This window comes from Promicromonospora sp. AC04, assembly GCF_003058225.1.
In the GTDB taxonomy this organism is placed as follows: Bacteria; Actinomycetota; Actinomycetes; order Actinomycetales; family Cellulomonadaceae; genus Promicromonospora.
In genome coordinates this window covers 973235-1030905 of sequence record NZ_QBUG01000001.1, presented here as the reverse complement: position 1 = coordinate 1030905, position 57671 = coordinate 973235, and the positions used below count along the sequence as shown (strand labels likewise).

47 protein-coding genes (2 of these 47 running past the window's edge) are annotated in these 57671 nt (G+C 71.8%); 19 read left to right on the top strand and 28 right to left on the bottom strand.

Annotation, left to right across the window (positions count from 1 at the left end; genetic code table 11):
* Together C8K30_RS04455 and C8K30_RS04450 are read right to left on the bottom strand one after the other, a co-directional pair.
* Window positions 1-153, bottom strand: partial view of a hypothetical protein gene (locus C8K30_RS04455; RefSeq protein ID WP_108491619.1) — the beginning only. 267 nt of this gene lie to the left of the window's left edge; only the first 153 of its 420 coding nucleotides appear in the window; the start codon lies at window positions 151-153; the stop codon falls past the left edge of the window.
* 287 nt (window positions 154-440) lie between these two features.
* On the bottom strand, window positions 441-2876 hold the full coding sequence (locus tag C8K30_RS04450) for a polysaccharide lyase 8 family protein (protein ID WP_108491618.1): 2436 nt from the start codon (window positions 2874-2876) through the stop codon (window positions 441-443).
* Between the two features lie 243 nt (window positions 2877-3119).
* On the opposite strand from C8K30_RS04450, the gene C8K30_RS04445 reads away from it, so the two are divergent.
* The 6 genes from C8K30_RS04445 to C8K30_RS04420 are packed head-to-tail and all read left to right on the top strand — an operon-like array spanning window position 3120 to window position 13314.
* Entirely contained in the window at window positions 3120-5024 is a 1905-nt protein-coding gene (locus tag C8K30_RS04445; RefSeq protein ID WP_108491617.1) for a glycosyltransferase, read from the top strand.
* Window positions 5025-5031: 7 nt separating this feature from the next.
* Complete coding sequence (gene wecC, locus C8K30_RS04440; RefSeq protein ID WP_108491616.1) at window positions 5032-6285, top strand: UDP-N-acetyl-D-mannosamine dehydrogenase; 1254 nt, start codon at window positions 5032-5034, stop codon at window positions 6283-6285.
* Window positions 6286-6337: 52 nt separating this feature from the next.
* A complete protein-coding gene (locus tag C8K30_RS04435; protein ID WP_108491615.1) occupies window positions 6338-9280 on the top strand; it encodes a glycosyltransferase family 2 protein in 2943 nt (980 codons plus the stop codon).
* Complete coding sequence (locus tag C8K30_RS04430; RefSeq protein WP_108491614.1) at window positions 9280-10827, top strand: polysaccharide pyruvyl transferase family protein; 1548 nt, start codon at window positions 9280-9282, stop codon at window positions 10825-10827. Before C8K30_RS04435 ends, C8K30_RS04430 begins: the two co-directional genes overlap by 1 nt.
* 1 nt (window position 10828) lies before the next feature.
* Window positions 10829-11890, top strand: coding sequence for a glycosyltransferase (locus C8K30_RS04425; RefSeq protein WP_108491613.1), 1062 nt, complete (start codon window positions 10829-10831; stop codon window positions 11888-11890).
* Window positions 11887-13314, top strand: a complete 1428-nt coding sequence (locus C8K30_RS04420) for a hypothetical protein (RefSeq protein ID WP_108491612.1) — start codon at window positions 11887-11889, stop codon at window positions 13312-13314. The genes C8K30_RS04425 and C8K30_RS04420 overlap by 4 nt, the downstream gene beginning before the upstream one ends.
* 39 nt (window positions 13315-13353) lie before the next feature.
* On the opposite strand, the gene C8K30_RS04415 is transcribed toward C8K30_RS04420, so the two are convergent.
* The 8 genes from C8K30_RS04415 to C8K30_RS04380 are packed head-to-tail and all read right to left on the bottom strand — an operon-like array spanning window position 13354 to window position 23132.
* Entirely contained in the window at window positions 13354-14508 is a 1155-nt protein-coding gene (locus tag C8K30_RS04415) for a hypothetical protein (protein WP_108491611.1), read from the bottom strand.
* Window positions 14477-15154 (bottom strand): sulfotransferase, encoded by a 678-nt coding sequence (locus C8K30_RS04410; protein WP_158280929.1) that lies wholly within the window; start codon window positions 15152-15154, stop codon window positions 14477-14479. Before C8K30_RS04410 ends, C8K30_RS04415 begins: the two co-directional genes overlap by 32 nt.
* A gap of 4 nt (window positions 15155-15158) precedes the next feature.
* Window positions 15159-16868: a DUF6270 domain-containing protein gene (locus tag C8K30_RS04405; RefSeq protein ID WP_108491610.1), complete on the bottom strand. Its 1710-nt coding sequence runs from the start codon at window positions 16866-16868 to the stop codon at window positions 15159-15161.
* On the bottom strand, window positions 16865-18058 hold the full coding sequence (gene wecB, locus C8K30_RS04400) for a non-hydrolyzing UDP-N-acetylglucosamine 2-epimerase (RefSeq protein WP_233256964.1): 1194 nt from the start codon (window positions 18056-18058) through the stop codon (window positions 16865-16867). The genes C8K30_RS04405 and wecB overlap by 4 nt, the downstream gene beginning before the upstream one ends.
* A complete protein-coding gene (locus C8K30_RS04395) occupies window positions 18055-19182 on the bottom strand; it encodes an ABC transporter ATP-binding protein (protein WP_108491609.1) in 1128 nt (375 codons plus the stop codon). The genes wecB and C8K30_RS04395 overlap by 4 nt, the downstream gene beginning before the upstream one ends.
* Entirely contained in the window at window positions 19172-20071 is a 900-nt protein-coding gene (locus C8K30_RS04390) for an ABC transporter permease (RefSeq protein ID WP_108491608.1), read from the bottom strand. The genes C8K30_RS04395 and C8K30_RS04390 overlap by 11 nt, the downstream gene beginning before the upstream one ends.
* Entirely contained in the window at window positions 20068-21822 is a 1755-nt protein-coding gene (locus C8K30_RS04385) for a glycosyltransferase (protein WP_108491607.1), read from the bottom strand. The genes C8K30_RS04390 and C8K30_RS04385 overlap by 4 nt, the downstream gene beginning before the upstream one ends.
* The gene (locus C8K30_RS04380) at window positions 21822-23132 is read right to left on the bottom strand and encodes a glycosyltransferase family 4 protein (protein ID WP_233256963.1); all 1311 of its coding nucleotides are present in this window, start codon (window positions 23130-23132) and stop codon (window positions 21822-21824) included. The genes C8K30_RS04385 and C8K30_RS04380 overlap by 1 nt, the downstream gene beginning before the upstream one ends.
* A gap of 135 nt (window positions 23133-23267) precedes the next feature.
* Between C8K30_RS04380 and C8K30_RS04375 the strand changes: the two genes are divergently transcribed.
* On the top strand, window positions 23268-24338 hold the full coding sequence (locus tag C8K30_RS04375) for an LCP family protein (protein ID WP_233256962.1): 1071 nt from the start codon (window positions 23268-23270) through the stop codon (window positions 24336-24338).
* 57 nt (window positions 24339-24395) lie between these two features.
* Here C8K30_RS04375 and C8K30_RS04370 read toward each other — a convergent pair whose 3' ends face one another.
* Window positions 24396-26105 carry a phospho-sugar mutase gene (locus C8K30_RS04370; RefSeq protein ID WP_108491915.1) on the bottom strand — a complete coding sequence of 570 codons (1710 nt, stop codon included), beginning with the start codon at window positions 26103-26105 and terminating at the stop codon, window positions 24396-24398.
* Window positions 26106-26178: 73 nt separating this feature from the next.
* On the bottom strand, window positions 26179-27018 hold the full coding sequence (locus tag C8K30_RS04365) for a purine-nucleoside phosphorylase (protein ID WP_108491605.1): 840 nt from the start codon (window positions 27016-27018) through the stop codon (window positions 26179-26181).
* Between the two features lie 89 nt (window positions 27019-27107).
* On the opposite strand from C8K30_RS04365, the gene C8K30_RS04360 reads away from it, so the two are divergent.
* A complete protein-coding gene (locus C8K30_RS04360; RefSeq protein ID WP_233256961.1) occupies window positions 27108-28664 on the top strand; it encodes an NAD(P)H-quinone dehydrogenase in 1557 nt (518 codons plus the stop codon).
* Between the two features lie 15 nt (window positions 28665-28679).
* Here the strand turns inward: C8K30_RS04360 and C8K30_RS04355 are convergent, their stop codons facing one another.
* The 4 genes from C8K30_RS04355 to C8K30_RS04340 form a co-directional block, all read right to left on the bottom strand.
* Window positions 28680-29144, bottom strand: a complete 465-nt coding sequence (locus tag C8K30_RS04355; RefSeq protein WP_233256960.1) for a hypothetical protein — start codon at window positions 29142-29144, stop codon at window positions 28680-28682.
* Window positions 29145-29153: 9 nt separating this feature from the next.
* Window positions 29154-29654 (bottom strand): NUDIX domain-containing protein, encoded by a 501-nt coding sequence (locus tag C8K30_RS04350; RefSeq protein ID WP_108491603.1) that lies wholly within the window; start codon window positions 29652-29654, stop codon window positions 29154-29156.
* A gap of 89 nt (window positions 29655-29743) precedes the next feature.
* Window positions 29744-30208 (bottom strand): hypothetical protein, encoded by a 465-nt coding sequence (locus C8K30_RS04345; RefSeq protein WP_108491602.1) that lies wholly within the window; start codon window positions 30206-30208, stop codon window positions 29744-29746.
* A 54-nt stretch (window positions 30209-30262) separates the two neighbouring features.
* The gene (locus tag C8K30_RS04340) at window positions 30263-32065 is read right to left on the bottom strand and encodes a biotin carboxylase N-terminal domain-containing protein (protein ID WP_369939259.1); all 1803 of its coding nucleotides are present in this window, start codon (window positions 32063-32065) and stop codon (window positions 30263-30265) included.
* Window positions 32066-32471: 406 nt separating this feature from the next.
* Here C8K30_RS04340 and C8K30_RS04335 point away from each other — a divergent pair, with 406 nt between their 5' ends.
* The gene (locus tag C8K30_RS04335) at window positions 32472-33473 is read left to right on the top strand and encodes a type IV toxin-antitoxin system AbiEi family antitoxin domain-containing protein (protein WP_146197322.1); all 1002 of its coding nucleotides are present in this window, start codon (window positions 32472-32474) and stop codon (window positions 33471-33473) included.
* An 82-nt stretch (window positions 33474-33555) separates the two neighbouring features.
* Here C8K30_RS04335 and C8K30_RS04330 read toward each other — a convergent pair whose 3' ends face one another.
* Together C8K30_RS04330 and C8K30_RS04325 are read right to left on the bottom strand one after the other, a co-directional pair.
* Window positions 33556-34266, bottom strand: a complete 711-nt coding sequence (locus C8K30_RS04330) for a nucleoside triphosphate pyrophosphatase (protein ID WP_108491912.1) — start codon at window positions 34264-34266, stop codon at window positions 33556-33558.
* 199 nt (window positions 34267-34465) lie between these two features.
* Window positions 34466-36163, bottom strand: a complete 1698-nt coding sequence (locus tag C8K30_RS04325) for a DUF885 domain-containing protein (protein ID WP_108491600.1) — start codon at window positions 36161-36163, stop codon at window positions 34466-34468.
* A gap of 149 nt (window positions 36164-36312) precedes the next feature.
* Here C8K30_RS04325 and C8K30_RS04320 point away from each other — a divergent pair, with 149 nt between their 5' ends.
* Complete coding sequence (locus tag C8K30_RS04320) at window positions 36313-39072, top strand: glycosyltransferase (protein ID WP_108491599.1); 2760 nt, start codon at window positions 36313-36315, stop codon at window positions 39070-39072.
* A gap of 2137 nt (window positions 39073-41209) precedes the next feature.
* On the opposite strand, the gene C8K30_RS04305 is transcribed toward C8K30_RS04320, so the two are convergent.
* Genes C8K30_RS04305 through C8K30_RS04290 form a run of 4 tightly spaced genes read right to left on the bottom strand, consistent with a single transcriptional unit; the run spans window position 41210 to window position 45176 of the window.
* Window positions 41210-42772 (bottom strand): glycosyltransferase, encoded by a 1563-nt coding sequence (locus tag C8K30_RS04305; RefSeq protein ID WP_108491596.1) that lies wholly within the window; start codon window positions 42770-42772, stop codon window positions 41210-41212.
* Window positions 42769-43008, bottom strand: a complete 240-nt coding sequence (locus C8K30_RS04300; RefSeq protein WP_108491595.1) for an acyl-CoA carboxylase epsilon subunit — start codon at window positions 43006-43008, stop codon at window positions 42769-42771. The genes C8K30_RS04305 and C8K30_RS04300 overlap by 4 nt, the downstream gene beginning before the upstream one ends.
* Window positions 43005-43529, bottom strand: coding sequence for a hypothetical protein (locus tag C8K30_RS04295; RefSeq protein WP_108491594.1), 525 nt, complete (start codon window positions 43527-43529; stop codon window positions 43005-43007). The genes C8K30_RS04300 and C8K30_RS04295 overlap by 4 nt, the downstream gene beginning before the upstream one ends.
* A 48-nt stretch (window positions 43530-43577) precedes the next feature.
* Window positions 43578-45176: an acyl-CoA carboxylase subunit beta gene (locus C8K30_RS04290; RefSeq protein ID WP_108491593.1), complete on the bottom strand. Its 1599-nt coding sequence runs from the start codon at window positions 45174-45176 to the stop codon at window positions 43578-43580.
* Between the two features lie 118 nt (window positions 45177-45294).
* On the opposite strand from C8K30_RS04290, the gene C8K30_RS04285 reads away from it, so the two are divergent.
* The 3 genes from C8K30_RS04285 to C8K30_RS04275 all read left to right on the top strand — a co-directional run bounded on the left by C8K30_RS04285 (window position 45295) and on the right by C8K30_RS04275 (window position 47728).
* Entirely contained in the window at window positions 45295-46131 is an 837-nt protein-coding gene (locus C8K30_RS04285) for a biotin--[acetyl-CoA-carboxylase] ligase (protein WP_108491592.1), read from the top strand.
* A gap of 167 nt (window positions 46132-46298) precedes the next feature.
* Window positions 46299-46595 carry a hypothetical protein gene (locus C8K30_RS04280; RefSeq protein WP_108491591.1) on the top strand — a complete coding sequence of 99 codons (297 nt, stop codon included), beginning with the start codon at window positions 46299-46301 and terminating at the stop codon, window positions 46593-46595.
* A gap of 65 nt (window positions 46596-46660) precedes the next feature.
* Complete coding sequence (locus C8K30_RS04275) at window positions 46661-47728, top strand: adenylate/guanylate cyclase domain-containing protein (protein ID WP_108491590.1); 1068 nt, start codon at window positions 46661-46663, stop codon at window positions 47726-47728.
* Between the two features lie 72 nt (window positions 47729-47800).
* On the opposite strand, the gene C8K30_RS04270 is transcribed toward C8K30_RS04275, so the two are convergent.
* The 3 genes from C8K30_RS04270 to C8K30_RS04260 form a co-directional block, all read right to left on the bottom strand.
* Window positions 47801-48580 (bottom strand): crotonase/enoyl-CoA hydratase family protein, encoded by a 780-nt coding sequence (locus C8K30_RS04270; RefSeq protein ID WP_108491589.1) that lies wholly within the window; start codon window positions 48578-48580, stop codon window positions 47801-47803.
* 38 nt (window positions 48581-48618) lie between these two features.
* Window positions 48619-50310 carry a lysyl oxidase family protein gene (locus tag C8K30_RS04265; RefSeq protein ID WP_233256959.1) on the bottom strand — a complete coding sequence of 564 codons (1692 nt, stop codon included), beginning with the start codon at window positions 50308-50310 and terminating at the stop codon, window positions 48619-48621.
* 167 nt (window positions 50311-50477) lie between these two features.
* Window positions 50478-51314, bottom strand: a complete 837-nt coding sequence (locus C8K30_RS04260) for a helix-turn-helix domain-containing protein (RefSeq protein WP_108491587.1) — start codon at window positions 51312-51314, stop codon at window positions 50478-50480.
* Between the two features lie 101 nt (window positions 51315-51415).
* On the opposite strand from C8K30_RS04260, the gene C8K30_RS04255 reads away from it, so the two are divergent.
* The 4 genes from C8K30_RS04255 to C8K30_RS04240 all read left to right on the top strand — a co-directional run bounded on the left by C8K30_RS04255 (window position 51416) and on the right by C8K30_RS04240 (window position 54572).
* The gene (locus tag C8K30_RS04255; RefSeq protein ID WP_108491586.1) at window positions 51416-52156 is read left to right on the top strand and encodes an SDR family NAD(P)-dependent oxidoreductase; all 741 of its coding nucleotides are present in this window, start codon (window positions 51416-51418) and stop codon (window positions 52154-52156) included.
* Window positions 52157-52219: 63 nt separating this feature from the next.
* Entirely contained in the window at window positions 52220-52891 is a 672-nt protein-coding gene (locus C8K30_RS04250; RefSeq protein ID WP_108491585.1) for an HAD family hydrolase, read from the top strand.
* A 77-nt stretch (window positions 52892-52968) separates the two neighbouring features.
* On the top strand, window positions 52969-53571 hold the full coding sequence (locus tag C8K30_RS04245) for an RNA polymerase sigma factor (protein ID WP_108491584.1): 603 nt from the start codon (window positions 52969-52971) through the stop codon (window positions 53569-53571).
* Complete coding sequence (locus C8K30_RS04240; RefSeq protein ID WP_108491583.1) at window positions 53571-54572, top strand: hypothetical protein; 1002 nt, start codon at window positions 53571-53573, stop codon at window positions 54570-54572. Before C8K30_RS04245 ends, C8K30_RS04240 begins: the two co-directional genes overlap by 1 nt.
* 68 nt (window positions 54573-54640) lie before the next feature.
* On the opposite strand, the gene C8K30_RS04235 is transcribed toward C8K30_RS04240, so the two are convergent.
* The 3 genes from C8K30_RS04235 to C8K30_RS04225 form a co-directional block, all read right to left on the bottom strand.
* Window positions 54641-54841 (bottom strand): hypothetical protein, encoded by a 201-nt coding sequence (locus tag C8K30_RS04235; RefSeq protein ID WP_108491582.1) that lies wholly within the window; start codon window positions 54839-54841, stop codon window positions 54641-54643.
* Complete coding sequence (locus C8K30_RS04230) at window positions 54820-55116, bottom strand: DUF1016 N-terminal domain-containing protein (RefSeq protein ID WP_233256958.1); 297 nt, start codon at window positions 55114-55116, stop codon at window positions 54820-54822. Before C8K30_RS04230 ends, C8K30_RS04235 begins: the two co-directional genes overlap by 22 nt.
* Window positions 55117-55329: 213 nt before the next feature.
* A complete protein-coding gene (locus C8K30_RS04225; protein WP_108491581.1) occupies window positions 55330-56085 on the bottom strand; it encodes an SOS response-associated peptidase in 756 nt (251 codons plus the stop codon).
* Window positions 56086-56214: 129 nt separating this feature from the next.
* On the opposite strand from C8K30_RS04225, the gene C8K30_RS04220 reads away from it, so the two are divergent.
* Together C8K30_RS04220 and C8K30_RS04215 are read left to right on the top strand one after the other, a co-directional pair.
* Window positions 56215-57471: a multidrug effflux MFS transporter gene (locus C8K30_RS04220; protein WP_369939251.1), complete on the top strand. Its 1257-nt coding sequence runs from the start codon at window positions 56215-56217 to the stop codon at window positions 57469-57471.
* A 75-nt stretch (window positions 57472-57546) separates the two neighbouring features.
* Window positions 57547-57671, top strand: the 5' portion of a protein-coding gene (locus C8K30_RS04215; protein ID WP_108491579.1) for an esterase-like activity of phytase family protein. The gene runs 2116 nt beyond the window's last position; 125 of the gene's 2241 nt are visible here — the first part of the coding sequence; its start codon is at window positions 57547-57549; its stop codon lies beyond the right edge, outside the window.

Sequence of the window (57671 nt, the reverse complement as noted above, 5' to 3'; positions counted from 1 at the left end):
CGGAGGCGTCAGAACCGTCACGGGATATCCCGCCGGGACGAGGTGGCTCGCGAGCGCTTCCCAGCGTCCCTGCGGGGCGCCGGTCTCGGGTGCGAAGTGGTGTGTGACGAGGAGAATCCCGCGGTTCTGCGGGTGTCTGAAGCGGGCGACCACTGCGATTCTCCTTTCAGCCCGGCGACCTGCCGGGGGATACCAAAATTCACCTCGACCGGGGTTCTCCGGTTGCGGGGCAGGCTTAATCGTAGTAGCCGAAATTGGCATCAGGATCATCGCCGATGCCCGCACCTGATCGAATGAATGATCTTCTTGCACGCAACCTCGTGGACGGAGATATACGTCACGCCCGACGCGCCGCGCGGGGCAGGAGGGCATAGACCGGCTGCCGGCCGTCGTGCAGCAGCCGCGCCGGCCGTCGTCGCCGCCACCCGGGCCCTGGACGGTCAGGTGGTCTCGAGGACCACCTTGAAGGTCTGCCCGCGTGCGTCCGACAGGTCGACGAGCAGCGTCGAGGTGGCCCCGTCGGCCTGTACCTGGATCCGCGGGTCGGCCGTGACCACCTGGCCGATGCGGTGGTCGAGCCCGATCCGGGCCGTGCCCCGCACGGACTGGCTCGGGTCGCTGACCGCCACCGAGAGCGTGCTTCCGTCCTGGACGAGGAGCACGGAGACCCTGGTACGGGCCGTGATGCCGGCGACCGACTGTTCGTCCGTGGACCCGAAGCTGGCCGCGACCACGTCGCCCCTGCGGACGGCCTGAAGTCCGGGTGTGTTGGAGAGGACCGTCACCGGGGGGCTCGCCGCGTAGCCACGGACCTGCTCGGGTGAGGCGCCGGGCAGCAGGACGTACGCGTACCGGCCACCCCGCGGCCCGCGCCCATGGTCGATGCAGAGCGTCAGGTAGTCGTGCTGGATCTCGTCGGGGAAGTCGAACGCCGTGCTGTGGTTGATGTCGGACCAGCGCCCGGTCCGTGACTCCCGCGACGCGCGCACGCGCGCATCCGTCAGGAAGACGTAGCCGATGTCGGATCCTTCGACGGGACCCGTGAGGTGTGCCCAGCCAGGGTTGCCGAACGACCTGCCCATCGGCTCGGTCCCGAGGTCGGCCCCGTCGACGACGAACGGCTGGGGTACGTCGGCGGAGAGCTTGCGGTTCTCGACGACGGTCTCGACGGCGCGGCCGACGGGACCGGTGATCCCCGCGCCGAGCGCCACTATCTCGTCCCCGAGCAGGAACCAGGACTTCCGGCCCGTCACGGCGTCGGGCGAGTCGGCGGGAGCGCGGAACGCCATCGTGGCGAGCCCGAGCTGGTCGAGCGAGACGCCGCCGGCCAGCCCGACGGCGCTGAGCACGTCCGAGCCGCTCCCGTCCGGAGGATTTCCGGTGGGGACCGTGGTACCCGGGATGCGGGTGGCGTCCACCGTCGGCCAGTAGCCGTCGTCGAACTGGGCGAGGTCGTCGTCGTACAGGTACGTCGCGCCGCTGCCGGTCCACCAGCCGTGCTGGTTCTCGCCGTTGATCGCCTCGTACGTCGCGATCCGAGATGACGAAATGGCGATCGCGAACGTGAAGCCCGGGCGCCGGTGCACCACGCGATCCATCGCGGCATAGACCCTGGTTCCTTCTTCGGGGGGCGTGGCCGGTACCCCGGAGCCCAGCAGACGATGGGCGGCCGCGACCGCGGGCACGTTCTTCGTGCCGAGGAACGGTGTGAGCGTGTCCTGCTCGATCACGTGGCGGGTGATGCCCGCCAGGATCTCCTGTCGTTCCGGCGGGGCCAGCTCGCCGACGGCGAGGAACGCGCCCATCGCGACCTGGCCGGCGTTGTGGTCGGAGGCCGGCCGGCGCGAGATCTCACGGCCGCGCACGGGACTGAGCAGAGCGCCCTTGTGCAGCCACGGCGCCACGCCGTCGATCGCGAAGTCCAGGAGAAAGTCGAGCTGCGCGCCGTCGACCTGCCAGCGCGAACCGTGCAGCAGCTCGACGAGCCGGACCGAGCTTCTGAGGAACGAGATCCCGTATCCGCCCGTGTACGGGTGACGCCTGTGCTGGATGAACGAGCCGTCGGGGTAGACGCCGTCGCCCGACGTCACGGTGTGGAGCGCGCGCAGCAGCCCCTCCCGGGCCGCGTCGAGCTTGGCACCGTCGTCGAGGAGTATCGCCCGCTCGGCTACCACCTGCGAGGTCCAGACCAGGTTGGCCCCCGCCTTCGACGGCTCCGGCGTGAACGAGTCGACGGGCGCCAGGTACTGCTCGAGACGGTCCTTCTCCAGGTCGTCACCCAGCAGCAGGCAGATGGAAGTCAGCGCGAGCGGGACGCTGATCTCCCGGTCGAACCAGGGCTCGTCCAGCGTGGTCTCGAAGCCGGCATAGCGCTCGTCGAGGAGGTCGAGACCGTCCACGAGGCTGGTCCGCAGGTCGGGATCGCGGTACAGCGCGGCGCCGACCGTCCCGTAGGCAAGGGCCATGGAGCCGAGGCGGTCTGCCGTGTGGCGCAGTGCCACGGCGCGGGTGCGGCCGGTGCCCTCCAGTGGAAGGTCCGGCCAGACACCCGTTCGGTCTCCGCGCGGGGACATGCCGGCCCGGGCGTTCTGGGCTGCGGCGTCAACAGCCTCGACCGCCCGGGCGATCTCGGGCACCGACAGGTCGACGTCACCGCCGGTGAGCTGGGCGTACCAGCGGTCGCGCAACCGTGTGTACGGGGTCGTCGGCGTGGTCTCGGCAGGTGGTGTCGGGCCGCCCGCGGGGTCGGGTTCGCTCTGGCGCAGATACGTGACGCCGATCCCAGCACCGGCGACCACGAGGCCGCTCACGAGCAGCAGCTGTCGGCGACCAATGGTCTGGCGGCGGTGCGGCTGTTCGTCGTGGGTGGAGGTCATCAACGTGCGAGGGTACCTGGGGTCGTGCACGTCTCGGCGAGTGCACGGTAACCGGCAATTCCGATTGAATTAGTATGGTTATTTCCCTGGTCAATTGGATGTTTTTCGGCCTTTGGGTGAATTCGGCGGCTTCCAGCCAGTAGCATGACGCGACCGATGACGCACCTCGGGCCTCCGAACCGGAATGATCCGCGGATGGCCCGGGGTGCGATCTACCTTCTGACCAGGGGATCAACTGCCGTGATGGACCGCGTCGATGGCCGGGTGCGCGCCCTGCGCCGTGCCATCTGGCACATCCGCCACGGCGGACTCGACCAGCTCCGGACGCACCTGCGGCGGGAACGCGGCTTGCTCGCACCCCGGCCCGGGACGGCCCGGATCACGCGGAAGGGCATGACCTTCGACCCCTGGCCGGCCCGTCCGGTGTCGGGCAACGGCCTCGGCGGGCCGCGCGCCCTGCGCGTCGGCGTGATCCTCGACGACTTCTCCCGCATGGCGTTCACACCCGAGTGGGACCAGGTGGCGTTGACGCCCGCCTCGTGGCGCGGCGACCTGGACGCGGGCCTGGACCTGCTGTTCGTCGAGTCCGCGTGGCACGGCAACCACGATGCGTGGCAGTACCACCTCACGGGCCCGACGGCGCCGCGGCCCGCCTTCGTGGAGCTCGTCGAGGCGTGCCGCGCCGCGGGGGTGCCGACGGCCTTCTGGAACAAGGAGGACCCGGTCCACTTCGAGGACTTCCTCGACTCGGCCCGGCTGTTCGACCGCGTGTACACGACCGACGTGGGCCGGGTGCCGGCGTACGTCGAGGCGCTCGGCCACGACCGCGTGGGCGTGCTCGAGTTCGCGGCGCAGCCGGCGATCCACAACCCGGTACGGCTCCACGGCGAGGGTCCGCAGCGCGACGTGGCGTTCGCCGGGATGTACTTCGCGCACAAGTATCCCGAGCGGCGCGAGCAGATGGACCTGCTGCTCGGCGGCGCGCTCGATGCGTCGTCGAGGATGGAGCACGGCCTCGAGATCTTTTCCCGGTTCCGCGGCAAGGACGAGAAGTACCAGTTCCCGGCGCCGCTGGACCAGCGGGTGGTCGGGTCGCTCGACTACGACCGGATGCTCACCGCGTACCGGGAGTACAAGGTCTTCCTGAACGTGAACTCGGTGGTGGACTCCCCGAGCATGTGTGCGCGCCGGATCTTCGAGATCACCGCGAGCGGGACGCCGGTCGTGTCCACGTCGAGCGCCGCGGTGGGGGAGTACTTCCCGGGCGACGAGGTCTTCGTGGTCGCCGACCGGGACTCGGCCGGGTCGACAGTGCGGGCCCTGGTCCGGTCTCCGGAGCTGCGCGATCGCGCGGTGCACAAGGGGCAGCGCCGGATCTGGCGGGAGCACACGTACTCGGCGCGCGCGCAGAAGGTGCTGCACTCGGTGGGTCTGGCCGATTCCCAGGTGGTCCCGCGACCGACGGTGACGGCGCTGGTCTCGACGAACCGGCCGCATCAGCTCGACCACGTGCTCGAGCAGCTCGGCGCGCAGGAAGACGTGGACCTGCAGGTCGCGCTGCTGACGCACGGGTTCGAGCTCTCCGCGGCCGACGTCGAGGCACGCGCCAAGGAGGCGGGCGTCCAGGAGCTGGCCCTGCTGTCTGCGGGCGCGGAGGTTCCGCTGGGCGACTGCCTCAACCTACTGCTCGACGCCGCCGACGGTGACGTGGTCGCCAAGATCGACGACGACGACCTCTACGGCCCGCAGTACCTGTCCGACCAGCTCCACGCGATGGCCTACTCGGGTGCGGACGTGGTGGGCAAGCAGGCGCACTACATGTACCTCGCCGGCCAGGACCTGACGATGCTGAGGTTCGCCGACCGCGAGCACCGGTACACCGACCGGGTGATGGGCCCGACGATCGTCGCGCGCCGGGCGCTGGCCACGCAGGTGCGGTTCGCTCCGCTGTCGCGCGGCGAGGACACGACGTTCCTGCAGGACGTCGTGACGGCCGGCGGCGCCGTGTACTCCGCGGACCGGTTCAACTTCGTCCAGGTGCGCGGTGCCTCCCCCGGGTTGCACTCCTGGGACGTGTCAGATGCCGAGCTGCTCGCGAGCGGCACGGTCAAGATCTACGGACGTGCGGCTGCGCACGTCATGTTCTGAGGTTCGCATGGGAATCAGCAAGGTCGGCGTGATCGGGCTGGGCTACATCGGGCTCCCCACCGCCGCGATCCTCGCAGGCAGTGGTCTCGACGTGGTCGGCATCGACGTCAATCCCGACACCGTGGACGCCGTGAACCGCGGCGAGGTGCCCTTCGTTGAGCCGGACCTCGCCGGGTACGTCAAGGGCGCGGTCTCGGGCGGGAAGCTCCGGGCGGTGGACTCGCCCGAACCGGCCGACGCGTTCATCGTCGCCGTGCCGACGCCGTTCCGGGACGAGCACGAGCCCGACCTGAGCTACATCCAGGCCGCCGCCAAGGCGCTCGCGCCGATGCTGGCCGGCGGGGAGCTCGTCATTCTCGAGTCGACGTCGCCGCCCGGCGCGACCCGGCAGATGGCCGGCTGGATCCTCGACGAGCGTCCCGACCTGAGCCTGGACCCTGCCGACGGCAAGCCGGTGATCCACGTGGCGTACTGCCCCGAACGTGTGCTGCCCGGACGGGTGATGGTCGAGCTGGTGACCAACGACCGGATCATGGGCGGCCTGACGTCGGAGGCCGCCGAGCGGGCGCGGGACCTTTACCAGGTGTTCTGCCAGGGCGAGATCCTGCTGACGGACTCCGTCACCGCGGAGATGGCGAAGCTCGTGGAGAACTCGTTCCGCGACGTCAACATCGCGTTCGCCAACGAGCTGTCCGTGATCGCCGACCGGATGGGCATCAACGTGTGGGAGCTCATCCGCCTGGCGAACCGGCACCCGCGCGTGAACATCCTGCAGCCCGGGCCGGGCGTGGGCGGGCACTGCATCGCGGTGGACCCGTGGTTCATCGTCGACGCCGCGCCCGAGGAGGCGCGCCTCATCCGGACGGCACGCGAGGTGAACGACGCCAAGCCCCGCTGGGTGCTGCACAAGGTGCTGGACGCCGTGGCCGGAACCGAGTCGCCGGTGATCGCCGCCTACGGCCTGGCGTTCAAGCCGAACATCGATGATCTGCGGGAGTCGCCCGCGGTCGAGATCGTGCGGGACATGGCGATGGCGTTCCCGCACGCGGAAGTCCTCGTGGTGGAGCCGCACGTGGACGCACTGCCGGGCCAGCTCGCCAAGTTCGGCAACGTGCGGCTGGTCGAGGCCTCCGAAGCGCTCGACAGCGGCGACGTCCAGGTGCTGCTGGTGGACCACACGGCCTTCCGCGGCCTGGCGGGGGAGCTCGCCGCCCGGCGGCTGATCGACACGCGCGGGATGACGGCCGCGCAGCGCGCCTGACGAGGACGCGACCAGTGGCACGCCGTAATACGAGGGAAAACAGGAGATCTTGATGGGAGCTCCCGGAACACGGGACGAGCAGACACCGCTCTTGTCGGTGGTGGTGCCGGTCTACGGGGTGGAGAGGTACCTGGACGACTGCTTGAACAGCATCGTCGGTCAGGGCATCGCGCAGGAGATCATCGTCGTCATCGACGCGTCGCCGGACCGTTCGGCCGCCATCGCGCGGGAGTTCGAGGCCGCGTACGACGAGGTCCGCGTGGTGGAGAATCCCGTCAACGTAGGGCTGGGCGCCGCTCGCAACGTCGGCCTCGGCCACGCGCGGGGAGAGTACGTGACCTTCCCGGACAGCGACGACATCGTCGCGCCGGGGGCCTACGCGGCGCTGGTCGCCTCGCTCGAGCGGTCCGGCTCGGACTTCGCCACCGCCTACGCGGACGAGTTCGGCACGGCGTCGGGCCGGCAGCGGTACTGGACCACGCGGCCGGCGGTGTACGACACGGGCGCGGAAGGTGCGACCCTGGCCGACCTCCCGGAGCTGGTGTACGACCACACCGCCTGGACCAAGGTGTTCCGACGGGAGTTCCTGGTTCGCGAGGACATCCGGTGGCCGGAGGCCACCAAGTGCGAGGACGTCGTGCCGTCGATGCGCGCCTATGCGCGGGCGGCGGCCTTCGACGTCGTGCCCCGGTGCATGTACCTGTACCGCCGTCGGCCCGGATCCATCACCACCGGGCTGGCGTCGTCCCGGACCATCCTGGACTGGGCCGTCCAGGTCCGGGCCGCGCTCCGCGAGCTCAATAGCGTGGACGTCTCGGAAGCGGTCCAGTTCTTCGTGGAGAAGGTGATGCGGTACGAGGTCGCCTCGCGCATCAAGCCTCTCGGCGAGGCCGACAGCGAGACGCGGACCGTCGCGACGGAGTTCGTGGCGGAGCTGCTCGAGGCGAGCGACGCCGCGACCCTGCGCAGGGTGCCGTCGGCAACCCTGACTGCGGCGCTGGAGCTCCTGGCCGGCCCCGAGCAGGAGGCACGGCATGACGGGCTGCCGGTGGCGCTGCTCGAGGCGCTTCGCCTGACGGCCACCGATGCCGCCGTCGTCCGGCCCGCAGCCGAGCGGGTGACCGCGAGCTCCGCTCCCGCAGCGGAGAACGGGCCGATGGTCTCGGTGGTCATGCCCACGTTCGACGTGGACCCGTGGGTCGACGCGTGCATCCGCTCCGTGCTGGAGCAGACGATGGACGACCTCGAGCTGATCGTCGTCGACGACCACTCGACGGACGGCACGTGGGACAAGGTCCTCGCCTGGGCGCGCCGGGACACCCGGGTGGTACCGGTGCGCAACCCCGGCAGCGGAGGTGCGCAGGCCAGGAACGCGGGGCTCGAGCTTGCCGCCGGCAGGTACGTCATCTTCTGCGACGGCGACGACCTCGTCCCGCGGCACGCGTACCGCTCGCTCCTGGATCTCGCGGAGCGCAGCGGGGCCGATGTGACCGTGGGCGGCTTCCAGCGGGTGTGGACCTCGTCGACCTGGAGCGACCCCAGGATGTACGGGCTGGACCGCCGGCTCGAACGGACGACGCTCGACCTCAGCCCCCGCCTGATCCGGAACCGGACGTGCTGGAACAGGCTCATCCGCAGGGAGTTCTGGGCCGAGCACAGGCTGCACTTCCCGACCACGCCTCGCGGCAACGACATGCTCCCGATGACCGCCGCGATGCTGTTCGCGCGGAGCATCGCCGTGACGCCGGAGGTGGTCTATCACTACCGTGCGCGCCCTGGTGGCAGCTCGATGACCGCGCGGCTCGGCGATGTCCGGTCGCTGATCGGCTACTTCGTGCAGGAACGCCTCTGCGCGGTACTGGTGGCGGACGACGACAGGAGCGTGCTCGCGCGCGAGTACTGGCACGCGGCGCTCGGCTCCGACGCCTGGGCGACGCTCGGGAAGCTGATGCAGGACGGGTTGGACCATCTCGCCAAGGATGACCGTGCGGCCGTGTCGGACGCCGTCGCCGGGCTCGTCTCGCTCGCGCCGTTCGAGGCGCTGGAGCGGATCGGCGCGCGGCGCGCGCTGGTATTCCACCTGGCCGCGCACGGTCACCTCGACCTCGCGCGCATCGTCTGGGAACGCGAGGTCGGCAAGCGGCCTGCCGGTGCGTCGGCCTCCATCTCGGCGTCTGCCGAGGCCATCTCGACGGCCATGGTCGACGGGATCGACCGGCGCCTGGTCGGCAAGCTCTGGCGGGACGACGTCATGCGCCCGTTCATCGACGTGTCCCATGCCTGGGACGGCGAGCTCGCCGAGCGCCTGATGGTGTTCGCGAGCCGGGTCGATCAGGAGGTTCCGCTGCAGTCGACGGCCGCCCCGGCGACGAGGGAGGTACGCGTCGCGGAGGCGCTGCTGCACGGGGAGTCGAACGACGTCTGGCGCGAGGCCCACCGCAACCCGTACAGGTACCGGCCGAAGTTCGTCGCCACCGTCGCGGGGAGCCGGGGCCGCGTGCTGCACCTGAGGGGAAAGGGACCGGTTCGCCCAGGTGTGCGGGTGCTCCGGCTCGAGGCGCTCGGCTCCGAGGGCAAGCAGAGGGACGTGCACAGGCAGCGGCTCTTCGGCCGGGTCTCGGTGAACGAGACGGGATGGTCCGTCGACGCCGATCTCGCGGCCCTCGAGCCGGGGTACGACTGGCGGCTCCGGGTGGTCGTCGAGGACGCGTTCGGCGAGCTCGAGCTGCCGGTCCGCATCGAGTGGCCGGGTGGGACCTCGTCGCTGAGCGTGGTCCGGCCCATGCGGGTCGCGGGCGGGCCGGAGCTCGGGTTGCGCACGTTCGCCTCCGGGGCGGCACGTGTCGCCGCGGCGGCTCGCTGGCGCAGCGTCCGGGTCGGCCGGCGCGCCAAGAAGCTGCGGGTCTATCGCGCCGTCGAGTGGCGCATCCTGCGCGCCCGCAAGAACCGCAGGAAGGCTGCCCTGCTCAACGCGTCCCGGAAGGCCGGTGCCTGATGAACTATCTGACAGCAGACCCGAACGTCCATGCGGCAGGTGCTCTGGGGGGAGCCCGGGCCGTCACGCGGGTCGCGGGGGTACCGGTGGTGCACTGGAACCCGGTCCGGTCGGGCGCGCCGGTGGCGAACTTCGGTGACGTCCTGGGCCCGGCGATCGTGTCCCGCCTGGTCGGATCCGCCACACGTCAGGTCGCGCCCGACGGACCGGCACTCCTGTCGGTCGGATCGATCCTCCACCTCGCGCCGGAGCGATCCGTCGTGTGGGGGTCCGGGGTGAACGGCAAGATGTTGGCGGCGACCAGGGACATCCCGGACGAGGTGGCGTTCCGCGCCGTTCGGGGGCCGCTGACCCGGCGCTTCCTGTCCGGGCAGGGATTCGACGTGCCGGAGATCTATGGTGATCCGGTTCTCCTGCTGGCCGACGTCATGCCCGAGCTGCTCCGGGTGAGCCGTGCACCGTCGCGGGACGTGCTCTTCGTGCCCAACTTCAACGACAAGGGTGACGTCACCTCGGCGGACGGCGAGTACGAGCTGGACACGCTCGACCCGCAGGACCACGTGGACTCGGTGCTCCTGCAGATCGCTTCGAGCCGGTTCGTGATCAGCACGTCGCTGCACGCCGTCATCGTCGCGGAGGCGCTCGGGATCCCGGCACGCTTCGTGCGGTCCGCTCACGAGCACCCGTTCAAGTACCGCGACTACCTCGCCGGCACGGGCCGGGCGTTCGAGCCGATCGCCGAGACGGTCGAGGAAGCGCTGGTGCTGGGGGGCCAGCCCGGCCCCGAGTTCGACGCGGACGCGCTGCTCGACGCGTTCCCCTGGGAGCTGTGGTCGTGGGACGAAGCGCCCTTGGCGGCTCCGCCGCGCGCGGCCGTGAGCACTGATGACCGGGACCAGGTCTGGCTCGCCGCCATGGAGGACTCCAATGGCGAGGCGCTCCACCGCGTGCGGACCGAGTACGTGCGGCTCCTGCGGGCTTTCGCCGACGCCGCCTCCGCTGACGCCGCCATCAACGCCGCCGCCCCCATCGGCGCGGCCGAGCTGGCGGACAAGCGTCGGTGGCACTATGCCGAGGTCCCGGCGGAGTCGCTGCCGGCCGACCTCAGGAGCATCGACGCGGCGGTGCGCACGTCCGACGTCGCGCGGATCGAGGAGGCCGCACGGCGGGCCAGGGACGGGCTGCGCGCCGTTGCGTACGCCGCGGTGCCCCGTCCGCGTGGGACCGTGCTGAGCCTCGCGCTCCTGCTGGCCGACACGCAGACGCCCATCGGTGAGGTGCGGCTCACGAACGAGGCGCTCGGCGAGCAGGTCAGCGTGCAGCACCACGTGCTGCCCTCCGGGACCGCACAGCTCGACCTCGACGTCGTCCTGCCGTCCGCCTGGGGTGCGGTGGATGCCGCGCGGTGTCGGGTCTCGGTCCGGTACGACGACGGGACCGCCCAGACGACCGAGCTGGCGTGGTCCGACGGCCTGCCTCGGCTCGTGTCCGAACCGGCACCGGCAAGGCGGTCGATCTCTGTCGGCGCCCAGGAACAGGAGCGATGACGTGGCGCGGATCAGCGTGTTCCCCTACTGGACCACGAACCCCTACCTGAACATGCTCTACATGGAGGCTCGGGCGAGAGGCTGGCGCGTCGACGGGAAGTGGCGCTACCACGAGCTGCTGAACGAGCTCGCGGTGCTCGAGGCCGGCGACATCATGCACATCCACTGGACGAGCCCGGTCGCCGAGCACGTGAAGGACGCGGCGGAGCTCCGCTCGCGCATCGCGCGGCTCGACAGCGCGCTGGCCGGTGCCCGTTCTCGTGGCGTGAACGTCTTCTGGACCGTGCACAACACCATCTCCCACGACACGGACTACCACGCCGAGGAGGTCGAGCTCGCGAAGGTGCTCGGCCGCCGGTCGTCGCGGATCGTCGTCCTCAACACGCAGACCCCCCGCGTGGTGTCCGAGTACTACGGGCTCCCGGCCGAGAAGGTGCGCCATGTGCGGCACGCGAGCTACTGGGGCGTCTACGAGCCGTCGCCAGGGCGTCGAGCGGCGCGGAGCAGGATCGGCACCATCCCTCCCGGCGACCTGGTGGTCGGGATCGTGGGCGGGATCCGTCCGTACAAGGGCGTCGGAGACCTGCTGAGGGCGGCCGGCCGGCTCGCCGAACGCAATCCCCGGGTCTCGATGCTGCTGGCCGGTGGCACCACTCCGGAGGCGATGGCGGAGATCGAGGAGGCGATGCCGGGAAACGTCACGGTGCACCGGCGCCACGGACAGCTGACCGACGACGAGGTGGTCACCTGGGCCTCTGCCTGTGACCTGTTCGCGCTGCCGTACACGCGGATCCTGAACTCGGGGAGCATGCTCCTGGCCGCGACACTCGGCGTTCCCTGCGTGGTGCCTGGCGAACCGCACCTGCTCGCCGAGTACGGCGACGAGCAGTGGGTGGAGTTCTTCGACGTCGACGCCGCATCGCGGGTGGACGCGTTGGCCGAGGCCATCGAACGCGGCCTGGACCGGCGAGGCGGTGCCAGGGCACGGGCCGCCGAGCAGTTCGCGGCGTCCTACACGATGCACGACATGGCCGTGGACTTCGCGGAGCTGCTGCCGAGATGACCGCCGAAGATCGCAGGCCCGAGACCGCCGTGACCGAGGTCGGTGCACTGCCCCGCGGCACCACGCTGCTCCACATCGGCGCGCCCAAGACCGGTACGACGTCGCTCCAGCAGTCGGCGGCCGCCTCGCGCGGGCGGCTCCGCGAAGACGGTGTGATGTATCCGGGCCGGTACGAGAACCACCGCCGGTTCGCGAGGTCCCTGCTCGGGTACCGCAAGGAACCCTGGCTCGCGGAGCGCGCACCTGCCCACTGGGCGACGGGCATCCTGAAGCAGCTCGTGAACAACGAACGCGACTACGCCCTCGTGAGCAGCGAGGCATTCTCGACCGCCGGCGCTCGCGACATCGTGCCGGTCCGGGAGGCGTTCACGATGCCGACCCACGTCGTGCTGACCCTCCGGCCGCTGCCCGGGATGCTCCTGTCCATGTGGCAGCAGCGAGTCAAGAACGGAGAGTTCGGGTCCCTCGACGCGTGGCTGGACGATGCGTTCCGGGACCTGTCGATGCTGCACATGCCCGGCGGCGACGTCTTCGACGAGAGCGACGGCACGAACCTCGTGGGGCGGTGGGCGGACGCCTTCGGCCCGGAGAACATGACGGTGGTCGTGCTCGACCCCACGGACCGCGACCACATCTTCCGGGTCTTCGAGGACCTGCTCGGCCAGCGCCGCGGGACGCTGGAGCGGGTCAGCGCCAACTCGAGCATGAGCGCGGTCGAGACCGAGTTCTTCAGGCAGGCCGCGGAGCGGATCTTTCGGGAGACAGGGTCCCGAGCCCGGCGCGGACTCTTCCACGGCGGCGCGGTGAACGCCGTGATCGCGGAACGGCCGCGGCGGACGGACGAGCCCTCGCTTCGGGTACCGGAATGGGTTACCAGACGCGCGGCGACCGCCGCGAACCGGATCGCCGAACAGATCGAGTCCGCCGGCGTCCGCGTGGTCGGTGACCTCTCCGATCTCGCCGCGGCGGGACGGGTCGGCGACCCGGCGCCCTTCCCCGAGGAGGTGCCGAGCGACCTCGCCCTGGTCGCGGCTCGCGGCCTGGCGCGACGCGTCGTTCGGCTCCGCGGGGCAGGAGCGGAGGCCCCCACGACGCACGACGCACCGGTGGTGGACCCGCTGGCGAGCGAGACCGACGGCGTGGTCGCGCGCCTCGCGGCGGACGGAAGCACCGGAGACCACGGGCTGAGTGCGGCCGAGGTCGAGTTCCTCGTCGCCCTCGACGAGCACCTGACGGGCGCTGGAGGTCTTGACGACGCCGACGTGCGCCGGCTGCGCTCGTCGGCCGTCCGGCGGATTCTCGGCGCGCGGGCCGCCGGCGCCGTTCCCGTGACGGCTCGGACCGGCCGGTCGGACCGGATCCCGAGCGAGCTCGCTCTGCAAGCCGTCATCGGCGTCTACGAGGGCGCGCAAGAGCTGTGCTGACCCGAGGGGCCGACCGGACGCGCGGTCGGTCCCCTCAGGTCACTGGCGCGACTGGTGCGTATCCGGTTGTGCCAGCGGCTTCGTGTGGTCCGCGTTCCAGCCGGTCGCACGTGCGAACATGCCGAGCAGTGCCTCGACCGCGAAGTCGAAGGGGACGACGTCGGGGGCCGCGAGCGACTCGTCGTCGGCGGTGGGTACCGGACGCTCCAGCTCCGCCAGGTCTCCGACAACCCGTACACCCGTCGAGCGCACGCTGTCGGCCAGGATTCTCCCTGCCTCGACGCAGGACTGGGCAGCCCAGCCAGGGATTCTCAGCCTGCCCTCGGACTCTGCCGGTTCGCGGCTGGACAGCAGGCGGTTGACGACGCCGTTGTGCACGAGGTTCCGATGTTCGGGCGGTGCGGCACGCCACTCGCCGACGATCTGCTCGTTGAGCCGGTGGACGAGAGCCGCCTCCGCCGCGGACATGCCGCGGTTCGCTCCGGCTCCGACCGGGGGCTCCGACCGCAGCATCCCGTCGGGGAGGCCGAGCATGGACTCGAAGGTGTCGAACAGGCGCGTGGGTCGTGCCTTGTCGAGCACGATGACGGTGATGTTCTCGGGGCCGACCGCGGCGGACCACCGTTCGAGAAGGCCGTAGCCGTCACGCCGGTGAAAGGCGCCGGAGGCCTCCACGGTGGCCGGATCCTTGAGCACCCGCCGGAGGTACGTGTCCAGCGACTCGGTATTTCCGCGTTTGAGACTCTCCTGCCAGTAGGACGGCACGAAGGTACCGAAGTTACGCAGGACCAGCGTGACATGTACCGGAATGCGCCCGCCGTCGCCGAGCGCGTCGACCGTTCGATGCGCCCCGTCCAGGTTCGTCGTACAGATCATCTCGAACGAGATGAGCCCACGCCTGGACTCGTGCCGGTCGAGCTCCCGCTTGAGGTTGAGCCACCACAGTTCTTGTGGCGTCGGATCGGGCAGGTATCCGACCTTCAGCCCGGCGAGCCATGAGGTTCCCTTGTGGTGGTTCTCGCCCTTTCCCGGGTAGATGACGCCCTCTTCGCGGAGCCGCTTCTTGAGCCGCGAAGCCGCATGTTGCAGCGCTGTCGAGCCGGTCTTCGGGAGGCCGATGTGCAGCAGCCGAGCACCGGCCGGGACGGGCTCGACCTCAGTATCAGTAGGAGTGCTTGCGGGTGAAGACGTCATTCACGCTGTCCTTGTCGAACGGCTCGCCGAGCCACTCGAAGAGCCCCTCGAGCGTGCCAGGGTCGGCGACATAGTCGTTGTAGTGAACGCGGTAGGTGCGATCGGGGTAGGCGGCCTCGAGCTCGGAGAACTGAGCTTCAGCCCGGTCAAGGATCGCGGGTCCGTTCTCGCGGCCCTTCCACCACTTGCTCGCGAGCACGTCGGCGTGGTCACGGGTATTGACGACGAACCGCGCTCGAGGAAAGAGGCGGATCAGGAATTCGGCGTAGGTCCGCCAGTTGGAGTGAACCCACCGGATCTCCTTGAAACCCGTCACGCGGGTTCCCGCCGGGGGCTGCAGCAGAGACGCCAGGACGAGTGACCGCAACAGCGCGAGAGTCGTCTCGTCCGAGAACTGATGAATCCCGAACCACGGGTGCGACGGTGTGTCCGGAACCTTTTTCTTCGGATCGGTGTGCTCGCGATGCGCCTTGTCGAGCGTGTTGAAGTACGCGAACAGGCTGTACAGGGAATCGCCGTTCTCGCCGCGGATCACGTAGCCGGGGATCGAGTTGAGGACCCCCTGGAGCAGGGTCGAACCGGATCGCCCGTACGTGACGATGAAGATGCAACCGAGAGGGTCGCGCGCGGCGGCTGAGTCGTACAAGGGTCTACTTTCCTTCGGCGGTGTATTGCTTGACGAGATGACCGACGTTGTGCCATTTCGGCAGCTTGCGGCCGAGTATTTCCTCCATGAATCGGATGTCGTCCGCGTAGAGCGCGTGGAGCGCCGCGATCTCCTGAGCGGTGATGGGGCTCTGCTTCTTGAACTGCGGGAGCCAGCCCACGTTGCCGATCTTGACCTTGGGCTTGAGAGACCCCCAGAACTCCGGTGCGTCAGCGACACGCAGGGCGCCGAGTGCCTCCTGCAGGTACTTGCGCGGACGTTCGACAAGGTCGTCGAAGACGAGCAGGTGCAGGCGTTCCGGGCCGAGCGTGCGGGCCCAGTCCTCGTAGTGCCGTCGGTAGAAACCGCGGTCGACGATTCCCAGCCGGGCCGGGGTCTGGAAGATTCCGGCGCCCAGCTCGATGTCGGCGTTCGAGAAGTGTCGCCAGTAGGCCGAGATCGCGCGTTCGACGGGGTTGCGCAGGCTGAGCAGGACCGGTGCGCTCGGATCCAGCATGTCCCGGATCGCAGCAGCCGTGCCCTGCTTCCGTGGCGTCGAGAACTTGCTCTTCGGGTCGGCGACCCAGAAGTATCCCGGTGAGCGGTGGCCCAGCAGCGGCTTCTTGCCGTTCGCGAAGGGCTTGAGGAACTTGAGGATCTCGTCCTCCTTGGTGAGCCGTCCGGGCTGGCTGAAGAACGGGGTGGAGTCCTTGGCCACATGGAGCTGCGGATGGCGGTTGAGCTGGTGCTGCAGCCACTGGGTCCCACCGCGCTGCGTACCCGCGATCAGGAAGTTCGGGCCGCCCTCGAGCCGGCGGAGCGGCTGGCCCGGCGCCTGCTGGCTCGGCGCCTGGGCCTGCTGGCCGGTCCCGCCCGGCGCCCGGCGCTCGTGCACCGACACGCGCGTCGCGCGCGTCGGCGCGCTCGGGACCGAGGCCTGCGCCCCCGACGGCGCTTGAGCTCCCGGCCCCCACACCTCCCGGCCCTCGATCCCGGTCAGCCGGCGCACCACGTCCAGGTACACCTTCTCGGCGTAGTGGAACGGCGCCTCGCCCCAAGGGTGGTGCGGCCCGGACAGGACCTCGGCGGGGTCCAGCGAGATCACGTGGGCACCGAGAGCCTGCGCCGCGACCTCGACGTAGGACCGCAGGACGGGGTTCGCGTCCGCCGCGCTCACCCCGAACGAGTCCGGCGTCGGCCCGCCGTTCTCGGACCGTTCCGCCCACGGGATGTCGAGGAGCGCGACGGTGACCTGCGGCAGCGTCTTGCGGATGGCGTCGCCCAGCGCCCGGACGGCCCCGGACCAGTACTCGTAGTGCTGCTGTGTGCCGAACGCCAGGTGGTGGGAGCCCTGCGGCAGCAAACGCTCCGCACCGGACTCGATGAGCTCGACGGACCGGGTCACCACGGTGCCGTCCGGCAGCAGGTAGGCGCCGAGCCGCTCGTCGGTCAGGTCGATCAGCAGCACATCGATCTCGCCCGCGCGCTGCACGAACGACGGCCGCAGGCTCGACCGGAAGTCGCCGGTGATCATCCGCTGCTGGAATGCAGACTCGAGCGTCGGCGGAGCCATCGCCTCGACGGGATGGGTGGTCGCACTGAGGATCGACTGCCGTGCCACGTACTCGACGAGCTGGAACAGGTCGGGGTCGAGGTGCTCGAACGTGTCCCGTGACACGCACGAACCGTAGATGAAGACCCTGGTCTTGCTCATACTCCACCCTCTGCTGTAGCGGCCGTGAATTCTTCGTCCAGGTCAAGGTCCGGCAGCGTGTCGGGCAGCGCGGGTGCGAGCATGCGCGCCGTCGCGTCCAGCACGCGGCCGGCGCTGCGCCCGTCGCCGTACGGGTTGACCGCCTGCGCCATGGCCGCGTAGGCGGCGTCGTTCGTCAGCAGGCGGTGCACCTCGGCCACTATGCGTTCCTCGGCGGTGCCGATCAGCCGGGCGGTGCCGGCCTCGACCGCCTCGGGCCGCTCCGTGTTGTCGCGCATCACCAGGACCGGTTTGCCGAGGCTCGGCGCCTCCTCCTGGAGCCCTCCGGAGTCCGTGAGCACCATTGTCGACACCGAGAGCAGGTGCGTGAACTCGCCGTAACCGAGCGGCTCGGTCACCGTCACGTTCGGCAGTCCGTCGAGGTGCGGCAGCACGGCGTCGCGCACCACCGGGTTGCGGTGCACCGGCAGCACGATCTCCACGTCGGGGAACCGCTCGGCGATCCGCGCCAGGGCGCGGCCGACGCCCTCCATCGCAGCTCCCCAGTTCTCCCGGCGGTGCGTGGTCACCAGCACGATCCGGCGTCCCGACGCCGCGACGCGCTCGACGGCCGGGTCCGTGAACGCCGTCCGGTGCTCGACGGCGAGGTGCAGCGCGTCGATGACCGTGTTGCCGGTCACGACGATGTTCTCGAGCTGGACCCCTTCGGCCACGAGGTTGGCCAGGCTCCGCAGGGTCGGCGCGAGGTGCAGGGCGGCGATCTGGGAGGTGATCTTCCGGTTCGCCTCCTCCGGGAACGGCGATGCGATGTCGCCGCTGCGCAGGCCCGCCTCCAGGTGGACCACCGGGATCTGCCGGTAGAACGCGGCGAGCGCGGCGGCCGTCGACGTCGATGTGTCGCCCTGCACGATGACGGCGTCGGGCCGGCGGGCCTCCAGGATCGGGTCGAGCCGGGACATGACGCGCGCGAAGATCTGCCCGAGCGTCTGACCGTGGCTCATGACGTCCAGGTCGTGGTCGGGCACTATGCCGAAGACGTCGTTGACCTGGTCGAGCATCTCCCGGTGCTGGCCGGTGACGACGGTCAGCGAGTCGAACCGGTCGTCGGCCTCGAGCGCCGTGATGACGGGGGCGACCTTGATGGCTTCGGGACGGGTCCCGTAGATCGTCATGACGAGGGGGCGGGTCATGGGCCGTCCGTCCCGGCCAGCCGGGCGGCGGTGCGCGCGGCCGCTGCCCTGGCCTGCTTGGCGTCGCGACCCGTGGGCCGGGCGTGCCGCTCGCGCACGCGTCCCTTGGGCGGCTCGGGGGCGTCGAACCGCACCTCGGTCTCCCGCCGTTCGGCGAACGCGTCCTCGAGGACCCGCTTGGCCTCTTCGGGCTTGTCCTTCGCGTGGGCCCAAGCCCACTTGCGGTAGCGGACGGCGACGTCCTGCGCCTCGCCGTCGAGCACCAGGCGGCCGTGGTGCAGCCAGATGGCGCGCGTGCACGACTCCTCGATGGTCTGCGCCGCGTGGCTGACCAGGAACACCGTGCCCGCCTGCTCCCGCAGCTTCTGCATGCGGGCCTCGCTGCGCTCCTTGAACGCGGCGTCGCCGGTGGCCAGGGCCTCGTCGATGAGCAGGATGTGCGGACGCGCCGCCGTCGCGATGGCGAAGCGCAGGCGCGCCGCCATGCCGGAGGAGTAGGTGCGCATGGGCAGGTAGATCGACTTGCCCAGGCCGGCCAGCTCGATGACGTCGGGCATGGCGGCCTTCGCCTCAGCGGGGGACAGGCCCATGGCCAGGCAGCCGAGGCGCACGTTCTCCTCGCCGGGCAGGTCGGGGACCAGGGCGGCGTTCACGCCGATGAGCACGGGCGTGCTCTCGGCCAGCACCTGACCCTTGGTGGGCTTCTCCAGGCCGGCGATGATCCGCAGGAGGGTGCTCTTGCCGGAGCCGTTCTGGCCCACCAGGCCGATCTGCTCGCCGGAGTTCGCGACGAACGAGATGTCCGTCAGGGCGCGCACCGTCACCTTGGGCTCCTGGCCCATGGCGTTGAGCACCGCGCGCTTCAGCTTGGCGCGGCGACCGTGGGTCGTGTCCGTCGACGGGGTCCGGTAGAACATGCGCAGGCCCTGCACCGCCACCGTGGGCCACAGCACGGGGGTGCCCCCCGACCGCTGCCCGACGGCGGCGATCTGGCCGGTGTGCGGCGGGGCCTGTACCGACATCGGTATCGCCCCCGTGAGCGGGTGCTGGACCGGCACCGGGATCGAAGCGGGGCCGTTCTGGCGGAGCGGCGGCGGCATCGGGTAGTCGAGGTCAGCGGCCATAGGTCTCCTCCGCCCGCCAGAAGGTGACGAACCCGACCACCAGCGTGCCGACGGCCCAGCCGCCGAGCCATACCCAGCGCATCGGGTCGGGCGTGGTGGCGTACAGGACGCAGTCCCGCACGATGTCCAGCACGATGAACATCGGGTTCGCCTCGAGCCACACCTTCAGGTCGGGGTTGTCGACCAGCAGGCGGTCGAACGAGAAGAACACCGCCGACCCGTACAGCCAGATGCGCATCACCATGCCGATGAGGTTCTGGATGTCCGGCAGCGCCGCCGCCCACCGGGCCACCAGGAGCGACAGCCCCGTGGTGAACATGACCTGGAGCGCCAGAGCGGCGGCCACCAGCGCGATGCGCCAGGTGTACTCCTCGGCCGGGGGCACGAAGTAGATCAGCGCGGCCAGGGTCACCAGCGTGGGACCAAGGTTGAGCACGTTGCGCAGCACCACGGAGATCGGCAGCGCCGCGCGCGGGAACGTGAAGGCCCGGATCAGGTTCTTGCCGGACTGCACGGAGCGCGCACCACCGTTGATCGACTGGGTGGTGAACTGGAACAGGAACACGCCGATCAGCAGGTACCCGATGAAGTTGTCGATGCCCCGCGCGTTCTTCATCAGCAGGCCGAAGATCAGGTAGTACGCGAGCCCGTTGAGCAGCGGGTTCAGCACCATCCACGCGTTGCCCAGCAGACTCTGCCGGGTCCCGCTCGTGACCTTCGCCCGCGCGTCGGCCCACAGGAAGTGCCGGCGCGCCCACAGCAGCCGCACGTACTGCCCCAGCGGGGGCCGCGCCCCCACTCGGGACAGGTTGCCGAGCGTCACCAGCTTCGTGGTCGTCGGTGACGCCTCGAACAGCGCCGTGTACGACCCGGTCTCGGGTCCGCTCATGCCGCCACCCCCAGGCACCCCCGGTAGACGCCCAGATACGTCTCCGCGTTTCTCACCCATGTCCTCTCAGCGGCCACCTTGCGGCCCAGCTCGACCAGCTCGGCACGCCGTCCGGCGTCGTCCAGGAGAGAGCCGACGGTCTCGGCCCAGCCCTCCATGTCGTCGGCATCGACGTGCCGCCCCGCGCCGCCCACTGCCTCGACGAGCGCGGGCAGCGCGCTCGCGACCACCGGGCGCCCCACGGCCATGGCCTCGACGGGTTTGAGCGGCGTCACCAGGCGGGTGACCTGGTGGTCACGCCGGGGCACCAGCACGACGTCGAGCGCGGCCAGCCAGGTCAGTGCGGCGCCGGGCGGCACCCGCCCGGGGAGCAGCACGTGGTCGGCCACGCCCAGCTCGCGTGCGAGGCGCGCCAGCCCGGGCCGCGAGACGCCGTCGCCCACCAGGAGACCCGTCACGTCGTGGCCGCGGGCGCGGAGCGTGGCGACCGTGCGGACCACGGTCTCCAGGCCCTCGTAGTCGACCAGGCTGCTCACCGTCCCGATCGCGGGTCCCGCCGGCAGCCCCAGCGTGGCGCGCGCCGCCTCCGGCGTCGGGTGCTGGGCGGTGAGCAGGGCGTCCGGCACGGCGTTCGACACCACAGTGATGTGGTCCGCGGGCACGCCGCGGCTGACGAGCTCGTCGCGCATGGTCCCGCTGAGCGTCACCACGGCGTCGGCGGTGAGCGCGAGCTCGGTCTCCTTCGCGCGCATCAGCGCCCGCCGGCCGGACGCCGCCGCCCGGTCGCGCGCCGCCGTCGTGCCGTGTGCGGCCACCCAGGTCTCCTCGGGCAGGCCGCGGACCTCGTAGACCCACGGGATCCCGAGCTGCCGCGCCGCCGCGCGGGCCAGCGTCCCGACGGCCGACGGCGTAGTGGTGTGCAGCACGTCCGCCCTCGCCTGCCGGGCGGCCTCGACCAGCAGGTCGGTCTCCTGGGTGGCGCGGAGCGCGGGGTCGGACAACGCGCGGCCCGGGATCAGCCGGCGGTAGGGGACGCCGTCCACGACGTCTGTCCCGCGCGCGGCGAGCGACCCGATGGTCAGGGGGTAGCCGGGGCGCGTCGTCGCCGACGCGGCGAGCCCGTGGGCGCGCTGCGCCACCAGGATCGCGTGCGAGCGCAGCGTGTAGCCGCTCTGCGTGTGGGGCAACGAGTTGGTGAGGTGGTGCAGGACGGTGACGGCCCGCCCGCGGTCCGCGCCGGTCCGCGCCCCGACGGCGTCGCCGGATGCGGCGCCAGGACGAGGTTCAGGTGCCGCGCGCTGTGGCTCGGGCCGCAGCTCGGAGACCTGGGTGCGCAGCCCGGCCGGGGCGTCCGGCCCGATCGAGTCGACGTCGCCCAGCAGCCAGGCGGCACGGTAGCGCGCGGGACCGGCCCCATCGACGCCGTCGACCAGCTCGGGGCGGCCCACCGCCACCGCGACTTCCGCCGCGACCCGCAGGCCACGGCCGTCGCGCCGGGCCAGCAGCCGCTCCGCCTCGTCCGCGGCACCCGCGGGGTCGCCCGCCAGCATCCGGCCGAGCGCGTGCGGGGCGGACGGCGTCGGCGCGGCGCCGAGGGCCCGCACGAGCGGCCGGCGCAGCCGTTCGGGCGCGCGCCGGGCGGCCTGGACGGCAAGCCACAGGGGGTCTTCCACGAGCGTCCGGGCCACGAAGGACGTGGTGTAGCGGAGGTTGCGCGTGAGCTCGCCCGCGCGCTGCGTCGGTAGTGCCATCAGTACCGCGACCCCTGATCGGTGCCCGCACGGAACAGCGGGTGCGGGAGCAGCTCGTCGAGCAGCTCGGTGTACCGGTGGCCCAGCACCGCGTCGCTCGCGTGCTCCGCCACCCAGGCGGCGGCGTCGGGCGATGCGGCGGGCACGACGCCGTCGGCCAGCCAGCCGCACCACAGGTCGGCCAGACCCTCGACGTCGCCGGGGCGCACGACGGCGCCCGCGCCGTTCGTGGTGACCAGGTCGGCCGCCTCGCCCGCTAGGCACGCGGAGGCGACGACGCCGGAGGCCATGACCTCGTACAGCTTGGACGGGACCGTCCACTCGAACGGTTCCCAGTCCTGCAGGGAGACGACGGCGGTGTCGGCCCACGCGTACAGGTCGCGCACCTGGGTCGACGGCACGGAAGGCTCCACCCGGACCGGCGCGCCGAGCTCGGCCGCCAGGAGCTGCAGCGGTTCCAGCTCCTTGCCGTGTCCCACTATGCGCACGTCCAGCGCGTACCCGCGCTCCTGGACCAGGGCGGCGGCGCGCACCACGACGTCCAGGCCCTGCGACCGCCCGACAGTGCCCGCGTAGACGGCGCGCAGCGGACGGCCCGCCAGGGACACGGGCGCGTGCTCGCGGACCGGCGTGAACGTGGTCCCGTTGCGCACCACCGCGACGTTGCGGACACCGCGCGACCGGAGCACCTCGGCGAACGCGGCAGTGGTGGTGACCACGAGGTCCGCCCTGGACTGCAGCCGGGTGACTGCGCGATGCACCACACGGGCCGCGAGGTCGCGCAGGCGGCGGCGCAGGCCACCGGGCCGGTCCCGGCGCAGCAGGATGCCGCTGGGCTGGATGAGGTCGGGCCAGGCGTCGCGCATCTCCACGACCAGCCGGGCCCGGTGCCAGCGGGCGAGCGCCCAGCCGGCGGCGACGCTCGGGATGCCGGGAACCGTCGCGATGACGACTGCCGGCCGGCCGACCGCTGGCCCCACGCCGCGTAGCACCGAGCTGACCGCGGCGACCAGCTGGTCGGCGATACGCGAGCCGAGCCCATGAGAATGTTCGCGGAAATTCACCCGGACGATCTTTTCGCCGTGGCTTCCTGTCGTCACTGAGCCGGGCGCGAGATCGGGTGAAGAGTCGGTGAATTTTCCCGAGGGATAGTGTGGCGGGGGCGCCAGGACAATTACCGGATATCCGACCGGAATGAGGTAGTTTGCGAGGGCGCTCCAGCGCCTCTGTGGTGCCCCCGTCTCGGGCGCAAAATGGTGTGTGACAAGGAGAATCGCGCGGTTTTGCTGGCGTCTCGCATGGGCGATCACTGCGACTCTCCTCTTTGTCTGGCGGCTCGTCAGGGTCCACCGTCTCGTCGGCCCTGAGGGCTGTCTCCGGTTGCGGTGCAGGGCACAGAGTAGTAGAAGACTTTTGCGTCGGAATCGCCACTAAGATCACCGACCATGGCTGCCCCCGATCGCATGGGCGATCTTCTCGCCGTACCCAACCCCGTCGACGGAGACCTACGTCACGCACGACGTGCCCGCCGGAGCAAGGGATTCGTCGCCGGGGTCGTCGCCGGCGCGCTCCTGCTCGTCGGCGGTGGCGCGACCGCGGCCTACTTCGGCTACCGGATGTCGCTCGACGACAACGTGGAACGGCTCGACCCGTTCGCCGAGATCGACCCCTCGACGCGCCCCAGCGCCGCGCCCGCGGAGGGCCCGACGGCGCCCGTGAACATCCTGGTGCTCGGCTCCGACAGCCGGATCTCGGCGGGCGACCCGTCGGCGTGGGAGGCCGGGGCTCAGCGCACCGACGCGATCATGCTCGTGCACCTGTCCGCCGACCGGCAGACAGCGGCGGCGATCTCGATCCCGCGCGACTCCTGGGTGCCCATCCCCGGTTACGGCGAGGCCAAGATCAACGCCGCGTTCTCCTACGGGGGGCCCACCCTGATGATCCAGACGGTCGAGGACCTGACCGGGGTGCGCATCGACCACTTCGCGGTGACCGACTTCGAGTCCTTCACGACCCTCACCGACGCCCTGGACGGTGTCCTGATCACGGTGCCCGACGGCGCCGGCGGATCGGTGCGGCAGGCGATGACCGGTGAGGAGGCGCTCGCCTTCACGCGCGAGCGGCACGCCCTGGCCAACGGCGACTTCGGCCGCGTGCAGCGGCAGCAGGCCTGGATGCGGGCCATCGTCGCGAAGGTCAACAACAACCGGCGCGACCCCCTGAAGATGACGAGCTTCTTCGAGGCGGTCACCAGCTCGGTGGCGGTGGACGAGGCGCTCACCATCGACAAGATGCAAGAGCTGTTCGACAGCGCCCGGGAGATCTCGACGAACGACATCGCGTTCATGACCGCCCCCTACACGGGCACGGGACGCAGCGCCGACGGGCAGTCGATAGTCGTGCTCGACCGTGCGGCGTTCGACCCGCTCATGCAGGCCGTGGCGAAGGACGAGGTGCCGGACTTCCTGGCCGCCAACCAGGACACGATGGACCTGTTGCCCGCAGTGGTGCAGTAGTCGCTCTGCTCCTCCGCCGTCCCCGCCGCTCCTGAGGGACGGGGACGGCGGGGACGGTCAGAGCCCCAGGACCGAGCTGAGGTCCGTCTGCACCCGGGCCAGGCGTTCGCGCGCGGCCACCCGCGCCGCGGACAGGGCGTCCGCCGAGGCCCCCGGGTCGACCGGCGCGACCACCTCGATGTAGCACTTGACCTTGGGCTCGGTGCCGCTCGGCCGCACGATCACGCGCGTGTCGTCGGCGGTGAGCAGCAGCACACCGTCCGTCGGCGGCAGGCCGTCCATGCCCTCGGCAAGATCGCGCACGGAGTCCACGGGGGAGCCCCCCAGGACCGACGGCGGCGCGTTGCGCAGCCACGTCATCGTCGTGTCGATCCGAGCGAGATCCTCGAACCGCGCCGAGACCTGGCCCGTGACGTGCAGCCCGCACGCCCGTGCGATGTCGTCGAGGCGGTCCAGGAGGGTGCGGCCCTCACCCGCGAGCCGGTTCGCCAGCTGCGCGACGGCGACCGCTGCCGACAGGCCGTCCTTGTCCCGCACGTGCTCGGGGTCCACGCAGTAGCCGAGGGCCTCCTCGTACCCGAACACGAGACCGGGGGCGCGGGAGATCCACTTGAAGCCGGTGAGCGTGGTGGCGTGCCTCAGCCCGTGCCGGGCCGCGATGGCGGCCAGCGCGCGCGACGATACGATCGAGCAGGCCAGCTTGCCGCCCGTACCGGCGTTCGCGGCCCGTTCGGCGGCGTCCCAGCCGAGCAGCATGCCCACCTCGTCGCCGTGCAGCATGCGCCAGCCCTGCGACCCCGCCGTCTCGGCGCCCTGGTACGTCCCGTACTGCGGGTCGAACACGGCGACGGCGCAGCGGTCGGCGTCGGGGTCGTTGGCGATGACGAGGTTCGCGTGGGCGTCCTGCGCCAGGGCGAGCGCCATGTCGATCGCCCCCGGCTCCTCCGGGTTGGGAAAGGACACGGTGGGGAAGTCCGGGTCGGGCTCGGCCTGCTCCTCCACGGGCACGACGTCGGCGAAGCCCGCCTCGGCCAGCACCCGCGCGATCGCGGCGCCACCCACCCCGTGCAGCGACGTGGTGACGATGCGCAGCCTGTTGCGCGGCTCGCCGTCGTGCAGCGTGGCGACGGCCGCGTGGTACTCGTCGGTGATCTCCGGACCGAGGACGGTCCAGCCGGACTCGGCGCGCGGCACGTCCTTGGCGGGGCCCACCCGGGCGATCTCCTCGGCGATCCGGGCGTCGTACGGCGGGATGATCTGCGCGCCCTGCCCGGCACCGGCGACGACCCGCCCGCCGAGATAGACCTTGTAGCCGTTGTCGGCCGCTGGGTTGTGGCTCGCGGTGACCATCACGCCGGCGTCGGCGGACAGGTGCCGCACCGCGAACGCGAGGACCGGGGTGGGGCCCGGCGCGGGCATGAGCCGCACCTCGGCACCGGCAGCGACCAGCACGGCGGCAGTGTCCCGGGCGAAGGCGGCGGAGCGGTGCCGGGCGTCGAAGCCGACCACCACACGCGGGGGCACGCCCGCGGCCTCCGCCTCGAGGAAGGCGCCCAGCCCGGCGGCTGCCGCGATCACCACTGCCCGGTTCATCCGGTTCGGCCCGGCCGCCATGGCACCGCGCAGGCCCGCCGTGCCGAACTGGAGGGTGCCGGAGAACCGGTCGGCGAGCTCGGCGACCGCCAGGTGAGCCACGCTGTCGTCGCTGGTCCTGGCGACGAGGTCGCGCAGCTCGTCGATGTCGGCGTCGTCGACGTCGGCGGCCATCCAGGCCTCGGCGCGCGCCACGAGCTCGGCCGTCGAAGGGGCCCCGGTGGCGGTCGGCAGGTCGGCGGTCACGTCAGAGCTGCTTGATCACGCGCGCGAGCAGGTCGCTGATCCGTGGGCCGGCCTCCCGGCCCGCCTCCAGCACCTCCTCGTGGGAGAGCGGGTTGGGGCTGATCCCGGCGGCCAGGTTGGTGGCCAGCGAGATGCCGAGCACGTCCATGCGGCAGTGCCGGGCGGCGACGGCCTCCATAGCCGTCGACATGCCGACCAGGTCGGCGCCCATGAGGCTCGCCATCTTGACCTCGGCCGGGGTCTCGTACTGCGGGCCGTGGAACTGTGCGTACACACCCTCGGGCAGGTCGGGGTCCACGCTCCGGGCGATCTCGCGCAGGCGCGGCGTGTAGATGTCCGTCATGTCGGCGAACTTGGCGCCCTCGAGCGGGGTCTGCCCGGTGAAGTTCAGGTGGTCCTTGATGAGCACTACCTGCCCGGGACGCCAGCCGATGTGCACGCTGCCGCAGCCGTTCGTGAGGATCACGGTCTCGCAGCCGGCAGCCGCCGCGGTGCGGACGCCGTGCGCCACGCGCCGGATCCCGAGGCCCTCGTAGAGGTGCGTGCGGGAGCCGAGGACCAGCGCGTGCCGCACCGCGCCGTCGGGCCGCTCGATCCGGATCGACCGCGTCGTGGACCGGTGGCCCTCGACGGCGGGCTTCACGAAACCAGGGATCTCGGCGGTGGGGATCTCCGCGACGACGTCGCCGATCAGCTCGGCCGCACCGCCCCAGCCGGAGCCGAGGACGAGCGCGATGTCGTGGCCCTGCACCCCGGTCTTGGCCGCGATGTACTCAGCGGCGGCGGCAGCGACGTCGAAGGGGTCGGTCGTCGGGTCGTCCAGATCTGGCTCCATGCTCATGGTCCGAGGTTATCGCCACTTTCTCCCTGGCACGCGCCCACGGGGCACAGCGAATTCAGTACGCCCCTCGACGATGCGAGAATGGGGCAGTGACCCCCCTCGATCCCGCAGCTGTCCCGCCCCATGTCGTCGTCGTGGGAGGTGGCCCCGGTGGCTACGAGGCAGCGCTCGTGGCGCGCAGCCACGGCGCACAGGTCACTGTGGTGGAGCAGCAGGGGCTGGGCGGTGCGGCCGTCCTGACCGACGTCGTCCCGTCGAAGACGCTCATCGCGACCGCGGAGTGGATGACCATCGCCGACCGGGCCCCCGAGCTCGGCATCCGCATGCCCGACGAGGTCGTGGACCCGCTGTCCGACGTCGACGTCTCGCTGGCGACCGGCGGCATCCCCGTCGTCCGCGCGTACTCAGCACCCGCCGCCCCCACGCTGGGTGGCGCGGGCGTGCAGGCGGCGGCGTCCGCCGCCGGGACCGTCGAGAAGCGCAAGCACTTCGTGGACCTGCAGGCCGTGAACAAGCGCGTGCTCGCGCTCGCGCGGGCGCAGAGCGCCGACATCCGCGGGCGCCTGGAGCGTGAGGGGATCCGGATCGTCGCAGGCAAGGGCCGCCTGGACGGCCCGGCGCGCGTGGTCGCGGAGATGGTCGACGGCAGCACCGAGGTGCTGCCGGCCGACTCGATCCTCCTCGCGCTGGGCGCCACGCCGCGCACCCTGCCCACCGCCGTGCCCGACGGCGAGCGCATCCTCACCTGGACGCAGATGTACAACCTGCGCGAGCTCCCCGAGCGGCTGATCGTGGTCGGCTCGGGTGTCACGGGCGCCGAGTTCGCGGGCGCGTACAACGCGCTGGGGTCGGACGTGGTGCTCGTCTCCAGCCGCGACCGGGTGCTGCCCGGCGAGGACGAGGACGCCGCCGAGCTGCTGGAAGGCGTGTTCCGCTCCCGGGGCATGACCGTGCTGTCCCGCTCGCGTGCCGCCTCCGCGGTGCGCACCGACGACGGCGTCGAGGTGACGCTGTCCGACGGGCGCGTGGTGCACGGCTCGCACGTGCTCGTGGCGGTCGGCGGCGTGCCCGCGACGTCGGGCCTCGGGCTCGAGGAGGCCGGGGTGCAGCTTTCGGAGACGGGGCACGTCGTAGTGGACCGCGTCTCGCGCACCTCGGTGCGCGGCGTGTACGCGTCCGGCGACTGCACCGGCGTGCTCCCGCTCGCGTCCGTGGCCGCCATGCAGGGCCGGATCGCCATGGCGCACGCCCTGGGCGACGCCGTCCAGCCGCTCGCCCTGCGCATCGTCGCCTCGAACATCTTCACCGCGCCCGAGATCGCGACCGTCGGCTACAGCGAGGAGAAGCTGCGCGCGCAGAACTCCCGCTACATCACGACCACGCTGCCGCTCGCGCGCAACCCGCGCGCCAAGATGCTCGGCATCCGGGACGGGTTCGTGAAGCTCTTCGCGCATCCCGAGGCGGGTGTGGTGCTCGGCGGCGTGGTGGTGGCGCCGCGCGCGTCCGAGCTGATCTTCCCGATCACGCTGGCCGTGCAGCACCGGCTCACGGTGGAGAACGTGGCCTCCGCGTTCACGATCTACCCGTCGCTGTCCGGCTCGATAGCGGAGGGTGCGCGCGTCCTGGACGCGCGCGTCGGCAAGTAGCTCTCGTCCGGCCCGTCAGGCGACGGAGGCCTCGAGGACGATCTGGCCGCCCTCTACCTTCGCGCTCGAGACGGTGATGCCGGGGACCTTGGCCTCCAGCAGGCGCTCGACGTCGACGGCGATCCGCGCGTCCGGCTGTACGTCGACGACACCAGGCGGCAGGCCCTGCTTCGCGACCTCCTGCTCGATCGGCGCCGCGGCGAGGCTGAGCAGCCGGTGTGCCGGTAGCCCCGCGGCGTTCACCTCGACCGAGAGCGTCGCGACGCCCCGCTCGAAGGAGGCCAGCTGGACGTCGGCCCGCACGATCGGGGCGATCTTCACGGCCAGCTTGAGCGGGCCGGGCAGGGTCTCGAGGCGGCGCAGGTCCGCGACCACGCGAATCACGTCCCCGTCGCCGACGACGGAGCTGATGACGGGCGGGGCCTGCTTGGCGATCCTCGCCAGGCCGAGCACCTCTTCGGGTGCGATCCGGATATGCACGATTCGACCCTAACCCAGCATCTCGAGCAGGCTGGGCAGAGCCTCGCCGAACGCGGGCAGCAGGGTCAGCTCGTCGATGTCCCTGAGGTCCACCCAGCGCACCGCCAGGCTCTCGGGGTCGGCGGCGCGCGGCTCGATGTGGTGTCCGGGGGCGACGTCGGCCACCACCGTGGTGTATGCCCAGACCGGGTGCTCCAGCACGTGCGTGCCCACGACGTGCACCGCGGCGGGATCGATCGCCGCCTCCTCGGCGGCCTCGCGCAGGGCGCCCGCCGACGGCTTCTCGTCCGGGGCGAGGGCGCCGCCCGGGATGCCCCAGGTGCCGCCCATGTGGGACCACAGCGCGCGGTGCTGCAGCACCAGGTGCGATGGCGCGCCGTCGGCGTCCCGGCGGACGAGCAGCAGGCCGGCGGCGCCGAACAGGCCCCAGTGCCGGTGGTCCCCACAGGTCACCCAGCCGTCACCGCCGTGCCGGTGGAGATGGGGCGGGGGCTCGGTCGCGTTCGGCACGGCGTCAGTCTGTCAGTTCGGGCGCGGGCTGTCAGGGATCGGCTCGCGGCGGACGGCGTCCGCCGCGAGCCGACGGGGGCAGGGCCGGCTCAGGAGGGAATGCCCTCGACGACGACGTTGCCGCCCTCGAACCGGAATCCGGTCACCTCGGAGAACGAGCCGCGCATCAGGGCGCGCACGTCGAGGGAGATGGTGCCGTCCTTGCGGAACTGCACCGAGTGCTCGGGCAGGCCGCTCTTCCGCACCATCTTCGCGATGGTGCCCGAGGCCAGCGGGAGCAGCTTCGAGGCCGGCAGGCCGGCCGCGTCGGCGTCGACCTGGAGCACCGCGACGTTCTCCGAGAACGAGACGATCTGCGCCGAGCCGTGCATGACCGGTACGGCCTTGGCCGCGATCTTGACCGGGAGCGGGGCGTAGGTCAGGCGGCGCAGGTCGGCGGTCAGGGCCATGGCACCGTCGTCGCAGGTCAGCTCGCTGACGAACGACGGAAGGGTCTTGCGCGGACGGACGAGGGCGATGGCCTCTTCGGGGCTGAGGGTTACGACGTGAGTCACGTCGCAGAATCTAGCGGATCAATCGCGACCTCATTGACCCGTTTTGCCGTGGACTCAGTCGACGATCTCGCAGAGCGGGGCGCCCGCCGTCACACCCGCGCCCGGCTGGGCCGTCAGGGAGCGCACGGTGCCCGCGCGGTGGGCCAGGATAGGCTGCTCCATCTTCATGGCCTCCAGCACGACGACGAGGTCGCCCTCGGCCACCTGCGCGCCGTCCTCGACCGCCACCTTGACGATGGTGCCCTGCATGGGGGAGGCCAGCGTGTTCCCCGCCGAGCCCCCTGACGCCTTGGCCCCGGCGCTGCGCCGGGCGGGGCGGCGGGCGGCGTTCGCGGTGCGTGCGCGACCGGCGGCGACACCGAGGCCCGCGGGCAGCACGACCTCCAGCCGGCGTCCGCCCACCTCGACCACCACCCGCTCGGCGGCCATCTCCTCCACCTCGGCCTCCGGGGCGGGCGCCGCCGGGGCGAGCGCCTTGAGCTCCTCGGCGAACTCCGTCTCGATCCAGCGGGTGTGCACGCGGAACGGTGAGCCGTCGGCCGGGACGAACGCGTCGGCGTCGAGCACGGCGCGGTGGAACGGGACCACCGTCGGGATGCCCTCGACCACGAGCTCGCGCAGCGCGCGGCGGGCCCGCTCGACCGCCTGGGTGCGCGTGGCGCCCGTGACGATGAGCTTGGCGATCATGGAGTCGAAGGCGCCGGAGACGGAGTCGCCGGCGACGACGCCGGTGTCGACGCGCACGCCCGGCCCGGACGGCCACACGATCGTGTTCAGGCGGCCCGGCGCCGGGAGGAAGCCCGCCGCCGGGTCCTCGCCGTTGATGCGGAACTCGATGGAGTGCCCGCGCACGACCGGGGAGTGGTAGCCGAGCGCCTCGCCCGCGGCGATGCGCAGCTGCTCGCGCACCAGGTCGATGCCCGTGACCTCCTCGGTCACCGGGTGCTCCACCTGGAGCCGGGTGTTCACCTCGAGGAAGGAGATGGTGCCGTCCGCGCCGACCAGGAACTCGCACGTGCCCGCGCCCACGTAGCCGGCCTCGCGCAGGATGGCCTCCGACGCCGCGTACAGGGACTTCTCCTGCTCCGGCGTGAGGAACGGCGCGGGCGCCTCCTCGACCAGCTTCTGGTGGCGGCGCTGCAGGGAGCAGTCCCGGGTCGAGACCACCACGACGTTGCCGTGGGTGTCCGCGAGGCACTGCGTCTCCACGTGGCGCGGCTTGTCCAGGTAGCGCTCCACGAAGCACTCGCCGCGACCGAACGCCGCGATCGCCTCGCGGACCGCCGAGTCGAACAGCTCGTCGATCTCCTCGAACGTGCGCGCGACCTTGAGGCCGCGGCCGCCGCCGCCGAACGCCGCCTTGATGGCGATCGGCAGCCCGTGCTCCTCGGCGAAGGCCCGTACCTCGCCGCCGTCCTTGACGGGGTCGGGCGTGCCGGGCACCAGGGGGGCGCCCGCGCGCTGCGCGATGTGCCGCGCGCTCACCTTGTCGCCCAGCGCCTCGATGGCCGACGGCGGCGGGCCGATCCAGGTGAGCCCCGCGTCGATCACCGCCTGCGCGAACTCCGCGTTCTCCGACAGGAAGCCGTAGCCCGGGTGCACGGCGTCGGCGCCGGAGCGGCGGGCGACGTCGAGCAGCTTGGCCGGGTCCAGGTAGGTGTCCGCCGCGCGAGCGCCGCCGAGCGCGAACGCCTCGTCGGCGAGCCGCACGTGCATGGCCTCGCGGTCCTGGTCGGCGTAGACGGCGACCGACGCCAGCCCCGCGTCGGCGCATGCACGGGCCACGCGGACGGCGATCTCACCACGGTTGGCGATGAGCACCTTCGAGATGGTTCGGGGCAGGCTGGAACTAGGCACGGCTCACCGTAACCCTCCCTCGCGGGGCGGATGTACTGCCTCCGGGTACCCGGGAGAAAGTCTGGGGACCAGACCAACCCCGGAGCTGCGCGTTTGGAGGATCCACACATGGCGTCGGCACTGTGCAGTCCACTGACCCGCCCGACCTTGTGGGTATCAGGTAAACGACTGCCTGCTCTGCTGACCACCGGTGTCGAACGTAGGGTCCGTCGGCGCATGGGTGCTCATACGCCGATCACTCCTACGTTCGGCACCGGGTGCGGAAACGTAGTTGGTGCGGCGGCGGGCAGTGGGGGCCGTGGGGGGCGGCGGCGAGTGCGACCACAGGGGGCGTCTGGGGCGATCTGTCCACAGTTCCGCTGCCAGGGTCGTCGTCGGCGGGCCTTGTCAGGGTGGGATCGACGCCATGAGACCTCGGAGGACCCTGCCGCAGCCGCTGCTGTCGGCTGCCGCTGCGCAGGAAGGCCTGGTGAGCAAGGCGCAGTGCGACGCGGCGGGACTCGACAAGGACGCCGTGGCGCTGCTGGTCGAGCACGGTCGGTGGCGCCGTGTCGTCCGCGGCGTCTACGACACCGATCCGCAGCCCGTGGGGCGGCGCCGGCGGGACGACTTCCACGGCCACGTCCGCCGTCGGTCCGCCTGGACCGGGATGCTCGGCGTGCCCGACGGGATCGCCACCGGCGCCTGCGCGCTCGCGTTGCTGGGACTGGACGGGCTCGTCACCGAGGTGACACCCGAGGCCGCGCGGCCAGGGGGGATGCATGCGGTGGTGAGCGGGGGCCTGGTGCTGCGCCGGTACCGCGGCTTCGCCGACGAGCCGTACCGGGGGCGGCGGATCGCGTCCGTCGTCCCGGCGCTGGCGCAGGCCCTTCCTTACCTCGCCCGGGGCGAGGTGGTGGCGGTCCTCAGCGGTGCCCTGCGGGACGAGCGCATCGACCAGAGCGGGCTGCAGGAGGTTCGCGGACTGCTGCGCGGCCGCCGAGGCGCCGCAAGGTTGTGGCGGCTGCTCGACCTGGCCGCGGTGCTCGACGGGTCGACCGCCGAGTCGTTCGCCCGGCTGTCGTTCATCGACTCGGGGGTGCCGCCGGACGGTCAGCAGGTCACCTTCACGCTGGACGGCGCCTTCCTGGCGCGTGTCGACTTCGTGTGGCGCCTGCCGGACGGCCGGTACGTCGTGGCCGAGATCGACGGGCGTGCGTTCCACGGCGGGGAGAGCATGCTCGCCGACGACTCGCACCGGCAGAACCGGCTGGTCGCGACCGGCAGGGTGATCGTCATCCGGTTCCCGGCGGCCAGAGCCCTGGACACCGAGGCGCCCACCGTAGGCGCAGAAATGGCCGACCGCCTGAGTGCTCTGGGCTGGCGCCCCACTCCAGGGCCGTTGAACGTAGGGATCGTCGCTCTCTGAGCGCTCATCAGCCGACGATCCCTACGTTCGGCCGGCCGCCGGCCGCCGGCGGCCGGGCGCGCAGCGGCCGGTCAGCGGGTCGTCACGCCTCGCGGAGGGCGCGCCATGGGATGTTCAGGTCGCCCAGCAGCTCGCGGAGGAGGGGGAGGCTGATGCCGACCACGCCGTGGTGGTCGCCCTCGATGCGCTCGACGTAGGGGCCGCCGAGGCCGTCGATGGTGAACGCGCCGGCCACGTGCAGCGGCTCGTCGGTCGCCACGTAGGCGTCGATCTCGTCGTCGTCGATGTCGGCGAACCAGACCGTGGTCGAGCTGGTCGAGCCGAGGGTGCCGCCGGTGCCGCCCGCGGCGTCGTCGCGCAGGTCGACCACCCAGTGGCCCGTGTGCAGCACGCCCTTGCCGCCGCGCATGGCGCGCCAGCGCTCGCGTGCGGCGGCCGCGTCTGCCGGCTTGCCCACGATGGTGCCGTCGATCTCCAGCATGGAGTCGCAGCCGACGACGATCACGTCGGCGGGCGCCTCGGTCTCGGGAGAGCCGGCCCCGGCGGGGGAGTCGTCGGCAGGAGCCTCGGCGTCGGCCCAGGACTCCTCCAGCCGTGCCGCCACCTCCTCGGCCTTGGCCTGGGCCAGGACGAGGACGGCGTCGGCGGGGTCGAGCTCGCCGAACCGGTCCGTGGCGTCGGCGAGGACCTTGTCCTCGTCCACGCCGGACACGACGACTTCCGGCGTGACTCCGGCGGACTTCAGCGTCGCGAGTCGGGCGGGGGACTGGGAGGCGAGGACCAGGCGTGGCACGCGCGCCACAGTAACGAGAATGCGGGTCGGCGAAACAGGAAAAGGCGAAATCCGTGTCACGTGACCCACGTCACTCCGGCCGTGGCACGGCGACCCAGCGGCGACCCATGGGCCGGGACGGGCCGGGACAGGCCGGGACAGGCCGGAGCAGCGGCAGGGGCAGGACGCCGTCGTCGACGCCCCGCCCCTGCCGGGACGGTCAGGCCAGGGCCTCGCGGAGGGTGTCCAGGCCTACGGAGCCCAGGTTGAGCGCACGGGCGTGGAAGGCCTTGGCGTCGAACTCCTGGCCGGCCGGCACGGCCGCCTTGGCGGCGTCCCGCGTCTGCTCCCAGAGACGCTGCCCCACCTTGTACGACGGCGCCTGCCCCGGCCAGCCGAGGTACCGGTTGAACTCGAACCGCACGAACTGCTCGGGCATGTTCACGTTGGCCAGCAGGAACGGCCAGCCCTTCTCGGCGGTCCACGTACCGCCGCCCCACTGCTCGGGGGCGGGCAGCCCGAGGTGCACGCCGATGTCGAACACCACGCGGGCCGCGCGCAGGCGCTGCGCGTCGAGCATGCCGAGGCGGTCGCCCGGGTCCTCCATGTAGCCGAGCTCGGCCATGAGCCGCTCCGCGTACAGGGCCCAGCCCTCGCCGTGGCCGGACACCCAGCAGGCCAGCCGGCGCCAGCTGTTCAGCGTCTCGCGCGCGAACACGGCCTGGCCGCACTGCAGGTGGTGGCCCGGGACGCCCTCGTGGTAGACGGTCGTCTTCTCGCGCCAGGTGTTGAACTCCGTGACGCCCTCGGGCACGGCCCACCACATGCGGCCGGGCCGGGACCAGTCGTCGCTCGGCGGGGTGTAGTAGATGCCGCCCGACTGGGTCGGCGCGATCATGCACTCCAGGTCGAGCACGGGCTCGGGGACGTCGAAGTGCGTGCCGTTCAGCGCGGTGATCGCGGCGTCGGACGTCTCCTGCATCCAGGCCTTGAGGGCCTCGGTGCCCAGCAGCCTGCGCGCGGGGTCGGCGTCGAGCACCGCCACGGCCTCCTCGACGGTGGCCCCGGGGCCGGCGATCTGCGCGGCGACCGACTCCTGCTCGGCGACGATGCGGGCGAGCTCCTCCAGGCCCCATTGGTAGGTCTCGTCGAGGTCCACCTTCGCGCCCAGGAAGTGCCGGGACCACAGGGCGTACCGGTCGCGGCCCACGGCGTCGGCCTCGGGTGCCTGCGGCGCGAGGTCGCGCTCCAGGAAGTCGGCGAGCTTCGCGTAGGCCGCCTGCCCCGCAGCGGCGCCGTGCTCCAGCTCCTTGCGGACCAGGCTGCACGCGGCCGAGTCGTCCAGCACGTCGTCGACCGCCTTGCCGCGGACGAACGACGTGAAGAACGAGTCCGGACCGGCCAGCTCGCGGGCCTGGACGACGCACTCGCGCACCTGGCGGATCGCCGCGACGTTCCCCTGCGCGGCCGCCACGGTGAGCGACTCGATGTACCCGTCGACCGCGCCCGGCAGCCCGTTCAGGCGGGAGGCGATGTTCTCCCAGGCCTCCACCGAGTCGGTGGCCATGATGTCGAAGACGTCGCGCAGCTGCTGCACGGGGGACTCGATGTTGTTGAGGCTGCGCAGTTCCTCGCCGGCGTCGTGCAGCTCCAGGTCGAGCCCGATGCGCTCGCGCATCGCGGACAGCGTCACCCGGTCGACGTCGTCCGCGGGTTCCGCACCGGCGAGCTGCGCCAGGACGTCGCGTCCGGCCTGGGCCACCTCGTCGTGTCCGGCGGGCGACAGGTCGCCGATCTCGTGGTCGTGCCCGGGCAGACCCATGGCTGTGGCCGACAGAGGAACGAGTTCAGTGAGACGCTTGACGTAGTCATCGGCGATGCCGTCGATCTGCGTGGATGTGCGCACAGGGCTGGTCATGAGCGCCGAGCCTACGTCGCGACCGCCGGTGGCAACGAGAAGTTAACCCGCTGCGTGGCGCCCCATGAGGCCCCCGGATCGGCCTGGACGGTACGATCGTCACCGGCTTGAGCGCTCACCAGCTCGCCGACCCCGAGAAAGGTAAATGCATGAACGTTCGAGGCCGGAGCCTGCGCCGCCGCGCACTTCGCAAAATCGCCAGGACGGCTGATCGCTGGGCCGGCACCAGCGCGCCGCAAAAGAAGAAGCCCTCCGCTCCGGCGCCGGCACAGGCACCTGCGAAGGCATCGTCCTCGGCGCCGGCGGCCAAGCCGACGGTCAACGAGAAGGCCGTCACGCGGCTGAAGGGCTCGTACCGGCAGATGACCGAGGTGGTCCTCGGGCTCGAGCCCGGCGCCCTGCCGGAGGAGGAGGTCCGCGCGAAGCGCGAGTACGTCCACGCTGCCAAGCGCATGGCGGCGGACGCGGAGCTCGCCCGCCTCCTGCGGTCCGGCGTCCCGCTGACGGACGCCGTGGTCAACCTGATCCGCGGCCGGTTCACGCGCAAGCTGAACTCCGAGGTCCTGGTGGGCGCCCGCGCGCTGTGCCACTCGCTCCACGACCAGCCCGAGACCCGCCAGGCCGGTGCCCTCGGCGGCGCGCTCGTCGCGCGGCACGCCGGCACGTACGACCTCGCCTGGGACCTGTTCTCCGAGGTGCCGCGCGACGTCGTGGCCCGGAACACGCCGGTCGAGTTCCTCCGCACCGCGGCCCAGGTCGGCGACCTGAGCGTGGTCGACGAGTGCGTCAAGTGGATCGACCAGGGCCTGGTGCACGGCGCCAAGGACCTGTTCGCCATGGCGTCGATCTTCTTCGCGGTCAAGGAGCACTCAGCGGCGTCCCGCGCGATCGACGCGGCCCGCGAGGCCGGCGACGCGGACGAGAGGCTCGCCCGCCGCATCGAGCTGCTCGCCGACTTCACGGCGCGCGCCATCACGCCGCAGACCGCGACCGTCCCGCAGGGGCACGTCTCGTTCGGCGTCATCGACTACAAGCAGCCGGACGAGGGCACGACGTCGTCCAACGTGGGCGACTACGTGCAGACCATCGCGAGCCTGGGCCACCTGGTCCGCCACGCGAACCTGCGCCTGCACGGCGACGACGAGCTCGTCGAGGTGGTCTCCGAGCTCCAGGGCCGGGTGCGCCCCGAGCTCGCGATCGACGGCCCCGGCGCCGACGTCCAGCTGATGGCCCTCAACCGCGACTCGTCGAGCTACGACGCCGTCCCCGAGAACACGTGGGCGATCGCGTTCGGCTGGTACATGCAGGACATCTTCGGGCTGGCCTACGACTTCCCGTTCAACCCGAACGTGAACCCGCTGTTCATCTCGTTCCACGTGAACCGCCCGAACATGCTCACGCCCGAGGCGATCGAGTACCTCAAGGCGCACGGCCCGATCGGCTGCCGCGACTGGAACACGGTCTACCTGCTGCTCGCCCGCGGCGTGCCGGCCTTCTTCTCGGGCTGCCTCACCACGACGATCAGCACGGTGTTCCCGGACGCCGCCACGCCGGTCCCGGTCGGCGGCCCCACCGCCTACGTGGACACCCCGGCGCCGACGGACGACGCCATCCAGATCACGCAGATGCACGAGGACGTCCGCTGGACGTCGATGGGCCCGAACGTCCGCGAGGCGCTGGGGCTCCTGGAGAGCTACCGCTCGGAGTTCGGCCAGGTCGTCACCTCGCGTCTGCACTGCTACCTGCCGTCGTGGTCGATCGGTGCGAACGTGCAGTTCACCCCGAAGAACCGCGCCGACGTGCGGTTCGCGGGCCTGCTCGACGCCGACGAGAACGACCTGAACGCGATGCGCGAGCGCATCCGTCGCCTGCTCGCGCCGGCGATGGCCCTCGTGCTCCAGGGCGCGTCGCGCGAGGAGGTCTACGCCGAGTGGCGCAAGACCGTCGCGCCGGAGGTGGCACTGGCCGAGGAGCGCTTCGCCGCCCCGACCACGAAGCTGACGGCGTCCTTCGACGTCGACGAGGCGTGCCGGACGGCGCGTGCGTCGCGCGTGCTGACGCCGGCCACCGCGCCGCGCACCGGTGAGGTCGTCAACGTGGCGGTCGCGCTGGACGGCAACCTCAAGCAGGAGATGGAGATCGTCATCGGCGGTATGGTCCAGCACTCGGACCGTCCGCTCCACGTCGTCGCGCTCACGCGCGACCACACCACGGAGGACCACGACCGGCTCGCCGGCCTGTTCCCCGAGGTCAGCTTCGAGTGGATCGCGTGCGACGACATCGACTACGGGCCGGTGCTCGGCATGCTCAAGCACATCACGGTCTCCACGATGGACCGCCTGCTCCTGCCGGAGCTGCTCCCGAACCTCGACCGCGTGGTCTACCACGACATCGACGCGCTGACCGTCAAGGACATCGCGACGCTGCACGACGTCGACCTCGGTGGCTCCCCGCTCGCCGCCCGTCCGTCCGTCGGGCACGGCGTGCGCAGCGGTCTCGGCAACATCCTGAAGCAGGGCCGCCGCCTGTCGGAGGAGCCCGTGGTCGCCAACGAGTTCTTCCGCGCGATGTACCAGCGGCACCCGAACGACTTCGACGGCTTCAACGCGGGCATCCTGCTCATGGACCTCGCGCAGATGCGGTCGGAGGGCTTCACCGCCGACTACGTGGCGTACGTGGAGACCTACGGTCTCAACGACCAGGAGATCCTGAACTGCTACGCCGGCTCCCGGTACCGCAAGATCGAGCCGGCCTGGAACAACTGGCCCACGCAGGAGACGGTGACCGACCCGAGCATCGTCCACTGGGCGGGCTGGCTCAAGCCCTGGAACCAGGACCTGTACGTCAAGTCCCGCGACCTGTGGGACAGGGGTGCCGCGTTCGTCGCGTCGCGACGTACCAGCGCGTGACCGACACGCTGCACACGGACGGGGTCCTGCACCGCGAGGTGCGGGACCTCGTCCTGGCTCTGGGCGAGCGGCGGAAGGTCGCCGCTCCCGCGGTCATCTCGGCGCTCATCCGGGTCGGCCAGGCCGGGGACCCGGTGCTCGCGGCCGATCTCGCGGCCGCCGCGTCGGCCCGGTTCACCGGCCGCGCGCGCGTGCTCCTGGCGTGCGCGGGAGCCCTGGAGGGTTCGGGGCAGCCCGCCTCGGCGGTGCCGCACCTGCGCCGGGCGCTGGAGCTCGGCACGAACAACGACCACCGGACGGCCAGGCGCCTCGCACGTGCGCTCGCGGCGTCCGGCGCGTCCATCACTGAGGTGGACGACGCCTACGCGCAGGTCCTGCGGTACGAACCCGAGGCCGCGCCCGCCCTGGGCGAGTGGCGCGAGGTGGCGCGCGACGCGGACGACGTGCCGTTCGCCGAACGGCTCTCCGCGCTCCAGGAGGATGCCGAGGGCCCGCTTCCCGTCGTGCTGCACGAGCTGCTCCGCGGGCCGGCGGGCGACACGGCGCGCCAGGTGCACGCCGCGGCGCTCGCGGCCTTCCTCGACGGCGACGCCGCACGGGCGTGCGCGCGGGTCTGGGCGGCCTACGCCGCGCTCAGGCCGCTCCCCGAGGCGGACGCCGATCTGGTGGCCGCGCTGCCGAACGTCGTCAAGGAGCTGTACTTCCTCGCCACGCTGCCCCGCATGATGACGCCCGACGAGGCGCTCGCCGCCGGGGTGCCGCTCGACCCGGACGCGATCACGTGGTGGCGTGAGGAGTTCCTCAGCCCGGACGTGCCGCAGCCGGACGACCGCGAGTTCGTCACGCTGGCCCAGCGGCAGGCCGCCGACGCCGACGACCCGCACCTCGCTCACCAGACCCGCGCGGTCCGGGACCGGACCCTGGTGCTGCGCGACCTCCTGACCGGTTCGGAGTGCGCGCCCTTCGACACGGTGGTGTCGTTCGGCAAGGCCGTCTACTCCTTCGGGGACGACGAGCTCGCGATGCTGCTGAGCCTCGGGGCCGGCCACCGGGCCGCCTACGTCTTCCTCCCGGCGCGCGGGCTCCTGCTGGACCTGGGCGCGACGTTCGCCCGGCCCATCCTTCCGCCGCACCGGATCGCCAACCTCTCCAGGGACCTGCTCCAGCGCCTGGTGACTCAGCGGGACCGGTATGCCGAGGCCGTCGCGAACCGCCCCACCCCCCGGGCGGAGCGCACGGTCGTGCTGCAGATGACCATCCCGGAGAACTTCGCCCACCACATCTGGAACTTCCACCCGGGCGTCGAGCGGCTGATCGACCACGGTGTGGCCGGGAACGTCGCCGAGGTGCGCACGGCCGGGACCGGGTTCTTCGGCTCGTTCCAGGAGCTCTTCCCGGAGTTCTCGGGCGCGCGGATCGTCGACGAGCCGCGTAACGGGGTGCGCGATCCGTACCCCTTCTCGCGCGAGTACCTGGTGGTCGCGGTCGGCGGGTACTTCATTCGCAGGTCGCTTGTGGACCGGATCCGTGAGCGGGTTGCACGGGAGGAGCCGACACCAGGGTTCCCCCAGCCGCCGTCGGCCGGAGGGGGGCTACTGCCGGGGCCGGTGATCTGGATCGGGCTGCGCGTGCGCAGCCGCGCCTGGGCGGACCAGGAGCAGGAGGCAGCCCGGTTCATCGACGCGTTGCACCTGCGCTACCCGCGGGCGCTGGTCGTGCTGGACGGCTACTCGTACCCGATGGGCAACGACCTCGTCTCGGAGCAGTGGCAGGGCAGCATCGACGAGCTGCACGCGGTGGCCCGGGCCATCAAGGGCAACGTCCGGCGCGGTGACCAGGTCATCGACCTGGTGGGAAGCACCCTGCGGGAGGCCGTTCTGTGGGCCGAGGCCACGGACGTGTACATCGCGCCCAACGGGACGAGCCAGCACAAGGTGGGCTGGTTCAGCGACGCCCCCGGTGTGGTGTACGCGCCGAGGTCCCTCGGCGACCTGCCCCCCGAGCTCCGGCCAGGGGCACGCGAGTCGGAGGGCCGGCCCGTACCGTCGACCATCCTCGGTGAGCCCGTCGGTGAGGGCGAACGCCGCGGCCGCAACGACGTCCGCCCCCACCTGGAGAACCTCCGGATCGACCGGGGTCAGCTCCTCGCGATGGTGTGCGAGCTGCTCGAGTCGCGACCGGCGACGTCGTCGAGCAGGTCCCGCCAGGCGTCCCTGTACCGGCGCGGCGAGAAGCTGCTGGTGACCCGCCTCGCGCCGCGGCTGAGCCGCCGGGCGAGCCGGTTGTCCTCGAGCACCTGAACCAGCCGGGCGGCGAGGGCTTCGACGTCGTCGCGCGGCACCAGGAACCCGTTCTCGCCGTCCCGGATCACCTCGGCCGGGCCGTAGTTGCAGTCGTACGCCACGAAGGGCGTGCCAACCGACATGGCCTCGGTGAGGGTGAGCGGCAGCCCCTCGTGGAGGGACGACATGGCCGCGACCCGGGCGCCGGCGAACGCGTGCAGCGCCTGCGACGTCGCCCCGTGGAAGCGGACGTCGTCGCCGAGCTCCAGGCCGAGCTCGGTGGCGAGCTTCTTCAGGGAGTCCTCCTCCGCGCCGTGCCCGTACACGTCGAGGTGCGCACGCGGGACGCGCTCGTGCACCAGCGCGAACGCCCGCAGCAGGTGGTCGAGCTGCTTCTGCGGTGCGAGCCGGCCCACGAACACCACGGAGTCCTGGTCGCGCCGTACGCCGCGGACCTTCGGGCGCGGGGCGGCGTGCCGCAGCACGTGCAGCGGCAGCCCCGGGTACCGCGCCAGGAGGTCCGTACGCTGCCGCTCGGTGAGGCAGACCATCGCGTCGACGTTCGTCGTGTCCGCGAAGAACTCCTGCCAGTGCGGCTTGGTGGGCGCCGTCGAGTCGTAGGGCTCGCCGAAGTGCGAGTTGTGCAGCACGGAGACGCCCCGCATGCGCGGGTGGCGCATGAGGCGCAGGCTGCGCTGCCACACGTTCTCGCCGTCGGCGAAGACGACGAGGTGCCGTGCCGACGCGAACGTGGTGTCGAGCCAGCGGGCGATCGCGCCCGCGTAGTCCCCGACCGGGTCCTCCCGCAGGCGCAGGCGGGCTTCGCCTGCGCCGACGTGCCCGGTGACCTCGGCCTCGAGCCAGACCGCGCGCCCGTCGACGACGAACTCGCGCCGCCGCCCGCCGCCCCCCGGCGCGAGGTGGTCGATGGCGACGAGCGTGCCGTGCGCGAACGCCCACAGCGACTCACGCGAGCCGTCCTCACGCAGGACGACGAGCTGGCGGGTGACCTTGGTGTCCTTGTCCAGCAGCTCGATCGTCCGCAGCGTGCCGTCCACCAGGGTGCGCACCTGCACGGCGTCGTCCACGGTCCGACGGCGGCGCTGCACGCCGGGTCCGTCCGCGACCCGGGGCACCTCGACGGGTTCCACCTCGCGGGCACGTGCCCGGTCGACGGCGTCGGGCCCGTCGCGCCACAGGACCAGCAGGCGGACGTCCGGGTGCAGGAGGCCCTGCGCGCGGACCCACGCACCGTCGTCGTCCAGGAGGCCGGTCACCACGAGGGTGGTGCGGTACCCGCTGTCGGCGTAGAGGTTGGCCCGGGCCAGGACGGCGCGTGTGCCGCCCGCGATGCGGTGGCCGAGCGAGCGGACGAACAGGACGACGTCGGTGTCCCCAGGGCGGGGAGCCTTCGTCATGAGCGCAGGCTCCAGCGCCACGCGTCGGCGTTGTGCCGACCGGAGCGTCCGCCGAAGTTCTTGGCCGTCGCGGCCCCGTTCCCGCGCAGCACGCGGGAGTGGTTGATCCACTCGTCGAGCGGGGCGGCGTCCTCGGGCTCCTGGCTGGTCGCCGCGACCGCGGCGAGGCCCGCCACCAGGGCAGCCACCTCGACGTCGTCGGGCTCGCCGCGCACGACGCGCACCTGGGAGCTCACTCGTCGTCCTCCTCGTAGAAGCCGAAGCCGGGCGCCTCGCCCCGTGAGGCCGCCCACTCGGCGATGTCGTAACCGCCCTCGGAGAGCTGCGTCGCCACGGACTCGCCGGCGGCGTCGAGCAGGTCGATCACACCGTCCAGGGACGCGTCGCCGCCCCGCGCGCCGACGACGAAGCCCAGGTAGAACGACTCGCCGTCCTCCGGCGTGTCGGACTCGAGGATCTCCTCGGCCTCGCCCTCGTGCTCCGGCTCCCACACCGACGAGGTGAGGTCGGGGTGCATGCCCAGCGCGTTGTGCAGCGCGTCGAACAGGGTGGCGTTCAGGTGCCCCACCTTCGACTCGAGGGCCAGCACTCGCGGGTCCTCGTCCGCTTCCGCCGCGCCGAACTCGGCGCGTACGCCCACGGCCGTCCCCACGTAGTCGTGCAGCGCAGCCGCCAGTGCGTCGACCGCGCGGTGCATCGGCTCCGTGTCGACGCGGCCCATCGGCGCCGGGCCGTGGGTGGCGTCCTCGTGGCTCATCTGATTCCTCATCCCGATCTGATCTGACTGCTCGGGTCCTCCCGCCGGTCAGAGCGGGATGTTGCCGTGCTTCTTCGGAGGAAGCGTAGATCGCTTGGTGCGCAGCGCGCGAAGCGCACGCACCACTTGCACGCGTGTCTCGGACGGGCGGATCACCGCGTCGACGTAGCCGCGCTCGGCGGCGTCCCACGGGTTGACGATGGCGTCCTCGTACTCGGCGGTCAGCCGGGCCCGCTCGGCGTCGACGTCCCCGCCCGCCTCCTGGACCGTGCGCAGCGCGCCGCGCTGCAGGATGTTCACTGCGCCGCTCGCGCCCATGACCGCGATCTGGGCGGTCGGCCAGGCCAGGTTCACGTCGGCGCCGAGCTGCTTGGAGCCCATGACGATGTAGGCGCCGCCGTAGGCCTTGCGGGTGATGATCGTGACCAGCGGCACAGTGGCCTCGGCGTACGCGTAGATGAGCTTGGCGCCACGCCGGATGATGCCCTGGTGCTCCTGCCCGACGCCGGGGAGGAAGCCCGGCACGTCCACGAACGTCAGCACGGGGATGTTGAACGCGTCGCACGTGCGCACGAACCGCGCCGCCTTCTCGGCGGCGTCGATGTCGAGAGTGCCCGCCATGGACTGCGGCTGGTTCGCGACGATGCCGACCGACAGGCCCTCCACGTGGCCGAACCCGACCAGCACGTTGGTCGCGAACATCGGCTGGACCTCGAGGAACGACTCCGGGTCCAGGACCGCCTCGATGGCCTCGCGCATGTCGTAGGGCTGGTTGTCGCTGTCGGGGATCAGCGCGTCGAGGGCCTCGTCCTCCGCCGTGACTTCCAGCGCCGTCTCGTCCTCCGGCGGGAACGCGGGCGGGTCGGAGAGGTTGTTCTGCGGCAGGTAGCTCACCAGGTGCCGCACGTAGTCGAGCGCGTCGTCCTCGTCGCTGCCCATGTAGTGCGCGACGCCCGACTTCGAGTTGTGCGTCCGGGCGCCGCCCAGGGTCTCGAAGTCGACGTCCTCGCCCGTCACGGTGCGGATCACGTCCGGGCCGGTGATGAACATGTTGGACGTCTGGTCGGCCATGACGATGAAGTCGGTCAGGGCGGGGGAGTACACCGCACCGCCTGCGCTCGGGCCGAGGATCAGGGAGATCTGCGGGATCACGCCCGACGCCGCGACGTTGCGCCGGAACATCTCCGCGAACTGCGTGAGGGCCGCGACACCCTCCTGGATGCGCGCGCCGCCGCCGTCGCTGATGCCGATGAGCGGCACGCCCGTGCGCAGCGCGAGGTCCTGCACCTTGGTGATCTTCTGGCCGTGCACCTCACCGAGGCTGCCGCCGAACACCGTGAAGTCCTGGGAGTAGATGCACACCTGGCGGCCGTCGATGGTGCCGTACCCGGTGACCACACCGTCGCCCGCTATCCGCTTCTTCTCCAGGCCGAAGTTGCGGCTGCGGTGCTTGGCCAGCGCGTCCAGCTCGGTGAAGCTGCCCTCGTCCAGGAGCGCGTCGATGCGTTCGCGTGCGGTCTTCTTGCCGCGCTTGTGCTGCTTCTCCTGAGCCGTCTCCTCCGGGCCGTCGATGGCGGCGGCCCGGCGGGCGTCGAGGTCGTCGAGCTTGGCGCGCGTGCCGGAAAGGGTGGTGATGGCGTCGTTCACAGTTCGAGCGTAGTTGTCGGATGCCTCAGGCTCGATGCGAGAGCGTCCAGCGGGTCGCACAGCTGCGTTGTGGGTTTCCTCCAAGACAGACCAGGGGGTGAGGGGCGAGGATGAGGATGTGCACCAGTCCCTGCTCCTGGACAAGCTGGCCGTCCCCGGTTTTGGCCGGGTCGAGGTGGTCCAGACCGCGACGTCCACCAACGCCGAGCTCGCCGAGGCGGTCCGGTCCGACCCGGCCGCCTGGCCGGCGCCGTCGGCCCTGATCGCCGAGCACCAGACCGCCGGCCGGGGGCGAGCCGGGCGCTCCTGGCAGACGCCGCCGCGCGCCGGGCTCACCGTGTCCGTCCTGCTGCGGCCCCAGGTCCCGGCCGGGTCGCTGGGCTGGCTCCCGCTGCTGGCGGGGCTCGCCGTCGTGCGCACGGTGTCGGACGGCGGCGTCACCGCCGCGCTGAAGTGGCCGAACGACGTGCTGCTGCCCGCCGTCGACACCGTCGCCGGGCTGGGCCTGTACCGCAAGGTCGCCGGGATCCTCGCGGAGGTCGTGCCCGAGGCGCCGGGTGCAGGCAACGGGGCGCCCGCCGTCGTGCTCGGGATCGGGCTCAACGTGTCGCAGACCGCGGACGAGCTGCCCGTGCCGACGGCGACGTCGCTGGCGCTCGCTGGACATCCCCGACCCGACCGGACCGACGTGCTGGTGCGGCTGCTGGGCGAGGTGCACGCCGTCGTCCGGCGGTGGGAGAGCTTCGGGGGCGACGCCGTCGCCGCCGGCCTGCTGGACGAGTACACAGCGGTGTCCGCGACGCTCGGGACCCGCGTGCGGGCGGAGCTCGCCGGGCGGGCCGGCGCGCTCGAAGGTGAGGCCGTGGGGCTGGACCCGTCGGGGGCGCTGGTGGTGCGCACGGACTCGGGCGAGGAGCGCGCGGTGACCGCCGGCGACGTCTGGCACCTGCGATAACACCCGCCGCCGAGGCCGAGCGCCGGCGTGCGCCGGGCCCGGGTGAACTCGTGCGCCGCCCGGGGTGAACTCGGCGGCAGCCCCTGCCGCGATACGCCTGACCTGCGGTAATCTCCGCCGCAGGCGACGATAGGTAAGTGCGGGGGCCCGTGAGCAGGGGAGACGCCATGGAGGCAGGTCGAGCCACGGTCGGGGTGGCCAAGGGAATCGTGTGTGCCGCGGCGGTGGTCGCGGTCTACCTGATCAGCACGGTCCGGCTGGACCGGGGCATCGTGCAGACCGACGGGACGCCCGCGGCCGGCCTGATCGCCGCCGGGATCGCCTGGCTGCTGGTGGTCTGGGTCCTGCTCTACCGCGACGACGGCGTGCGGGGCGTGCGGCTGGACCTGTGGAACGTCGTCACCGTGGTCGGGATGCTGCTGGTGCTCATGGGGATTCCCCTGGTGCTGACGTTCTGGGGCTGACCAAGCGCTGGCCCGACCAGCGGATACCTGCGGTTGCACAGGGTGCGCCCGCCTACAGTGGTGACGTGCTCCACAATTCCGAGACCTCCCAGAACCACCACGACGCGCCGGGCGCCGACACCGCGGCCCGGCTCGACGAGACGCTGCTGGGTGGCGCACGTCGGTACACGCTGTCGCAGGTGCTGGAGCTCACCGGGCTCGACAAGCAGTTCGTGACCCGCTACTGGCGCTGGATCGGCCTGCCCGTCACGCACCCGACCGAGACCTGGTTCACCGACGCCGACGTCGAGGCGCTCAAGGACGCGGCCGGGCTGTTCGAGGCCGAGCAGATGGACGAGCGCGCCCAGATGACGTTCATCCGGTCCGTCGGCCACACGGCTGACCGGCTGGCGTTGTGGCAGGTCGAGGCGCTCGTGGAGCATCTCGCGCGGCGGTACGAGCTGGACGAGACCTCCGCCCGCCTGCTCGCCCTGGACCGGCTCCCGGAGATGACGGAGATGCTGCAGGGGCAGCTCGAGCACGCGTGGCGGCGTCAGCTCGCGGCGCTCACCGGACGCATGGCCATCGAGTTCGCGGGCGCGCACTCGGACGACCGCGGCGACACCCACCAGCTGCCCCTGCTGCGGGCGGTCGGGTTCGCGGACATCGTGTCGTTCACGAAGCGCACCGCGGGCCTCGGCTCGGAGGAGCTGGCGGAGTTCGTGCAGCGGTTCGAGGCCGGCGCGCGCGACGTCATCGTCAACGCGGGCGGGCGGGTCGTGAAGACGATCGGCGACGCGGTCCTCTTCGTGACCGACGACGTGTCCACCGGCGCCGAGGTGGCCCTCGGCCTTGCCGAGACCTCTGGTGTGGCGCTCGGCACCGCCGCCCCGGGCGACCCCGAGATCCCGGTGCGCGTCGGGCTCGTCTGGGGACGGGTGCTGTCCCGGTTCGGCGACATCTTCGGCCCGACCGTCAACCTCGCCTCGCGCCTCACCGAGCAGTCCGACCCCTCGACCGTCCTGGTCGACAAGGACACCGCGGCGATGCTCGCGACGAGCTCGCGCTTCGCGCTCACCGCGCAGCCGGAGCGTGACGTCCCGGGCATCGGCCCGCTGGCCCCGGTCCGTCTCCAACGCGCCTACCGCGGCTGATCTTGTTGTGGGCGCGATCGTTGCGATGAGACGCCCGTTCTAGGCGCAACGATCGCGCCCACAACGAGGGGGTCAGCGCTTCAGGGTTCGCATGGCGCCCGGGAGGAGCCTCAGCTGCTCGCGGCGCTCGGCCGCGAACGTGCGCCGGTCGCCCGACGACCAGCGCCGGTCGAACAGCCGCTTCGCCGCCGCAACGGCCTCGGGCCGGCGTTCGGAGATCTGCCGCGCCAGCGCGAACGCCTCGTCCAGCGGCGTGTCGGTGACGGTCCCGGCCAGGCCCAGCCGGCCGGCGTCGGCCCCGGTGAACTCCTCGGCCGTGAAGGTGAGGCGTTTTGCCGTCTCGATGCCCACGAGCTGCGTCAGCGCGCGGATCCCGGACATGTCGGGGACCAGGCCGCGCTCGACCTCCTTGACGGACCAGCGGGCATCGGGGGTCGTGAGGCGCAGGTCGGCGGCGAGCGCGATCTGCACGCCCGCGCCGAGCACGTGCCCGTGCACGGCGGCGATCACGGGGACCGGCAGGCGTCGCCACGTCCAGCAGGCCTCCTGGAACAGGTTGGTGCCGCGCGGGGTCGGCACGAACGCCCTGGCCACGGCGGCCGGGTTGCGGGCCGCCGCGCCGAGGTCGAGCCCCGCGCAGAACGACCTGCCGTTGCCCGAGACGACCACCGCGCGCAGCCCGGGCTCGCGGCGGAGCCGGCGCGCGGTGGCCTTGAGCTCGCGGAGCATGTCGAGGGACAGCGCGTTGAGCTTGTCGGGCCGGTCGAGGCGGACGTCGGCGATCCCGTCCGAGAGGGTGCAGGTGATGCGGCTCCCGGACGGGATGCCCGACGTCGTGGTGCTGGCGGTCATGGGGCGCAGCCTACGCACCGCCGGCCGACAGCAACGGGTTACTCCTCGGTGACCGGGACCTCGGTGTCGACGCCCTGGTACGGCGGGACCTTGACCGTGCGAGCGCCCGGCCGACCGCCGAGGACGACGGTCCGGTAGCTGACGTTGTTTGCCGTCGTCCGCTCGTGCAGGTTGCCGTTCGGGTTCACCGTGATCTTGATCTTGTAGGTCCCGTTGGGGACGCCCGTCAGGTTGAACGCCTGGGTCTGGTACTGGCTGTAGGTGTCGCCCCAGCCGGCGGGCAGCACCTCGCGCAGCCACAGGGCGGACCTGTCGCCGCACGCGCTGTCGAGGCCGGTGGCCTCCGGACGCCAGGCGGCACCCGGCACCGAGAGGTCGACGGGGTCCGTCGGCACCAGGCACCACGACTGCTTGCCGCTCGTCGTCACCAGGGAGCCGTCGGGCTTGACGAGCTCGTAGCTCGCGAAGTCCAGGAAGTGCCAGTGGTCGTGCTCGGGAGCGTCGTGGTACTTCATGGTCCCGGTCCTGGTGCTGCCGACCTCCTTGCCGTCCCGGTAGAAGAACTGGTAGGCGTCCATGACCTCGCCGGCGCCGCGGCGGTAGCCCTCGACGACCAGGGGAGCCGGTCCGGCGTTCCACTCGTGGGCGTTGAAGGTGAGGCGGTCGACGCCGCCGTCCCGCTCGCTCCCGATCTGCCACGCGGGCACCGACACGAGGTCGGGGAGCGTGTCCTTGGCCGGCTTGTCGTTCGAGGGGGTCGAACCCGGCTGGCCGAGCGCCGGGTGGTCGCCGCCGTGCGCCTGGCTCTCGCCGTCGATGGTGAAGAGGTTGGTGCGGTGCGTGGACTCGGTGCTGTCACCGTGGACCGCGTGCGAGCCGCCGGACAGGGTGCGCACGTGCTTCTCCTGGGGGGTCGGTTCGCCCTCCGCCAGGGTGCTGAAGCCCTCGTCGGGCGTGCCCAGCAGCGCTTCGCCGACCTCTCCGCAGTCCACGAGCTGGCATTCGTCGACCACCTTGACGCGCTGCGACACCGAGCGACCGTCGGCGGGGAGGCCGAGGAAGTTCGCGACGGGATCGCTGATGGTCACGGTCATCCTGAGGTTCCTGCGCGTGGTCTTCACCTCGAAGTAGGTGTCCAGCTTGGCCGCCCAGCCCTGCTCGATCCCGAACACCGTGGACTTCGTGAACCAGTTGCCGCCGCAGAACCCGGGGTAGATCGGCTCCGTGTTGCCGGTGGGCTCGACGCGCTGGCGCTCCGCCCCGCCCAGGCACAGGCTGCGGGACTTCTTGAGCAGCACGTTGCCGTTGGCGTCGACCACCTGGACCGTGAGCCCGTTCTTGAAGCCGTCGAGCCCGTCGACGATCGCGGCCGGGGCCTTCGTGGTGGTGCGCTTGTCGCCGCGGATCACCGTCTTGGTGAGCGTGACCGGGTCAGAGGCCTTGGCGCGCTTGGTCAAGAACTCGTAGCCTTCGCCGTAGGCGGCCATCCAGACGGCCGAGTCGAGGTACACGTAGCCGTCGTAGGTGTAGCCCTCGACGGTGCTCGACGCCGGGGCGAAGCGGAGGCCGCGCTGCGCCGAGGGTTCGGCGGCAGTCGGTGTTGTTGTCCCGGCGGCCGCGGCCGCGGTGTCGGTCGCGCCCCCTTCGCCGAGCAGGCCCAGTGCCAGTACAGCGGCGACGCCCATCGTGAGCAGGCGCGGTGATGGGCGGGACAAGCGGCGTGCGGTCATGAATCCCCCATGTCGGGTAAGGACGGAAAACCTGTCACGGGGTAGGGACGCTCGGACCTGCTGTTACGTTGCCCCGAGGGGCATAGTTCACCTTCCGGACGTCAGCTCGCGCGGAGGGCGCCCGTTACACGGGCGCGGTGGGTGCCTGTCGTGGTGCGGAGTGCCCGTCACACGGCGCGCAGCGCGCCCGGCCTGCGGCCGGCCAGCCGGTCGAGCGCGTCCGACGTCGCCGCGTCCGCGGGCAGGTGCACCACCAGATGCTGGCCGTCGGCGTCGGGCAGCGCGAGGGTCTCGACGTCCAGCCGCAGATCCCCGGCCTCCGGATGCCGCATCCGCTCCGTGGCGGTGCGGTACCGGGCCGAGAGCGGCGCGGCGAACCGGTCGCTGAATGCCGCTCCCGCCAGGACGGTCATCGTCCTGGCGAGCTCGGCGACGTGCGGATCGCCCGGGACCGACTCCATCCGGAGGGCCGCGACGTGCCGGTCCGCGACGTGCTCCCAGTCGGGATACGCCTCCCGGGCCCGGGGTTCGGTGAGGACGAACCGCAGCAGGTTGGGCTGGTCGTCGTCGAACAGGCCGAACGGCTCGAGCAGCCTGCGGTACGCGCTCGTGGCGGCGAGGACGTCGCTCACGCGGTTGAGCAGCACCGCGGGCGATGGTTCCAGCCGGTCGAGGAACGCGCGGACCGGCGGCCGCACCGAGTCGGCGGGCGGGTCGACGGCGCAGACGCCGTTCGGGCCCTTGCTGGCGCGGAGCAGCAGGAAGCGCTCGTCCGAGGGGAGCCGGAGCGCGTCCGCCAGCGCGCCGAGGATCTCGGGCGACGGATGCTTGTCGCGCCCCTGCTCCAGGCGGGTCAGGTACTCGACGCTGACCTCGGCGAGCGTGGCGAGCTCCGAGCGGCGCAGGCCCGGCGTCCGGCGTCGGGCGCCGCGGGGCAGGCCCACGTCCTCCGGGGCGAGGGCCTCGCGGTGGGCGCGCAGGAGCGCGCCGAGCTCGCTGGTCATGAGGCCCAGCGTAGAGGTGCCGGACGCGCGGAGGGTGGCCCGCTCAGGGCCAGCCTCAGGGCGGCCTGGTTGCCCGACGCCGGCCCGCGCACGGTGGAGCCATGGATACCGGACTTCAGGAACGGACAGTCATCGTGACCGGCGCGTCGGGCGGCGTCGGGCGACACATCGCCACCGCCTTCGGAGCGGAGGGCGCGAACGTCGTGGTCACCTACCGCAACGCTCGCGACGAGGCGCAGAAGGTGGCCGACGAGATCGGCGACCGTGCGGTCGTCGTCCAGTACGACCAGGCGGACCCGGCAGCGGCCGAGGCGCTTGTCGCCGCCGCCGTCGAGGCCACCGGACGGGTGGACGTGCTGGTCAACAACGCGGTGGCCTGGGGAGGCATGGCGCCCTTCGACACCGTGCCGGACGAGGAGTGGACCGGGCTGATCCGCAGCAACATCGAGGGCGCGATCCGGCTGACCCGCGCCGTCACACCGCTGATGCGTGCGGCCGGCTGGGGGCGGCTCATCCATCTCTCGTCGTCGCTCGCGACGGACGGCGCGCCCGGGGCCGAGTACTACGCGGCGGCCAAGGCGGCGCTGCACGGCTTCAGCCGGTCCGTCGCGTTCTCGCTCGGGCGGGACGGGGACCTGCTCTCCAACGTGGCTCTGCTGGGCCTGACCAGGACGGCGACCAACACCCACATCATCGAGGAGGTGGGGCAGACGTACGGGGAGCGGTCTCCGCTCGGCCGGCTGCTGGACGCGTCGGAGGTGGCGACCGCCGTCGTCTGGCTCGGTTCGGCCGCCAACACCGCGATCAACGGCCAGGTGATCGGGATGACGGGCGGGGCGTAGCCGGACGACGGCCGCGCGGCCCGCCATGGCGGTGCGGTGGCGGGCGTATGACACGATGCGAACGTGCTGAAAGTCGTTCTCTTCGATCTCGACGACACACTCGTGGACCAGGAGGGCGCCTCTCGCGCGGCGCTCCTGGACTGGCTGCCCGAGCTGGGTCTGGACCTCGACGACCCGGATGAGCTGGTCGCCGCGTGGGGCAGCATCGCCGAGGAGGCCTACGGCCGCTACCAGCGCCGCGAGCTGACGTTCGCGGGGCAGCGGCGCGTCCGCGTGCGCGAGTTCCTGGGGGCCGACGCCACCGACGAAGAGGCCGACGAGCTCTTCTCCGGCTACCTGTCCCGCTACGAACAGGCCTGGACGGCGTTCGACGACGCCGTCCCGGCCCTGCGGCGGGTGCGCGACGCCGGCCTCGTCGTCGCGCTGCTCACCAACGGCGACTCGGCCCACCAGCGGCTCAAGCTCGACCGCACGGGCCTGGCCGAGCACGTCGACGTCGTCGTCTCCTCGGACGACCTGCCCGCGGGCAAGCCCGACCCGCGCGCGTACGCCGTCGCCTGCGAGATCCTCGGCGTCACGCCGGGCGACGTGCTGATGGTGGGCAACGACGTCGAGAAGGACTACCTGGGCCCGCTCGACGCCGGCTTGGGCGCGCTGCTGCTGGACCGGGCCGACCGGTACCCGGAGGTCGCGGACCGGATCCGGACGCTGGACGACGTACCGCTCGCGGCGTAGCCGGCAGGCTCCTGTAACGCTGCCGGGCCAACCGGACATGACACTCTCGTCACAGCCACGCCACCGAGAGGTCCCGGATGACGTCCCCCGAGCCCCAGCCACCACCCGACCCGCTCGCCGACCGCGAGGACCGGTTCACCGCGCTCTTCGAGTCCACGCACCGCGCCCTGCTCGCCTACGCCGTGCGCCGGGTGACCGAGCCGGCGGACGCCGCTGACGTGGTCGCCGAGAGCTTCCTCGTCGCCTGGCGTCGCATCGACGACGTCCCCGGCGGGGACGACGCCCGGCCCTGGATGTTCGGGGTGGCCCGCCGGGTGCTCGCCAACACGCGCCGCGGCGATCGCCGTCGGCTCGCCCTCGCGGATCGGCTGCGAGACCACCTCACCGACGTGGCGCCGCCGCCCGACGACTCTGGGAGCGATATCGAGCGGGCCCTCGCCCGCCTCTCCGCCGACGACCAGGAGATCCTGCGCCTGGTGGCCTGGGAAGAGCTCGGCCGAGACGAGATCGCGCTGGCCCTTGGCGTCTCGCGCACCGTGGTGCGCGTTCGTCTGCACCGGGCGCGCCGTCGGCTCGCCGACCAGCTGGCCGCTCTGCAGGAACCCCTGAAACGTTCCGCCACAGGCGGACAGGTGATGAGCAGGTGGGCAGGAGCCCGCCCCGGGATCGAGGAGGCGTGATGACGGACGAGATGAAGCAGCTGAAGGCCGCGGACCCGATGCGTCGGGTTGACCTCGACGCCGTGGATCCGGCGGCATTCGCCGCCCTGCGCGAGGAGATCACCATGACAGGAACCCAGCTGGACGCCGCCGCGGCGGAGCGAGAGGCCTTCGGGGCGCCGCTGCCCGGCGCCCGCCGGAAGCGGCTCGGGCGGCGTGGCGCGATCGCCGTCACCCTGGCCGGCGTGCTCGCGGGGGGCGGCGTCGCATACGCGGCCGTCCAGGCGTACCTGGGCGGGGGCACGGAGGGGCTCACGTGCATGACCACGTGGAACGACCGTGCGCTCGAGGGCCTGGACACCGACGCGTCCGGGCCGTGGCTCACCGGCGACGCCGTCGCCGACTGCACCACTATGCTCGCCGAGGCGGGTCTGCCGCCCATCGCCGATCCCGTGGTCTTCGAGCACGACGGCCACATGTTCGTGACGCCCACCGACCAGGCACCTGACTGGATCGAGCCGATCGACAGCGGGTCCGGGCCTGCGGTGGACGCGAGGGTGATCGAGCTCCGGATGAGCCTGGGCGACCAGGTCGACGGCGGCAACTCTTCCTGCCGCACCCTCGACGAGGGCGTGGCATGGGCGCAGTCCGAGCTCGACCGGCTGGGGCTGGAGGAGGACTGGGCCGTCGAGACGGTGGGGACGGCGAGCCCGGAGCGGCCGTGCAGCGGGATGTCCGCCGAAGAAGCCGGGACGCTGGTGGTCGCGCCTTCCGAGGATCCGGAGCTGCTCTACTCCGTCCCCGAGCTCGAACCGGTGGTGGACATGCTGCGCAGCGACATCGCCGAGCAGTGCCTCACGGCCGAGCAGGCGCGGGACGTCGCCGACGAGGCGCTCGCTCCCCTCGAGCACCACTGGCCGACCACGACCGTCGTGGACGAGTCGGCGGAGTGCGCCCGCGTGGACTTCGAGGTCGGCGGCAGCGTCCAGGTCGCGGTCTACGGGCCGACGACGGTCGGCTGACCGGGCCGGTCGCCAGGGCGTGCCGCGTCGGCCTCGGCCGACACGGCACGCTCCGCGTGCGGGTAGCGCTAGATGCCGTTCCTCGATCGCTGGATGACGCCGAGAGCGTCGGGTTCAAGCGGCTCGAAGTAGTCCGCAGCGTCGTCTCCTGCGGCATCCAACCGCGCTCGGTCGTAGGCCTTGATCTCGTCCCTGACGACTGCTTCGAGCTCGGCCGCACTCGGCAACGCGGCCTGCTCCTCGGGCGTCAGGCCCTCGTAGAGCGCCACGGCAGTTGGCGCGGCGGCCGTGGACAGCGGTCCTGGCGAGCGTGAAGCTTGTCGAGGAGAACGGTGACGTGGCGCCATGGCAATTGTGCACCAGGCTGGTGCACAAATTCGGCCTCGGTCGGCCACGCCTCGGCGACCTTGCGCATGTAGAGCAGATTGCGCCGCGACCATCCGTGCTGACCAGGGAACTCGCGTCGCATATCGGCCGAGATGCGGTCCACGACCTTGGCGCCCCAGCCCTGGTCTCGCTGTCGGGTCAAGATGTCGTTGCCCACGCTCCAGTAGCCGGAGGAGCTCGGCGTTGGCTGCGCGGACCATGCGGAACTGCGTGCCGCGGACCCGGTGCTTGAGGTCCGTGATGAACGCCTGGTAGCCGTCGGGCTCAAGGTCGTCCTTTGTGGTGGAGATCGTCATGGGGTAAGCGTGTAGAGGTATCCGGCTATCCGCCACCCGAGTTGCATATACGCAACGATCTGCGCTCAAACTGCTCAGAGCGCCACCGGCTCTGGATCTCTCGGCTCCGGGTCCACTTCGATCAGCGATGGCCCATCGTTCTGCACCGAGCCGACGGCGTCGCCCACAGGGAGTGTCGCCAGCGGCACGTTGTCGACCCGCAACAGGTCGGAGGCGTCGCCGACGGCCGGGTCGAGCCACGTGTCCCAGGCCTCCGGCGGCAGCAGGAGCGGCATGCGGTCGTGGATGGCCTCCATGCGGCCAGCCGCCGGACGCGTCACCACGGTGGTCGACACCAGCCAGCGGTCCGGGTCGCTCTCGCTCGCCGCCGGGTTGCGCCAGAACTCGTAGAGGCCGGCGAAGGCGGCCACGCCGGGGCCGGCCGGGTGGATCCAGTACGGCTGCTTGGGGACCTTCTTGGAACCGGAGGCGGGCAGCGCCAGCTTGCGCCACTCGTAGTAGCCGTCGGCCAGCACCAGGCAGCGCCGCGCGGCGAACGGCTTGGCGAACGCCGGCTTGTCGAGCAGCGTCTCGGAGCGCGCGTTGATCATGCGGGCGCCCACGGTCGGGTCCTTGGCCCAGGACGGCACCAGCCCCCAGCGCGCGAGCTCCATCGACCGTCTCACCTCGCCGGAGTCCTTACGCGCGCGCTCAAGGACGATCCGCACCGGGTCCGTAGGCGCCACGTTCCACGACGGCGGCAACAGCCGCGCGTCCTCGGCGATCTCGGCGATGGCGAGCTCGTCGGCGAGGTCCTGGGCATCCGTGAAGGAGGCGAAGCGTCCGCACATAGGACCAGCATGCCCCGAGCCACTGACACCCACCCGCGCGGCAATGGACCGGTGAACACGGAGCGAACATGCGGCGCGAGATCGAGATCACTCTGGCCAGTGTCGTATCGATTCGATAGCATCGGGGACATGCCATCCGTTGCGCCGTCGGGCGTGTCCTCAACCATGCCCGCGCGCCGCGCGTCGTCCCGGTCGACCGTCAAGTGGGTCCTCATGCTCGGGGCGCTCTCCGCCCTGCCTGCGTTCACCGTCGACATGTACCTCCCGGCGCTGCCGCAGGTCGCGGACGACCTGCTCTCCACAGAGGCGATGGCGCAGCTCACGGTGTCCTGCATGCTGATCGGCGGCGGCGTGGGCCAGCTTGTCATCGGCCCGCTGTCCGACCGCTTCGGCCGCCGCGCCCCGCTGCTCGTGGGTCTGGTGCTGCACGTAGTCATCTCGCTGCTGTGCGCGGTGGTCACGAGCATGCCGCTGCTGATCGGTCTGCGGCTCGCGCAGGGCTTCTTCAACGCGGCCGCAGGCGTTGCCTCCGTCGCCGTCGTGCGCGACCGGTTCGTGGGTGCCGAGGCGGCCCGCATCCTGTCCCGACTCATGCTCGTGATCGGCGTGGCGCCGATGTTCGCGCCCACGCTCGGCTCCTTCGTGCTGGCGCACGGCACCTGGCGCTGGGTCTTCGCGGCGCTGGCCGCAATGGGCGCGGTGCTGGCCGTCGTCGTGCTGGTGTGGATGCCCGAGACGCACCCGCCGCTCAAGCGACTGACGGGCGGCATCCGTACCGTCGCCGGCGGCTACGGCCGGCTGCTACGGGACCGGCACTTCCTCGCCCTCGCCGTGATCCCCGGACTCGGCTTCGGGGTGCTCATGAGCTACGTGGTGGGTTCCCCCATCATCTTCCAGCAGGAGTTCGGGCTCACCGGGGGGCAGTTCGCCCTGCTGTTCGGCATCAACGGTGTGGGGCTGGTCCTGTCCGCCCAGGTCAACGCGGCGCTCGTGCGCAAGGTCGCGCCGGTCCGGCTGCTCCGGTTCGGGGTCGTCGCGCAGGCGGTGCTCGTCGTCGTGCTCCTCGTCGTGGTTCTGACCGGCGCGGGCGGACTGATCGGCCTGCTGGTGGCCCTGTGGTGCGTCCTCGCGTTCCAGGGGCTCATCCCGGCGAACGCGTCGGCGATGGCCCTGTCGCGGCACGGCGAGATCGCCGGGACGGCGGCCGCGATGATCGGCGCCATCCAGTCGCTGGTGGCCGGGGTGGTGAGCTCGCTCGGCGGGTTCCTCGGCGGCGACGCCGTGGCCATGGCCATGGTGATGCTCGTGGCCGTGCTTTTGGCGATCGGTGTGCTCGCGACCGCTACCCCGGCGTTCCGGCGCGGTGGCTGGCACATGCCGGTCTGAGACCGGTCTGAGAGTTCACCTGGCGGTAGTGCCGGATTCACCGGGATTTCCGCTGCGCCGACTTGGCTCGCCCGCATGAGCACACCCATGCGTACCCGCGCCACGCGCGTGCTGGCCGCCGCGGCAGCAGCGTCGCTGCTGCTTCCCGCGGCCGTCGCCGTCGCCCGGCCCCAGCAGGGCTCGGGGCCTGAGCACCACGG

Coding starts and splice junctions, on each gene's coding strand:
- C8K30_RS04450 (WP_108491618.1), bottom strand. CDS start 2,876: ATGACCTCCACCCACGACGAACAGCCGCACCGCCGCCAGACCATTGGT.
- C8K30_RS04445 (WP_108491617.1), top strand. CDS start 3,120: ATGGACCGCGTCGATGGCCGGGTGCGCGCCCTGCGCCGTGCCATCTGG.
- wecC (WP_108491616.1), top strand. CDS start 5,032: ATGGGAATCAGCAAGGTCGGCGTGATCGGGCTGGGCTACATCGGGCTC.
- C8K30_RS04435 (WP_108491615.1), top strand. CDS start 6,338: ATGGGAGCTCCCGGAACACGGGACGAGCAGACACCGCTCTTGTCGGTG.
- C8K30_RS04430 (WP_108491614.1), top strand. CDS start 9,280: ATGAACTATCTGACAGCAGACCCGAACGTCCATGCGGCAGGTGCTCTG.
- C8K30_RS04420 (WP_108491612.1), top strand. CDS start 11,887: ATGACCGCCGAAGATCGCAGGCCCGAGACCGCCGTGACCGAGGTCGGT.
- C8K30_RS04415 (WP_108491611.1), bottom strand. CDS start 14,508: ATGACGTCTTCACCCGCAAGCACTCCTACTGATACTGAGGTCGAGCCC.
- C8K30_RS04405 (WP_108491610.1), bottom strand. CDS start 16,868: ATGAGCAAGACCAGGGTCTTCATCTACGGTTCGTGCGTGTCACGGGAC.
- wecB (WP_233256964.1), bottom strand. CDS start 18,058: ATGACCCGCCCCCTCGTCATGACGATCTACGGGACCCGTCCCGAAGCC.
- C8K30_RS04395 (WP_108491609.1), bottom strand. CDS start 19,182: ATGGCCGCTGACCTCGACTACCCGATGCCGCCGCCGCTCCGCCAGAAC.
- C8K30_RS04390 (WP_108491608.1), bottom strand. CDS start 20,071: ATGAGCGGACCCGAGACCGGGTCGTACACGGCGCTGTTCGAGGCGTCA.
- C8K30_RS04385 (WP_108491607.1), bottom strand. CDS start 21,822: ATGGCACTACCGACGCAGCGCGCGGGCGAGCTCACGCGCAACCTCCGC.
- C8K30_RS04375 (WP_233256962.1), top strand. CDS start 23,268: ATGGCTGCCCCCGATCGCATGGGCGATCTTCTCGCCGTACCCAACCCC.
- C8K30_RS04370 (WP_108491915.1), bottom strand. CDS start 26,105: ATGGCCGCCGACGTCGACGACGCCGACATCGACGAGCTGCGCGACCTC.
- C8K30_RS04365 (WP_108491605.1), bottom strand. CDS start 27,018: ATGAGCATGGAGCCAGATCTGGACGACCCGACGACCGACCCCTTCGAC.
- C8K30_RS04335 (WP_146197322.1), top strand. CDS start 32,472: ATGAGACCTCGGAGGACCCTGCCGCAGCCGCTGCTGTCGGCTGCCGCT.
- C8K30_RS04325 (WP_108491600.1), bottom strand. CDS start 36,163: ATGACCAGCCCTGTGCGCACATCCACGCAGATCGACGGCATCGCCGAT.
- C8K30_RS04320 (WP_108491599.1), top strand. CDS start 36,313: ATGAACGTTCGAGGCCGGAGCCTGCGCCGCCGCGCACTTCGCAAAATC.
- C8K30_RS04305 (WP_108491596.1), bottom strand. CDS start 42,772: ATGACGAAGGCTCCCCGCCCTGGGGACACCGACGTCGTCCTGTTCGTC.
- C8K30_RS04295 (WP_108491594.1), bottom strand. CDS start 43,529: ATGAGCCACGAGGACGCCACCCACGGCCCGGCGCCGATGGGCCGCGTC.
- C8K30_RS04280 (WP_108491591.1), top strand. CDS start 46,299: ATGGAGGCAGGTCGAGCCACGGTCGGGGTGGCCAAGGGAATCGTGTGT.
- C8K30_RS04270 (WP_108491589.1), bottom strand. CDS start 48,580: ATGACCGCCAGCACCACGACGTCGGGCATCCCGTCCGGGAGCCGCATC.
- C8K30_RS04265 (WP_233256959.1), bottom strand. CDS start 50,310: ATGACCGCACGCCGCTTGTCCCGCCCATCACCGCGCCTGCTCACGATG.
- C8K30_RS04260 (WP_108491587.1), bottom strand. CDS start 51,314: ATGACCAGCGAGCTCGGCGCGCTCCTGCGCGCCCACCGCGAGGCCCTC.
- C8K30_RS04255 (WP_108491586.1), top strand. CDS start 51,416: ATGGATACCGGACTTCAGGAACGGACAGTCATCGTGACCGGCGCGTCG.
- C8K30_RS04245 (WP_108491584.1), top strand. CDS start 52,969: ATGACGTCCCCCGAGCCCCAGCCACCACCCGACCCGCTCGCCGACCGC.
- C8K30_RS04240 (WP_108491583.1), top strand. CDS start 53,571: ATGACGGACGAGATGAAGCAGCTGAAGGCCGCGGACCCGATGCGTCGG.
- C8K30_RS04225 (WP_108491581.1), bottom strand. CDS start 56,085: ATGTGCGGACGCTTCGCCTCCTTCACGGATGCCCAGGACCTCGCCGAC.
- C8K30_RS04220 (WP_369939251.1), top strand. CDS start 56,215: ATGCCATCCGTTGCGCCGTCGGGCGTGTCCTCAACCATGCCCGCGCGC.